This is a genomic window from Prevotella sp. ne3005 (genome assembly GCF_900110085.1).
Taxonomy (GTDB): domain Bacteria; phylum Bacteroidota; class Bacteroidia; order Bacteroidales; family Bacteroidaceae; genus Prevotella.
In genome coordinates, this window is sequence record NZ_FOCK01000010.1 from 1 (window position 1) to 57,671 (window position 57,671).

The following is a 57,671-nucleotide window of genomic DNA, read 5'->3' on the forward strand; positions in this document are numbered from 1 at the left end:
ACTCGCTTCTTGTACTACTTCTGTCTATGTAAATCTTTCAAAGAACTCTTTCTTTTCTGCCTTGCGAGCTTGTCTTCTCGTTTAGCGGGTGCAAAGGTACGAACTTTTTCCGAACCGCCAAAACTTTTCGGGGAAAATTTTCATTTGATTAAGGGGTATTTTTACACCTCTTGACATATATCAAATACAAAACAACCGTACACCTTATTATATATAATATAGGAAAAGAATTACATTACGGCTAAGCACAGGTTTTACTCCGACTAAACTACGGCTTTACTACGGCTAAACTACGGCTTTACTACGGCTAACTCCAGACAAAGCGTTAATTTCTGATAAAACGATGGTTGTTGACGGAAAAAGTTACTAACTTTGCACCCTGATTAATAAATAGGAAAGAAGAATATGAGAAAGATTAAGATTGGGATGATGGTTCTTGGCTGCCTTCTGGCTGTAAGTTGTGGAAACTTAGGAACCATGATGAGCGGTCAGGGCGTAACCAACGCCATCGCAAGTGTTATCGGCCTTGACAAGGTGAAGGCTCAGAGTCTGATTGGCGAATGGTACTATAGTGGTCCTGGTTGTGCATTCATGAGCAAGAACCTCCTTGCAAAGGCGGGTGGCGAGATGGCCGCAGTCCAGATTGAGCAGAAGCTGCTGCCTTATTATCAGCAGGTGAGCATTTCGTCGAATAACACCATGATCAGTTTCAAGGAAGACGGTTCGTTCTCTGCAAAAATTGCCGGAACCCCTCTTATAGGGCAATACACGTTCGACGAACCGACTCAGAAGATTACCCTTAAGACTCTGCTGTTCAGCACCAGTTGTTATGCCAAGAAGGAACTGGGTGGAATCTCCATCTTGTTTGAGGCCAACAAGCTGCTGAATGTTCTTCAGGTAGCCTCAGCGCTCAGTGGGAATAAAGACCTTCAGACAATCGGAGAATTGAGCAAAAACTACGATGGTGTACGCGTAGGCTTCGACATGAGGCACTAATTTTGCAAAAATATGCAGAAATATTTGGTCGGATGCAAAATATTATGTAATTTTGCACCCGATTCTGAATAAATATACTGCAATGAAGATAAAAAACAACCGATTAGAGGCTCTACGACTCATCATCTCGAGTCAGCAATTAGGAAGTCAGGACGAATTACTGAATGCCTTACAGAAAGAGGGTTTCAAGCTCACCCAGGCCACATTAAGTCGTGACCTGAAGCAGCTGAAGGTTGCTAAGGCGGCATCCATGAGTGGCAACTATGTGTATGTGCTGCCCAATGAGACGATGTACAAACGAGTCAGCACTCCGAATAGCATCCGCGAGATGATGAAGGTCCCCGGTTTTGTCAGCATCAACTTCTCTGGCAACATGGGTATCATCAAGACGCGCCCTGGCTATGCCAGTTCCATTGCCTGGAACATCGACAATAGCGACATCCCTGAGATTTTAGGGACAATTGCAGGTGATGACACCATATTCATCGTCATTAAAGAAGGTATCAAGCATCAGGAAGTCATCAATGCCCTGAGCGACTTTGTACCAAACATGAAATAATACTTATAATCTATAAAATAATGGAACAGGAGACTGAAATTGAAGTACTAGTAGCAGGACCTGAGCACGAGAAATACGTAGACACGATCCTTAACACTATAGCCGAAGCAGCAAAGGTGCGTGGCACAGGTATTGCCAAGCGAACACACGAGTATCTGACCAAGAAGATGATGGAGGCAAAAGCTGTCATCGCCCTCACTAAAGACGGGACTTTCGCAGGCTTCAGCTATATTGAGACATGGGAAAACCAGCAATATGTAACAACCTCCGGACTGATTGTCCACCCCGACTTCCGAGGCCATCACGTAGCCAAGCGCATCAAGGATATGACCTTCACACTGGCCCGTACCCGCTGGCCTCACGCCAAGATATTCTCACTGACAAGTGGTGCAGCTGTCATGGCGATGAACACAGCTTTAGGTTATCAGCCAGTTACCTTTGCCGATCTTACTGACGACGAGGCGTTCTGGAAAGGGTGCGAGGGCTGCTGTAATGTAGATGTTCTCCATCGTACAGGCAGGAAATACTGTATCTGTACAGCTATGCTCTACGATCCAACGGAACATCTGCCCGCCAAGATTCCTGATGAGGTGATTGAAAGGATACGCAAGATTGACGGAAAGGAATGAAAGAGAGGAAAAAAGTAAAAAAGTAAAAAGGTAGAAAGGTAAAAAAACAATAAAGATATGGCAAACAAGAAAGTTGTAGTAGCCTTTTCTGGTGGGCTTGACACCAGTTACACAGTTATGAAACTGACCCAGGACGGCTGGGATGTCTATGCTGCATGCGCCAATACCGGCGGCTTCAGCGAAGAGCAGTTGAAGAAGAACGAAGAGAACGCCTACAAGCTGGGTGCTGTACAATATGTCACTCTTGACGTGACACAGGAATACTATGCCAAGTCACTGAAGTACATGATCTTTGGCAATGTGCTGCGTAACAACTGCTACCCCATCAGTGTCAGCAGTGAGCGCATCTTCCAGGCCATCGCCATTGCCCGTTATGCCAAGGAGATTGGCGCTGATGCCATCGCTCATGGTTCAACAGGTGCTGGTAATGACCAGATCCGCTTCGACATGACCTTCCTCGTGATGGCACCAGGCGTGGAGATTATCACCCTGACTCGTGACAAGAAGCTGACACGTAAGGAAGAGGTGGACTATCTGAACGAACATGGTTTCTTCGCAGACTTCACCAAGCTGAAATATTCATACAACGTAGGTATCTGGGGTACCAGCATCTGTGGTGGCGAATTGCTCGACCCCACACAGGGGCTTCCTGAGGATGCCTACCTGAAGCACGTGACAGCCCAAGAGAAGGAGTCGCTACTGAAGATTCAATTCGAAAAGGGTGAGATTGTTGGTGTCAACGGTGAGAAGTTCGACGACCGTATCAAGGCCATCCAGAAGATTGAGGAGATTGGTGCTTCTTATGCCATCGGGCGCGATGCCAACGTTGGCGACACCATCATCGGCATCAAGGGGCGTGTAGGCTTCGAGGCTGCAGCTCCGAAACTGATCATCGAGGCACACCGTTTACTGGAAAAATCAACGCTCTCCAAGTGGCAGCAGTACTGGAAGGACCAGGTGGCCAACTGGTACGGCATGTTCCTCCACGAAAGTCAATATCTGGAGCCCGTCATGCCCGATATCGAGGCTATGCTGACCTCCAGCCAGCGTAACGTGACGGGTACAGCTATCCTGAAGCTTCGTCCCTATGGTTTCGAGACTGTAGGTATCGACTCTGAGAACGACCTGACGAAGTCGAAGCTTGGCGAATATGGTGAGACCCAGACTGGCTGGACTGCCGACGAGGCCAAGGGCTTCATCAAGGTTAGCTCTACCCCGCTCCGCGTTTACTACGGTATCCATAAAGACGAGAAGAGGTAATATGATTAAGATAGGAATACTTGGTGCGGCAGGTTATACGGGCGGAGAGTTGATCCGCCTGCTGCTGAACCACCCCGAGGCAGAGATCGTCTTTGCCAACTCAGAGAGTAACGCAGGCAACCTTGTCAGCGATGTCCACGAAGGACTGATTGGCGAGACTGATCTGAAGTTTACCGATGAGATGCCTTTCGACAAGGTGGATGTCATCTACTTCTGTTTCGGCCATGGCAAGAGCGAGCAGTTCCTCAAGGAGCACACCATCCCCGAGAATGTCAAGATCATCGATCTGGCACAGGACTTCCGCATCAAGGGCAATCACGATTATGTCTACGGCCTGCCCGAGATCAACAAGGAGGAAATCATGAAGGCTCAACATGTGGCCAACCCTGGCTGCTTTGCCACCTGTATCCAAGTAGCCTTGCTGCCCGCAGCCTACCTGAATCTGCTGAAGGAAGATGTAGCCGTCAATGCCATTACGGGTAGTACAGGCGCTGGTCAGAAGCCTGGTGCCACCACCCATTTCTCATGGCGCAACAACAACCTGAGCATCTACAAGCCCTTCCAGCACCAGCACATCGCAGAGATCCGCCAGAGCCTGAAGCAGGTACAGGGATATCTCGATGCCGACATTGACTTCATCCCCTATCGTGGCGACTTTGCCAGAGGCATCTTCTGCACAGCCGTTGTCAAGACACCTGCCCCTGTAGAGGATGTCATCGAGGCCTATAAGGAATTCTATGCCGATGCCGCCTTCACCCACTACAGCGACAAGCCTATCGACCTGAAGCAGGTGGTAAATACCAACAAGGCATTGGTGCATGTGGAGAAGTACGGCAACAAACTGCTGATTACCTCCTGCATCGACAATCTGCTGAAAGGTGCTGTTGGCCAGGCTGTGCAGAACATGAACCTGATGTTCGGCATTGATGAAACCGCAGGTCTCCGCCTGAAAGCATCTGCGTTTTAGCTTACAGATAGGAGGTTGTGTCTAAAGTGGGGGTTTACTCGGAGTAAACCCCCACTTTACTCCGAGTAAAGTCCCAGTTTACTCACAGTGGCGTCGCGATGGTACGATGGTACGATAGTACGATGGTACAATTACAATTTTTCATTATGTTGCGACACGAAGAGGAAAAAGTTACGTCAACGGAGTGATATGTCTTTCTCTATATATCATTATTATTATACTTATATTATATATTAATATTATATAATAAATTATATATATTATAATATATATAATTCTAAAAGAGACCTATTGACATAAAAATTTTCTCCTCCTGTCGCAATGAACTATCACAAATGCAACCTTGCACCCATCCTGAAATTAGAAAAACGTAAATGTACCATCGTACTATCGTACCATCGTACCATCAAGAAAAGTACCCATGTACCGTCTCAATTATAAAAAAGACAGAGGTAGATTGCAAGAATATGATTTTTGTATGCAGGATATCGGACTATTCTGACATTTTTATGCAAAAAGATGGGCGAAAGTGATGAGTTTTCGGATATTTGACGTAACTTTGCAACCGATTATTATATAATAAGGTATAGAAAGGAACGCATTATGAAGCTATTTGACGTATATCCGCTCTTCGACGTGAACATCGTCAAGGGTCAGGGTTGTAAGGTGTGGGACGAGAACGGACAGGAGTATCTCGACCTCTACGGCGGACACGCTGTGATCTCGATCGGTCACTCCCACCCCCACTATATAGAGAAGGTGACGGAGCAGTTGAACAAGATAGGATTCTACTCCAACTCGGTCATCAACAAGTTGCAGGTGCAGTTGGCTGAGCGACTGGGAAAGATCAGTGGCTACGACGACTACCAGCTGTTTCTTATCAACTCTGGTGCCGAGGCCAACGAGAATGCCCTGAAGCTGGCTTCGTTTAAGACGGGCAATACCAGAGTGCTTTCTTGCGAGAAGGCTTTCCATGGTCGTACGAGTCTGGCAGTGGAGGTGACGAACAACCCGAAGATCATCGCCCCCATCAACGACAACGGTCATGTGACTTATCTTCCCCTGAACGATTTGCCAGCCTGGGAGGCAGAGTTGCAGAAGGGTGGTGTGGCAGCCGTCATCTTAGAGTGCATCCAAGGTGTGGGTGGCATCAAGATGGCAACCCCAGAGTTTGCACAGGGTTTGGCCGCCGCTTGTAAGCAATACGGAGCCGTGCTGATCTGCGATGAGATTCAGTGTGGTTACGGCCGCAGCGGCAAGTTCTTCGCTCACCAGTGGCTGGGCATCAAGCCTGATATCATCACTGTGGCCAAGGGTATCGCTAACGGATTCCCGATGGGGGGCGTACTAATCAGTCCGGAGTTCAAGCCCGTCTATGGACAACTGGGCACCACCTTTGGAGGCAATCATCTGGCTTGTGCAGCTGCACTTGCCGTGCTTGATGTCTTCGAAGAGGAGAATCTGGTGGAGAACGCACATGAGGTGGGTGAATACCTGATTGCCCAACTGAAGGAGCTACAGAAAACACAACCCCACATCGTGGATGTGAGAGGTCGTGGACTGATGATCGGTATCGATCTCGATGTTCCCCATAAGGATGTGCGCCAACCGCTCATCTACCATGAGCATTGCTTTACAGGCTGTGCAGGACAGAACATTTTGCGTTTGTTGCCACCTCTTTGCCTCACGAAGGCAGAGGCTGACGACTTTATCGAGAGACTGATAAGAGTCCTGAAGAAGATTGAAGAGTAAAAGGGTTAAAAGGTAAAAAATGAAAATTTCAGTGATAGGAGCAGGAGCGATGGGAGGCTCCACAGTCGAAGGACTGATCAAAGGAAATACATTCAGAAACGAAGACATCACCGTTAGCGATCCTTCACAGGCTGTTGTGGAGAAATTCTCGAAATTGGGTGTCTCAGTGACAACGGACAACAAGCTGGCAGCAGACGTAGCAGATATCGTCTGCGTGGTGGTAAAGCCCTGGCTCGTAGAGCGTGTGCTAAAAGACATCAAGCCCGAACTCGACCCCAAGAAGCAAATCCTGATAGTGATAGCAGCAGGTGTTTCATCGGAGAGTATCAAAAACTGGTTAGGCGACTATTGCCCCCCACTCTTCCTTGCGATACCCAACATTGCCATTGCAGAGATGGCCTCGATGACCTTCATCGTTCCTGTAAACGCCTCAGAGAAGGACACCCAGACCGTGGTGAGCATCTTTGATGAGATGGGACATACCCTTATTACAGACGAGCAGCATCTGGCAGCCGGCACCACGCTGGCCTCTTGTGGCATCGCCTATGCCATGCGCTATATCCGTGCAGCCTCAGAGGGCGGTGTGGAATTAGGCTTTAAGGCTGATGATGCCAAGAAGATCGTGATGCAGACCATGAAGGGAGCAGTAGAGCTGCTCGAAGCCAGTGGTATGCACCCTGAGGCAGCCATCGACCTGGTAACCACACCAGGAGGTGTCACCATCAAAGGCCTCAACGAGATGGAGCACGCAGGCTTTACCTCTGCCGTGATTCGTGGATTGAAAGCAGGAGCCAAATGAGATACACGCTGCTGACACTCGCACTGATAAGCTGCATGGTGCTCTTGGCTCAAGAAACACCAAATAGCAGACAGGCCAAACGTGTGTTCAACACGGCATGGAACCATATCTATGGCAACGAAGGGGTGACGTTTCACTACAAGATCAACATTCTACACCTCTATAAAGAAGAAGGGACGTCGTGGAACAAAGGCGACAAGGCCAGAAGTGAGCATAAGAACACTATCACCTATAGCGACGGCAACCTGAAGCACATCGTGCGCACCAACAAGAAGATTGTCGAATTACATGACCCCAAAGTGAACAAGGCAGACGAAAAACTGCAGATGTTCAAGTTTGAGCCTGACAGCTACAACTACTCCATTGCGAAGGAAGGCGACGATCTGCTGGTAACACTGGTAGCCAAGCCCAAGACAAATGTGAAGATGAAGAAGATTCAAGCCCTGCTTACCCAAGGCAACTACTATCCCAAGCGCTTGCGTATCAAGGTCAGTATCTTCTGGGCCACCATTACTTTCTCCAACTTCCAGGCGGGTGATATCGACGATGCCGTTTTCGTATACCCCAAGGAGAAATACAAAGATTATAAGGTCGTTGACCTGAGGTGATTGAAAATTGAAAATTGAAGATTGAAAATTGAAAATTGAAGATTGAAAATTGAAGATTGAAAATTGAAATAATAGCTTATATGGACGAACAGTTAAAACAAATTGGCGAACGTCTGCGCGGACTGCGCGACGTGCTCGACATTCCCGTTAGCGAGATGGCTGAAACGATTGGCATCTCGTCGGAGAAGTATGAGAAAATTGAAGCGGGCGAACTTGACATCACCATCTCAAACCTGATGAAGATTGCCCACAAGTATGGTGTTTCTGCTGAGGAACTGATGTTTGCAGAGGCTCCTCACATGAAGTCGTATTTCGTGGTTCGCAAGGGCCAGGGCATGAGCGTAGAACGTACTAAGGCCTATAAGTACCAGAGTCTTGTGAGTGGTTTCGTAAACCACAAGGCCGATGTGTTCATCGTTACCGTAGAGCCCAAGCCCGAGGCGCACACCATTTATAAGAACACCCACAAAGGTCAGGAGTTCAATCTCGTGCTCGAAGGTAAGATGGAACTCTACATCGGAGGTAAGACCATCATTCTGGAGGAGGGCGACTCCATCTATTTCGATTCCACAAAGCCCCATGGCATGCTTGCCGTTGGCGACAAGCCCGTCAGATTTTTAGCATTCACAGTAGAATAAACTAAACTATGGTAGAAAGATTTTTAAAGCAGACAAAGTTTACGTCTGTAGAGGATTACAACAAAAACCTGGAGTTCATCATCCCTGAGAACTTCAACTTTGCCTACGACGTGATGGATGCGTGGGCTGAGGAGGCACCTGAGAAGCTAGCCATCCTCTGGACTAACGATCAGGGTGAAGAGATTCGCACCACTTACGGAGAGTTGAAGGAGCAGACCGATCAGGCAGCCTCATATCTGTTGACACTGGGCATTGGTAAGAATGACCCTGTGATGCTGATCTTGAAGCGTCGATACGAGTGGTGGGTCGTCATGCTCGCCCTCTGCAAGATTGGCGCCATCGTGATTCCTGCCACTCACATGCTTACCAAGCACGATATCGTTTATCGTAATACCCGCGCCTCGGTAAAGGCCATTATCTGTGTAGATGATGCTTATGTGGTAAGCCAGATTCAGGCTGCTATGGCTGAGAGTCCGACAGTAAAGCAGTATATTACCATTACCGATCATGGCAAGCCCATTCCTGAGGGATTCCACGATTGGCAGACAGAGTGGAAGCAGGCTCCCAAGTTCCAGCGTCCCGCTTTTGTCAACACCAATGATGATACCATGCTGATGTACTTCACCAGTGGTACCAGCGGAGAACCAAAGATGGTTGCCCACGACTATCTCTATGCTATGGGACACCTGTCAACGGGTGTATTCTGGCATAACCTCCATGAAGGCTCTCTGCATCTGACGGTAGCAGATACTGGTTGGGGTAAGGCTGTATGGGGTAAGTTCTATGGCCAGTGGTTTGCTGGAGCAACAGTCTTTGTGTTCGACCATGAGAAGTTTAATGCCGACACGCTGCTACGTCAGATAGAGAAATATAAGGTGACAAGTTTCTGCGCACCTCCAACCATCTACCGTTTCATGATTCGCGAAGATCTGTCCAAGTACGACCTCTCGAGTCTCGAATACTGTTGTACGGCTGGTGAGGCCCTGAACCCTGCAGTGTTCGACAAGTTCTATGAAAAGACAGGCATCAAGATGATGGAAGGCTTCGGACAGACGGAGACCACCATGACCCTTGGCACCTTCCCTTGGATGGAACCAAAGCCAGGAAGCATGGGTATTCCCAATGCCCAATACGACATCGATCTGATTCGTCCAGACGGTAGTTCTTGCGAGGATGGTGAGAAAGGTGAGATTGTGGTTCGTGTGGGTGACAAGAAGCCCATCGGTCTCTTTAAGGAGTATTATCGTGACCCAGAGCTGACCCGTGAAGCCTGGCACGACGGTCTCTATCACACTGGTGACATGGCCTGGCGCGATGAAGATGGCTACTACTGGTTTGAGGGTCGTATCGACGACGTCATTAAGTCATCAGGCTATCGTATCGGCCCGTTCGAGGTAGAGAGCGCCCTGATGACTCATCCCGCAGTGGTAGAGTGCGCCATAACAGGTGTACCTGATGATATCCGCGGTATGGTGGTAAAGGCTACCGTTGTCCTGGGCAAGGAGTGGAAAGACAAAGCTGGCGATGACCTTATCAAGGAGCTCCAGCAGCATGTCAAGAAAGAAACGGCACCCTATAAGTACCCCCGTATCATCGAGTTCGTCGATGAGTTGCCAAAGACTATCTCTGGTAAGATTCGCCGCGTAGAGATTCGCAAGAAAGACGCAGAGAAGTAATGGCCGCACACAACGAGCTGGGGAAGTGGGGCGAAGATATGGCTGCAGCATATCTTCTGGAGAAGGGTTATTCGATTCTCGAACGTGACTGGAAATCAGGACACCACGACCTTGACATTATTGCCCAAGAAGGCAATACCCTTGTAGTGGTGGAAGTGAAGACACGTCGGAACCGCCTCTTTGGCGACCCGGAAGAAGCTATCGACTACAAGAAACGTCGTAGCTTATTGTCTGCCATCAACCACTATGTCAAGACCCACCACACCTGCCGTTCTGTGCGCTTCGATGTCATCAGTGTTGTCGGGATGATTGGCACCACACCAGAAATAGATCATATCAAGGATGTAACATTAATATGAAAAGAAGGATTGTTATTAAAATAGGCTCTAACGTACTGACCCGTAAGGATGGTAAATTGGATGTTACCCGCATGTCGGCTCTGGTAGACCAGGTAGCCTGGCTACGCAAACATGACATGGAGGTCATCCTTGTTTCATCGGGTGCCGTAGCCTGTGGTCGACGTGAACTCACCGTAGACCACTCACTTGATTCTGTGGAGCAACGCCAGCTGTTCTCTGCCGTTGGTCAGGTGAAACTCGTTGGTTTATATTATGATCTGTTCCGCGAATTTGGTATCCATGTGGGACAGGTCCTTACTATGAAGGAGAATTTCCGCCCCGGTGAGCAGTACCGCAACCAACAGGCTTGTATGACAGTCATGCTTGAGAACGATGTATTACCTATCGTTAATGAGAACGACACAGTATCTGTTACTGAGTTGATGTTCACCGATAACGACGAACTATCTGGCCTCATTGCTCAGATGATGAAAGCCGATTCGCTTATCCTATTATCTAACATCGACGGCATCTATTCAGGCCACCCCGATGATCCTTCTTCCGAACTGATTCGCACGGTTGCCCCATGCACCGACCTCTCTAAGTATATCCAAACTGAGAAGAGTGCTTTTGGGCGCGGTGGCATGCATTCTAAATACCACACAGCCAGCAACGTCCAGTCTGCTGGCATCCACGTCATTATTGCCAACGGCACCCGAGATGACATTCTTATCGATCTCATCGAGAACCCCGAATCAACGCCTCACACAGAATTCTTAACATAGAAGATACATGCAACTAAAAGAGACATTTGAAAAAGTGAAGCGCGCCAGCAAGAGCCTGGCCCTGCTGAGCGACGAGCAGCGCAATGTGATTTTGAATGCCGTTGCCGATGCTATTATATCTAATAAGGTAAGAATCCTGAAAGCCAACGCCGAGGATCTGGCCAAGATGTCGAAGGAGAATCCTCTTTACGACCGTCTGCAACTAACGGATGCCCGTTTGGAGGGCATTGCCAGTGACATGCGCAACGTGGCAACATTGCCTACCCCACTGGGACATATCACCAAACAGAAGACACTTCCCAATGGTTTACGCCTCTGCCGTGTCAGTGTGCCTTTCGGCGTCATCGGGATGATCTACGAGGCTCGTCCCAACGTGACATTTGACGTCTTCTCCCTTTGCTTCAAGAGTGGTAACGCCTGTGTCCTGAAGGGAGGCAAGGATGCTGACGAGTCTAATCGTGAAGAGGTGGCACTCATCCATGAGATTCTAGAGAAGTATGGAGTATCGAAGGATGTGGTAGCCCTACTGCCTGCAACCCATGAGGCCACAGGTGAAATGCTGAATGCCGTGGGCTATGTAGACCTTTGCATCCCCCGTGGTGGAAGAAAGCTAATCGACTTTGTCCGTGATACCGCCCGCATCCCTGTCATTGAGACTGGTGCAGGAGTGGTAAACACCTATTTCGATAAGGAAGGTGACCTGGAGATGGGCAAAGCCATCGTTAACAATGCCAAGACGCGTCGTGTCTCTGTATGCAACGCCCTTGACTGTCTGCTGATTCATGAGGACCGCCTCAACGATCTGCCTGCACTTTGCGAGAAAATGGCAGAGAAACATGTCATCATCTATGCCGATACCCATGCCTATGCTGCACTCGATGGTAAATATTCTTACTTGGAGCATGCCACAGAGGACAGTTTTGGTACAGAGTTCATGGACTACAAGCTCGCTATCAAGACCGTTGCCTCGCTCGAAGAGGCACTCCAGCACATCGATGAGAATGGCTCTGGGCATAGCGAGGCTATTATAACCATGAACGAGCAGACCGCCCGAAAGTTCCAGGCTCATGTTGATGCAGCTTGCGTCTATTGGAATGCCCCCACCTCTTTTACTGATGGTGCCCAGTTCGGTCTTGGCGCCGAAATCGGCATCTCTACCCAGAAACTTGGTCCACGCGGTCCAATGGCATTGGAGGAAATCTGCACCTACAAATGGCTCATAGAGGGAGAAGGACAAACCCGCCCATAGAAACGTAAACGTGTGAAAAAGTTCAAGCCTATACAACTCACACTGTTCTTCCTGCTTTGCATGCCAATACAAATGCTGGCACAGGAGAACGCCACAACTGCCACTATCGAGCAGTTGGAAAAAGAGATGTATCGGCTTTACCCTACACGTAACACAGACGAGTTCATGGACGTTACCGAGCGTCTGAAAGAGACTGCGCTGAAAGCTGGTGAAGAGGCTCTCTTCTATCGCGCTTGGGCTAACCAGGCTTTTTTTGTCTTTTCAAAGGTTAGTCGTCAAAAGGGCATGGAGATAGCCAAGGCCATGAACGAGCACTCCAAGCGGCACGACAGCAAACTCGGTATCTATTACTCTTCAGTAACCAATGCCAACCAGTCCAGCTCGCTTAAGATGGAAGAAGAGGCGCTGAGACTTTATCTTAATGCCATCCAGTATAAGCAGAAGTATCTGCCCAATGTCAATGCTGCTGCAGCGTATATTGGAGCGGCAAAAATATACTGTAACAGGCGACAGAAAGAGAAGGTTCTTGAGATGGCTGACAAGGCTATGGCAGAACCTAATGTCTTAGGATCTCACATCGTTGATGCATGGAGCTATCGATGCTTAGCCGCAATGATACCAGAAGGAGAAAATCTAAAAGATGAGTATAACAAGGCCTACGAGGAATGGAAAAAAGCAAAAGAGAAATACAAATATAACACATCTCATAGTTATCTTATTGAGATATACCATGCCCAGGTAAACGGCGACTACAAGGAAATGCTGGAATGGGCAAAACAGGTAAAGAATCCTCAAGAGAGATACCAGTTTATGTCACACGCTTATGAATGGTTGGGCGACTGGAATAATGCACTTGATTATTTCAAGAAATACAAGCTATTGAGCGACTCTCTTAACTCTGCAGAGATACGCAAACAAACAGCAGAGCATACTCTGCAACTCGATGTCATCCGTGCCGAGAATCAGGCAAAAGAATTACTGCTGCACAATCAATCGCTGGAACTGGCTCATGCCCAGGACGAGCTGGAGCAGCGCCGATTGGAGGAAGAAGCACTCAACCTAACCCTGAAGAACCGCGACATAGAACTGAGTAATGCCTCCATAAAAATGAAGAACGACAGTCTGGACCGCCATGCTCAGCAGTTGAAATTAAGCGAGTATCAGTCGAAGTTGGAATTGGAGGAAAGCAAGGAGAGAATCGACTTCATCATACTCTGGACAGCCATCAGCGCGGGTCTGCTTATCATCACCTTCCTCAGCATTTACCTCTATCGTCGCAACCGTCACATGAAAGAACTGACGACGGCCTACGACAAGTTGGAAACAGCCTACGAGCAGTTAGAGCAGACCACTGCTGCCAAGGAGCGCATAGAGAGTGAACTGCGTATTGCCCGTGAGATTCAGATGTCGATGGTACCACATGAGTTCCCCAAGCGGCCTGACCTGGATATCTACGCCTCAATGACGCCTGCCAAAGAAGTAGGTGGCGACCTCTACGATTATCTGCTTGAAGACGACATCCTATATTTCTGCTTAGGCGATGTATCAGGAAAGGGAGTGCCAGCTTCGTTATTCATGGCTCAGACCATTCGTCTATTCCGTGCCCTGGCCAAGCAGCACCTAATGCCGGCTTCCATAGCCATACGCCTGAATGATGAACTGACAGAGAAAAACGACAATGGCATGTTTGTCACCATGTTCATTGGCCAATTGAATCTCATCACAGGACAGTTCCACTTCTGCAATGCCGGTCACAATCCCCCTATAATTGGTGGCGATGAGCAACATGGCTCGTTTCTGGAGATGGAGCCAAATGCTCCTATTGGTCTATGGCCAGGCCTGGAATATATCGGCGAGGAGATAGAATCCATCAAGGGGCGTCCTCTCTTCATTTATTCCGACGGATTGAATGAGGCAGAGAACATGAAACAAGAACAGTTTGGCGATGACCACATGCTCGAAATACTACGACATACGAAGTTCAAAGATGCCCGCCATGTAGTAGAACTGATGGAAGCAGAAGTAAAGAACCATCGTCATGGTGCGGAACCCAACGATGACATGACAATCATGTGCCTCAAAGCATCACATAGTAATTAATAATTGTTTTAAGATATGAAGAGTTTTATTAACGTTGAAGACCTCGGTCCGCTGGACAAAGCGATGGCCGAAGCATTTGAGATTAAGAACGATCGTTTCAAGTATCAGCATTTGGGCAAGAACAAGACGCTCATGATGATTTTCTTTAATAATTCGCTGCGCACCCGCCTCTCTACCCAGAAGGCCGCCATGAACCTTGGCATGAATGTCATCGTGCTCGATGTAAATGCCGGTGCCTGGAAACTGGAGACCGAACGTGGTGTCATCATGGATGGTGACAAGAGCGAGCACCTGCTCGAGGCAATCCCCGTAATGGGTTGCTACTGCGACCTGATTGGCGTTCGAAGCTTTGCAGGACTCACCGACCGCGAGTACGACTATGCCGAGACGGTGCTCCAACAGTTCATCAAATACAGCGGTCGACCTGTATTTGCAATGGAGACAGCCACTGTGCATCCCCTACAGGCCTTTGCCGACCTCATAACCATCGAGGAGCATAAGACCGTAGAGCGTCCAAAGGTGGTCTTGACGTGGGCACCTCATTGCCGCGCATTGCCACAGGCTGTGCCCAATTCGTTTGCCCAATGGATGAATGCAGCAGAGGATGTGGATCTTGTAATCACCCACCCCGAGGGCTACGAACTTGATCCGAAGTTCGTTGGTAATGCCCGCGTGGAATATGACCAGAAAAAAGCCTTCGAGGGTGCCGACTTCATCTATGCCAAAAACTGGAGCAACCCTGGTGTGACTAATCTGGCCGACTATGGTAAGATTACCTCTAAGGATATGTCATGGACGGTAGATACGGAACACATGTCATGGACTAACAACGGTAAGTTCATGCACTGTCTGCCCGTTCGTCGTAATCTCATCGTTACCGACGATGTCATCGAATCACCCAACAGCCTTGTAATACCCGAAGCAGCCAATCGAGAAATCAGCTGTTCGGTAGTCATTAAACGGATGCTTGAAGCCCTATAAACGCGAATCCCCGCCAATTGGCGGGGATTATTATTTTTTCTTCAAGAAGGCAGCCACACGGTCAGCCATGTTCTGTCGGATATAGGGATAGTAGAATCTCAACTCCATATGATGATAGTTGCCGGGAATACCCAGAAAGGGCATAATCGTCTCTTTCTTCCAACCACTCACAATAAGATGTTTGCTCTCAGGATCGCACCTGACAGAAAGTGTATCATTTCTCCGACGGCCATAGTTAACGAAAGCAGAACTTACCGAGTCTGTCCGCCAGTTAACGGGATTGATACAGGCTGCTGTGCCCTCACTAAAGAAAAGCATACATTCCGGCGAGCGCAAAGAGTTGAACGCAATGGTTACTCCTGTATCCGTAGCTCCCTCAGCCAATCTGATGTTGTCAACGCTATCAACATCTTCGGAAGCCAGCTTGAAACCTATGAAATAGGCAGCTACCATCCGCTGGTAAACAGTATCGGGCATATTCTTTATAACCTTCAGGATGGCATCGGCTCCCTGACTGTAACCAGCTAAGATAAAGGGGCGTCCCTGGTTGAAATGCTCCAAATAGTACTGCCAACTATTCATGACGTCACCAATCGATAAAGGAAGCCGACGAAATGCTTTCTCTGGTGTGAGCCATGAATTCATAGACACCTGCCGATAGAATGGGGAGTAGTAATTGAAACTGCCAGAATAGAAAGAGTCAACAGCCAGCATCTCCTTGAGCATCGTCTTGCGCTGGGGCTCCAAGTAAGTGTCAGCATAATGACACGTATCTTCACCCATCAGGTGGTCGACAGTCTCCGTGGAGATGACATAGAAAATGTCTGCCTCACCTCCCCGATAACGGATAAGCCATTGTGAAGAGTCTGCATAATCAGGCTTCTGCGGTATGGGACCAAAAATATCATCCGTGTTGCTGACCCATGAGGATATCAGCAATACTAAAAATGTTCCCACGAGTATTAAAAAAGCAGTTTTTAACCTAATCATGGCTACGTCTGATACACAATCTGACTGCAAAGATACAAAATTCTTCATAATTATGCAAGAAAATCGCGAAACTTTATGTAATTTTGCACGCAAAAAGAAACAGCAAGATATGATATCATTTGAATGTGACTACAATAACGGGGCATGTCAACAGGTGCTCGACAATCTCATCAAGTACAATAGTGCCAAACCCACTCCTTATGGCTTTGACGAGTTCAGTGAACGCGCCAAGGATCGTATCCGCGAGGCCTGCGGATTGCCAGATGCACAGATATTCTTCCTAACGGGTGGTACCCAGACAAATGCCACTACCATCGACTCGATGCTCTATCAGTATGAGGGTGTCATCTGTGTTGGGTCTGGCCACATCAATGTCCACGAGGCTGGTGCAGTAGAGTTCACTGAGCATAAGATTATCACCATCGGTGACACAAACGGCAAGATGGAAGCCAAGATGCTCGACAAGTATCTCGACGACTATATGCACGACGGTAACAAGGACCATGCCGTACACCCAGGTCTAGTGTATATCACCTTTCCTACGGAGTTTGGCACACTTTATTCCGCCAAGGAGCTCGATGACCTCTATCAGGTATGTCAGCGCTACGAAATACCCCTTTATATTGACGGAGCCCGTCTTGGCTACGGTCTGATGGCTGAAAGCAATGACATTACGCTGCCCTATCTGGCTCGCCATTGTGATGTCTTCTATATTGGCGGCACAAAGATCGGCGCTCTTTGTGGTGAGGCAGTCGTCTTCACCAACCGCAAGGCCCACAAGCATTTCTTCTCCATCCAGAAACAGCATGGAGCAGTGATTGCAAAAGGGGCACTGATCGGATTGCAGTTCGATGCACTGTTTACTGACAATCTCTACTTCAAGCTCTCAGAGCATGCCATTAAGATGGCCATGCGGATGAAGAGCCTCTTTATCCGCAAAGGATTTGAGTTCTATGTTGACTCTCCAACAAACCAGCAGTTTATCGTTATCGATAATGAACAAGTTGAGAAACTAAGTCAGAAAGTGGAGTTCTCACATTTCGGACAGACTGACAGGCGTCACACCATCTGCCGTTTCGTAACCAGTTGGGCCACGACGGAAGAAGAGATTGACGAACTGGAGCGGATTTTATTTCCATAATATGTCATAAGCCGTCATCTACGACATAAAGATAACATTGTTTCATTGGTGTAGTAACAATGGAAACAAATTGTTTCCCCTTAAGAAACAGAGTGTTTCACTAGAGGAAACAAATTGTTTCCTTATAAGATACTGTCATGGAACAAGTTGATAAACAGCAAGTTAAGTCAAGTTTCTCTTTGAAAGAGCCTTGATTTTTCTTAAATCATGTATAGTTGCATGTATTCATTTAGTCTCTATACATTCATTAAACCATTAATATACAATGTATTACACTGAAAATGTAGGGATGAACAGTGTTTTATATTGAATAGACTCCGCTAGGGTAGCGATAGTAATAGCTGCTATCACAAATTATTGTTGCGAAGGAGAAACATCGACATAGATATATACCATTTCGGGTATAATAATGATAAAAATCATTAATTTTATACCCTTTGTGGTATATTATAGCGGAATTATATCTATATTTGTACCCGTTAAGGTATAATTATGATGACTTTATCAGAATATATTAAGCAAAAACGAAAGATAAACGGGCTTTCTCAGGTTGAATTGGCTGCGAGGGCTGGTGTTGGACTCAGGTTCGTAAGAGATCTTGAACAAGGTAAGCAGACATTGAGAATGGATAAGGTAAATGACGTACTGGCTCTGTTTGGCGACTGTCTTGCCCCCGTTAAAAATGATAGCGTATGAAGCAGGCTGGTATCTACGTTAATGATTTGTATTGCGGAGTCCTTACAGAGGATGAAGAAGGATTCCATTTTGTCTATGACGAGGCGTATCTTGCTCATCCAGATGCTGCTCCTGTAAGTCCTACAATGCCTTTGACGGCCCAACAGTATGATAAAGAAATGATGTTCCCAGTATTTGATGGGCTCATTCCAGAGGGATGGCTCCTGGATATAGCATCGTCGTCGTGGAAGATTGACCCACGCGACAGAATGTCGCTCCTGATGGCTTGCTGCAAGGATTGTATCGGAAACATCAGCGTAAAACCGTTAGACCATGAGTAAATGTTTGTATTGTTATAAAGAGTTGCAAGAAGGCCAGGTGGATTTTCACCCAAGCTGCGCACGCAAATTTTTCGGTAGTGAAACAGCTCCCATACTTCCATATACGCGTGATAATATGTCGGAGCTTGCCCGACAAGTTATCCGAACCAGTGCATCCGTAACAGGCGTGCAGGCCAAGATGTCGCTCGATGTGAACCGTGGCGGGAAGAGTGAACCTGCAAAGTTTACCATTGTAGGTCTCTGGGGAAAGTATATCTTCAAGCCACAAAGCTCCATGTATCCCTGTTTGCCTGAGTTAGAAGACTTGACGATGAAGATGGCCGAAGTGGCTCATATCCGCACAGCTCGCCATACACTCATCCGGCTCTCTGATGGTGAGCTGGGCTATCTTACCCTCAGAATGGATCGAGGGCGACATGGAGAAAAGATATCCATGCTTGACATGTGCCAACTTACCAATCGTCTCACCGAACATAAGTACTATGGCACCTACTTGCAGTTAGCAGAAACGATCAAGAAGTACTCATCGGCTCCCATGCTTGATGTTCAGCGATTTTGGGAGGTAGTCTTGTTTTCATGGATGACAGGGAACTCTGATATGCACTGCAAGAACTTTTCTCTGATAGATAGCGGAAACGGAGAGTATGTCCTGTCTCCAGCCTACGATTTGCTGTCCGTATTATTGGCTGATCCTCATGATACAGAAGAGATGGCAATGACCTTCACGGTAGGTGGTAATAAGAGTGGTTTCGACCGTCATACCTTTATGGCTGCCTTTACTAAAAGTGGAATCTCTGATACAGTGGCAAACAAAATGATAGAACGAATGAAGTCTTTCCTGCCTAAGTGGGAAACCCTCATCGATGAATCATTCCTGCCCGATAAGATGAAGGCCGACTACCACCTACTGTTGAGTAAGCGAATTGAGGTGCTAAATCAATGACTGCTAACTTTTATAGGTCAACTCCAATATCATAGCTACCACCGATGCCGAAATCGACGAATTAGAGAGAATCCTTAGCGCACGGAGAAGTCCTTACCTCATTTTAGTTTCTGTTCTTTCGTCGCTCTCAATTTCCCGGTAAGTAGCAGCTTTATCGATGTTTACACTTCTGTCGGTGAAGTCTGGGGTATTATACGAGTACATCAGTCGGCGGTAATATTCCTTGGGATTGCGTTGCGGCAGCATGAAAGGCTTGGTTATTTTACCATTGCCATCGATCGAGGCCAAATAAATACGAGTATAGAGTCCATCGTCGCGTCGACTGGTGAAGAGAAACCAACGACTGTTTTTGCTCCAGTTATGAAAACTTTCTGCACGTGTACTGTTTACTTCGTCCATAGCGCGTGATTCTCCCGTTTTTAGATCGAGCAACCATAGGTCGGCCTCGGGGTGCCATATTGAGAAATAGCCATAGTCAATCTGTGTATACATGAGATATCGTCCGTTGTACGACGGGCGTGGCCAGGTCACACTCTTGCCGGTCTTGTTGGCACAAATGAGCGTATCGACATAAGTGCCGATCTTACCTGATGTTTCATCGAAACTAACTCGGCAAAGGCTGTATTTCTCCTTGTCATAGTCAGTAGGGTATATTTGTCTGAGAGCAGTGGTAAAATAGAGCCATTTTCCATCCGGTGAGAAAGAAGGTGTATTCTCAGCCCAATACTTTTTCATTATAAGTGTGTCGCAAAGAATGTTTTGTGTCTCCGTATCATAGACAAAGACATCAGACTGTGAATCATATACCTCAATGCGCTTTGCAGGATTTGCAGTATGGAACATTTGCGAGGTCTTATTTGTGGAGAAAGCACAGTAACGCCCATTCGGATGCCAGTAAGGATAAACCATCGTGATGCCTAATGTGTCATTTGTTGCCTTGAGCTTTTCGATATCATGGCTGCGGTTCATCACAGTAGCCCCATGCTTGCCTCGTATATGAAACACATACATATCAGGATTCGTACGATTCGCAGTATGGCAGTTAATACATTGGCCATTCAACTGCCCATTGTCCAACAGGGCCGTTTCTTCAAATGTACTTAGCTCGCGCTGATAGATGCCCATATGGCCATAGAACTCATAGCCAGGGGCTATCCGGCGGTAGGTGATGCCCCATTCGCCGAGACTATCATTGCTCACATAGATAGGGAAATCCTGATATTTTTTCCATTTGCCATTGCGTTCGGCACAGACCGTTACCGTCAGCACACCACCCTTATTCTGCTCTAGCAACTCATGCCAAACGTCGATTTCAAAGTCGGCATAGATGCCATTAGTATGTAGCGAACCACCCAAAGAGCCCTTCACCTCAACGTCAATGGTCGTGACGCTGTCATCGGCCATGGTGAAGTCTAGTGGGGCGATGCCTGTGGGGATGGTCACACCGATGTAGTCTGGATAGATAGCAGGCTGTTCGTCGACGTGGGTCACATCCTTCGGCAGTGATGTACAGGCTACAAACAGACAGATTCCTAACAAACAACTACATAAAGAACTGGTCTTCGCCTTTCTCATATTGCTCTTGTAAACTCTTAAAAGTAGGGTTCTGCAGAATAGTCTCAGGATGCTCTACCATCGGTTTCATCGTCTTCAGCCACTGACGATTCACACCATTCTCTTCCAATATGGCAATGTATTTCCTTGCCACGTCGTATTGCCGGGTGATGATGGCCGTCTCAGTGAGTCGCTGCAGGGCTCGTCGTTTCATTTTGTCGTTATTGGCCATCACCATGGCCTCAAAGGCAGCACGTTGAGCCAGTGCAGCAAATCCCAGCTGCATATATACGTCGCTCATCATCATGGCTCCCATCACACTCGTCAGTGCCTCTTTTGTGTTCGTTAGACATTCTAAAACGGCATTCTGATCAATCTGCTTCAGACGGAATTGTGCCAACCTGAATACTTTACGACAAGCCAACGACTTCACGGGGGTCTTCTCGGCTTCAGCGATGATGCCCTCCCAGTCTCCGTCAAGTTGCATGATATCGTAGCGGCATTCCTCCTCCGTACCGAAATTAGCCTCACGCTGCTCATGGCTACATGCCAAACACGTGAGTGCCACTAAAATCATATAGAAGAACTTGCCATTCATAACAAAAACGATTAAAATAGATATCCCCCACCGCTATGGCGGCGGGGGATAACACTGCTTCATGATTATTTGATTAATAACCAGGATTCTGTTTAAGAAGCGTGTTCTTCAACAGCTCTCCTGCTGGGATAGGCATATCCATCTTGTTGATGTCAAAATCGAATGAACGCTTTGACCAAGGATAGTTAGCGTAGTCAGAACCGCCATCATCCTTGGGATAATTATAGTCGATGTGATCCTCCATATAACCAGACCTGATCATGTCTGGGCAGAGACACCACTCAGAGTTGAACTCCTTACGACGCTCCTCGTTGACAGCCACCTTCCAAGCCTCTGACTTATGAGTGTAACCTACGCGGTTAGGAGTAGCCTGCAGTTTCGTGTAGTATTCCTTAGCAGAAGGAACGGTAACGGCCTGAGTCAGTACACCGATAGGATATTCTGTCATGGTCGTATTCTTACCATTGCCAGTATAGACCGTGTTGAAGTGAGCAAAATACTTGCTGTAGTCCTGACCAATGGTCAAGTTACCCCATGCACGATTGCGGAGGATATCAAGCTGAGCCCAACCCGTAGTCTCGTCACCAGTGCGGAAGCAGCACTCTGCATAGTCAAGCAGAACGTTAGCGTAGCGCTTGCCATAGATAATGGTTGGAGACCACATCTGAGTACCCCAAGAGTTACCATCAGCAAATGCATTTCGCCAAATCTTGGTTGTCCAGATAGCAGGTGCAAACTCACCATTTGTGAAATGGAACTGCATAGTCTTGGTTCCAGAAACAACACCCTCAGCATTGATGAAAGGCTTCACAACCTGACCATTATCATTTTTGATACCGAGAGAGTCCTTCAGATAGGGATGGAATCCATAAACAACCTTAGACTTCTCGATACCATACTTAGCCAGCTGATCCTCAGGAATTGCACCTGTAACGCAAGAAGCATCACGACGGGTGTCGCCTGGCTCGTAGCAAGAGTACCATTCCCAAGAGAGGTACTGGGAGCCCCATCCGCCGTTCTCAGGACAAGCTGTGAACCACTTGAACATGTTTGGATTGCAGAAAGTGACAACACGGTCACCACCCCAGCTGCTCCACTCATTACCTTCGTCTGAGCACATTGCCCAAATACACTCTTCATTCCAAAAACCTGCAGGATCCCAGTTTGTGGCAAAGTTGGTGGCGAGCTTGTATGTGCCACTGTCGATAATGCTCTTCAGCTCTGCCTTTGCCTTATTGTAACAATCGCTTGCCTGGTCAGGACAACGGAAAGCTTTCCACATATAAGCATCTGCGAGGTAAGCCTTGGCCATACCCTTGGTGCAGCGGCCATACTGGTTCTCGTATGGAGTCCAATTCAGGAGTTCTGCTGCCTTTGAGAAGTCTTCGATAATGAAGTCCCACATCTCTTCGTAGGTATCAGCGGCAGCCTTGTTAGGCGTGTTGCTGAAGTCCTCTCCTGTGGCAAGCATAGGCACACGACCGAACGTTGTAGCCAGCCATGTATAGAAATAGCCACGCAGAGCGCGAGCTTCCCCCTCGCATAGATTCTTTGCCTCAGGGCTGACATTCTCAGCGGTCTCCAGACCTGACAGATAGAGGTTTGCACGGCAGATAGCTGCGTATGCGTGAGCCCAACCTTCACCGAGTTCGCCAACGTTGGCATCCCAGGTCTGATCGAGGAACTTTACGTCCCAACCTGTACACTGGGTATCCATTGTCGGGTGGCTACCGGTAAACAAATTCGGTTTGTAACCCCAGCTGTTGTCCTGCTTGCTGACATTATTGTAGGCATAGATTCCATTTAAGCCAAGGCGGGCGTTATCATCACCCTCATATTGTGACGAGATGTCAAGTATGTCATATTTTGGTACGTCAAGGTAATCTTCGTTGTTGCAAGAAGACAGAGCAACTAGTCCCAGACCTGCCATTGCAAAATATTTAAATATCTTTTTCATAATGATTTTTTTTTAAATTAGAACGTGAGATTTACACCAAACTGGAATGTGCGAGGAGTAGCATAACGGCCAGTATCAAGACCGGTGTAGATGACATTACCCATACCAACCTCAGGATCGCCATATTTGTTATAAGGAGAAATGCAGAGGAGGTTCTGAACTGCCAGATAGATACGGGCGTTCTGAATCATCAGTTTGTTGACGATTTCGCGAGGAACTGTGTAACCAACTTGGATATTGCTGATCTTCAGGAAGTCACCATTCTCGATCCAAGCATCACTGATACGGCTGTTCTTGTTGTTGTCAAGGCGGGTCATACGAGGAAGCGAACCATTGGGATTGTCTGTACTCCACATAGCCTTGTAGCTGTCCTTCAGAAGTGCTGGCGTCCAAGAGTCATCAGAGGGGTTCATGATGCTGAAACGCATCTTAGAGTATGAAAGGATGTCCATACCAAGAACGCCATGAGAATAAATGCTAAAGTCCCAATTCTTGTAGGCGGCACTGAGGTTTAGACCGAAGTTCATTGCAGGCAGACCATTGCCGAGAATCACGCGGTCATTGTCATCCAATGTGCCGTTTCCATCAACGTCCTCGAATAGGAAGTCACCCATCTCTGCATTCTGACCTTGAGCAAGAGCTTTGTCCAACATAGCCTGATCCTTAATGACACCCGAAACTCTATAACCATAGTATGAACCTACGGCCTCGCCCTCGCGGCAGATAGAGTGGTCGTTCCATACGAAACCGGTACCGCTGATAGCACCAATCTGGGAACCATCTTCATTATCAGCAGAGTAAGTGCTATTGCCACCACTACAAGTAGAGGTGTAGTCAACACCCATTTTTTTAATTTTGTTCTTCAGTGTAGAACCGTTGAATGCAACATTGATAGACCAGTCCTTGTTAAGACGCTTGTTATAGTTGATAGAAAACTCAAAACCAGTATTGTCAATCTGGCCGAAGTTGGTGTAGATAGACGTGTTTCCGGCTGACGGACGAATCTGACGCTCAATCAGAAGATCCTTGGTCTTACGGGTGAAGTAATCCAAAGTGATGGTCAAGTCATTGTTGAGGAAACCGAGATCAACACCGAAGTTCAGCTGCTCGTTGGTCTCCCACTTCAGATTGGTATCTACCAGAGGTGCGTAGAATCCTACTTGTTTGTTGGATCCATCAGTAGAACCTGTAGTACCACCGCCCTGTCCGAAAGTATAGAACTTTACCTTAGTGTCGGCAGAAGAAAGTGCGTATGTAGAGCGTCCTGCGATACCACCGGCATTACCAGTCTGACCCCAACCAACGCGAATCTTGGCGTTGCTGATAGGCTTGAAATCCTTCAGGAACGATTCTTCCTTGATACGCCATGCTACGGCTGCCGATGGGAATGTTCCCCAACGATTACCTTCAGAGAAGTTTGAAGAACCGTCACGGCGGATGGTTGCTGTCACAATATAACGGTCTAAAAGGCTGTAAACCAAACGGCCATAGTAAGAAATCGTACGCGTCTTGGCATTAAAACCGCCAGAACCCTGCTTAGAGTCATCATCAGTAGCAAGAGAGGTCAGGCGGTTGTCCTTTGAAAGGAATGTGTGTGCGCTGGCACTTACCCATGCACCCTCGTAGTCGCTGACAGAGTTACCGGCCATCAAGGTCAGGTTGTTGAAGTCAGTATTCCAGTTATAGGTGATATAGGTTTCAATTCCCTTAGAAAGACCCTTGCTTTGGCCAAGACCAAAGTTGTAGTATTCCTTGTCACGTCCTTCGTAGTTTACCTTGGTCATCTTACCGCCAATCATGTTGTAGCGTTCATACAAACCGGAGAACTCGTCATTGTCAGAGTTTGTCTGAGTCCAAGATGCAATCGAGTGAACGTTCAAGGTGTGCTGTTTTAGCTTGAGGAGTGTGATGTCAATATATGGGTTGATGGAAATACGTGAACTGCGAGTTGTACGGCCAATTTCCATCTGAGATGCGTAGGGGTTCTGTGCACCGGCTGTCATACCTTCCCAGCCATCAGGTGTTGGAGCCTTACTTCCGCCGTATGTACCATCGGGGTTCACAACATTCACCTTTACGTGCTCACCGGTTACATCGTCAATATAATCGAGCGACGGTGCCATTTGGGCAATATCACGCTGTGAAGACAGGTTTGCATTGTTACCAAGACCAATGTTATTACCCTTGGCTGTTGAATACATATAGTTCATGTCGCCACCGAACTCGATGTAGTCGTTCACCTTAGACTTTACGCTTGCGCGCGAGGTTAGACGATCATAATTGGTATTGACAATTATTCCCTTGTTGTTGAGATAACCGATAGAGAAGTTATACTGAGTCTTGTCAGTACCACCACTTGCAGAAATGCCGTACTGTTGCTTGAGACCAGTCTGATACATCTGGTCCTGCCAGTCTATCAGATTACGCTTGCCGTCGTATGCCTCCGACCAAATCTGGTTGTTCAACGTAGCGCCATCGTTGGCCTTTGACTCACGGATACTGCGTGCGTAGTCGTCCCCTTTGAGAGTGTTGAGTTTATAAGGAAGTGTTTGGAGACCTAGGTCAGCGGTAATATTGATGTTCATCTTACCCTTCTGACCGTGTTTGGTGGTCACCATGATAACACCGTTAGCACCTGCTGAACCGTAAATAGCAGTTGCAGAGGCGTCCTTCAGAATCTCAATGCTCTCAATGTCGGCAGGATTCACAAAGTCAGCGTTAGTTCCAACCTGAACACCGTCAACCACGTAAAGAGGCTGGGCGTCACCATTGATAGTACCGATACCACGGATTCGGATGGCAGACTTTGAACCAGGAGCACCGTCCTGATTGGTTACCATCACACCGGCAGCAGCACCTTGAAGGGCATCTGCAATGTTTACGGGCACCTTACGCTCCATCTGTTCCTTGTTGATGGTAGCAACAGAACCAGAGATGTCGCTCTTCTTCATCGTACCATAACCGATGACTACCACGTCGTTCAGTATCTGTGCGTCTTCCTTCAGGACTATGGTGATGTTGTTTTTGCCGGCAACCTTTACCTTCTGGGAAACGTAACCAACGTAGGAGACTTCGAGGGTGGCGTTTGAAGCTGCCTCGACGGAGAACTTACCGTCAAAATCGGTAATGGAACCCTTTTGGGTACCCTGTACTTTCACAGTCGCACCGATAATCGGCTCGCCTGCTTCATCATTCACTGTTCCCTTTACAACGTTCTGAGCCAGCGCTCCCATGGGGAACAAACAGAGCAGGAACAGAGTTACTAATGGCTTTTGCAGCGATTTAAGAATTCGATTCATACTTTAAATGAGGTTTAAATGTTCATACTTAAGTATTTACTATAGATTAAATTGGTTTATAATAATCATCCCTGGTTTTGTGGAGTACAAGCACCCCAAGAGCCTGACCTATATTATAATAAGGTACGCGAGCTCCCTAGTTAGTCAAGAAGAGTTGTTCACATTCATACGTTTTGGTTTTAATATAAGTTATAAGTTATTAAATGAATAGTTTCTTCAAATTACACCGAATCGTTTGCAAAATTAAACAATATTTTCGAAAAATAATAATTTTAAGGTCCGAAAATGCAGAAAATATTAAGAATGTTACAAAAAACAAAGGATTTGTTACATTTTACTAATAAAACTGCCTGCAAGGACAAGGGAAAAGCAGAATCAGAAGGTGATAATAAGGGGATATTAATGATAATGTCCCCTAAATAGTATAAATTATCCACCCAGGAAAGGGTATTTTGGTGGTTTCCTTGCTGCGGATTAACAGTTCCCATGCTGGGAATAAGTTGTTCCCGCCGTGGGAATAATTTGTTCCCATGCTGGGAACTATCAGAAAGTCGTAAGGGGACACTTCCTCATTAGTGCTGCAAAGGTATAACCTTTTCTTGTTTGCCAGAATAGGTATTGATGATTATATGGGCGGAATCAGCATCAAGCTGGGAAGTCGGGATACTGACGTATGCTTTAGTGGAATAATATTCAGGAACATGGTTCTGGTCGTGATGGAGCAACAGATGACGAGTACGCATGCCATTGGGATAAGTCAAAAGCGTATCCGTTAGGAATGCCAGTTGATGGACAGCAGACGTGTCTTCAGTCACTCCTGTCTTCAGATGAAGATAGAGATTCAGGTATTTCCCAGACTTGCTCAACCAAATGCTCTCGAACTTAACAGGATCGGTACGGAATTCCTTATCAAAATCTGACAAAGGCTTAATAGTCACACAAGGGACCTGTCCCATCGACAAGACCTCAGCAGCATACTGGCCCTGATGTTGTTCCACCTTATTATAATATAGCATACAACGGTAAATGGTATCAGCAGTCGTTATCCATTTGGCGCTGTATGGTTTCACCAACGGCAAGAGATCACCATCATCGGTTGTCATAGAAACAACTTGTTTGTTGGCATCAGTCCTTGCCTCTACAAAGTCACCCCGCATCAAGGAATACTTACCCTCACCTTTCTCATAAGTATCCTGAGTGCAGGAAGAAGTGAGAAACGTGAGGCAGCAAATGATGAGGAATGGCAGAATACTGAAGAGTCTTTTCATTGGGCTGCAAATTGGTTTTTGACAGGATTGGCATACATCGTCAACATACGCTCACGAAGGAAAGCCTCATCCTTGTCGGGTAGTTGAATCTTAGCCATCTGCCCAGCAAGATAGTCCTCGAAGCGCCGCTTATCAGCATCGTTGTAATGGTCAGCATGCGCAGTGTTACCATTCAGTTCGTCCAAGGCGATATAGTTGCATGGATAAAGGTGGTAACCACGATGGATTTCCTTGTCCATCCGCTCCGCAAGAGCTTTATAGAAGTCAGACTTAGGGAGGTCTGCCAGTTCGCCAATCCAAGTATTAATGGGGGCTGCGGGACTGTAAACGACTCGTCCCTTATAACCGAAGATGCCAATCTTCATATTGTCAAGGTCATCTTGACGGGACTTCTTAAAGGCAGGATTATCACGCTTTTGCTGGAACTCCTGGGCCTTGAGATAATCGCAGGGATCAAACTCATAGCTGATAGTCAATGGAACGATATTCAGTTCTTTCAGGTCACCACCCATGGCAAGCATCTTCAGAACTGCATCCTGAGTACGGTCATTAGAATCCTTCGCCCTACCTTCACGCTGGGATATCCAAATGTTTTCTTTCTTCTGTGTAACGGCAAAATGGATATAGCGGCTCATCAACTGAGATGCGGAGAGTGTCTCGCGGAGGGAAAGGCCACGGCGCACAGTGAATGCCTTGTTCATACGTACCAGCCGCTTAATCCAAGGATAGATGAGCAGGTTGTCCCCAATACCAATCTCCACCGTCGTTGGATAGCCTGCGTCCACAAGCAAAACATCAAGGAAAGCGGAATCGAGCACAATGTCTCGGTGATTGCTGACAAAAGTGTAACGACACTCTGGGGAGGCAGCACCTTTGAGTATACCATCGTTGAAGACACAACCATCAGTGTGTTTACGCATGATATACTTCACGATGGGTTTCATGAAGCGTTTCTGGAAATCGAGCGGTGTCTTGACACCAATAAAAGCCAAGCGCAACAGGCCATTGCGTACCGACTTGGGTAGCCAGGGTACGAAGCCCTTTAATATGACATTAAGCTGACGATCATTCAGCAAATCGTCGAACGCCTGCCGCATCTCTTCCGGCTCATATGGCCGAATCTCGCTAAACTCCTCAGGAACCTTCATCTTCTAACACAATTACACAAACTGATTCTCAACAATATCTGCCAGCACATCTTTCATCTCTAATCCTGCAGCACGCACCTGCTGTGGGATAAAGCTGGTGGCAGTCATACCTGGCGTGGTGTTCACCTCCAACATGGAGATCTTACCTTCCTTTGAAATAATATAGTCAATGCGGATAATGCCATTGCAGTGCAGGATGTCGTAGATATGAGAGGTGATCTGGCGAACACGCTCGGTTACATCCTCAGGCAAACGGGCAGGAGTAATCTCCTGAACCTGACCGTTGTACTTGGCATCGTAATCAAAGAACTCGTTGGTGGTAACAACCTCGGTAGCAGGCAGTACAACCGACTTATCCTTGGTCTTATAGACACCGATAGAGATCTCCGTTCCCTCGAGAAAGCTCTCAACCATAATTTCTGGGCTCTCCATCATCGCCTTACGGATGGCAGGAGCCAACTGGTCCTTGTTCTTAACCTTAGAAACACCGAACGAAGAACCGTCGGCAGCAGGCTTCACAAAGCAGGGCATACCGATACGTTCCTCAATTTCATCGTCGGACACCAGTTCCTCATAGCCTTTGCGGATCAAAAGTGAATCAGCCACACTGACTCCATAACCACGCAGATACTGGTTAAGCACGAACTTATCGAAGGTCATTGCCTCAACCAATACACTACTCGTGCTATAGGGCAGACCTATCAAGTCGAAATATCCCTGCAGGAGACCATTCTCACCTGGTGTGCCATGAATGGTGATATAGGCATAGTCGAAAAGTTGGGCTTTTCCATCTTCCACAAACGAGAAATCATTACGGTCAATGGGCGCTGTCGTGCCGTCAGGCAATTCTACATGCCAGTCCTGACCCTTAATGTCGACAATATACACATTGTAACGTTCCTTATCAAAGAAGGAATATAGTCCCTGTGCCGAGCGCAGTGATACATCGTGTTCCGATGAGTCGCCACCACAAACGATGGCAATGGTTCTCTTTAAATTTTTCATATATTATCTATTTAACTTTTTACTCTTACATAGCTTCTCCACTTGTCGATAAGCGTCGTCATATCTTCGGGCCACTCCGATGTAAAGTCCATTTGCTGTCCTGTTGTCGGATGAACGAAACCCAGCGTCTTAGCATGAAGCACCTGACGGGGACACAGTTTGAAGCAGTTTTGGATATAAGCCTTATAACTGGCCGTACGTTCACCCCGCAGGATATCTGTTCCACCATAGCGTTCATCAGCAAACAGCGGGTGTCCGATATGCTTCATGTGAGCCCTGATCTGGTGGGTACGACCAGTCTCCAGGACACATTCCACCAACGTCGTATAGCCATAGCGCTCCATCACTTTATAATGAGTGACTGCAGGCTTCCCAATCTCTGAGTCTGGTGGGAACACCTCCATCCGCAACCGATCTTTCGGATCTCGCCCGATGTTGCCTTCTATCCTACCCTTTTCTTCTACAAAGTTCCCCCACACCAAGGCATTATAGCTGCGGTGAGTAGTTTTGTTGAAGAACTGCTTGCCTAGTGATGTCTTGGCATCGGGTGTTTTAGCCACGACAAGCAGACCACTGGTATCCTTATCGATACGATGGACCAGTCCTACTTCCGGATCATTCGGGTCGTATGACTCCAGATCCTTTAGATGCCAGGCAATGGCATTGACCAGCGTTCCACTGAAGTTACCACAGCCAGGATGCACCACCATGCCTGCCGGTTTATTGATGACCATCAGGTCGTCATCTTCATAGACCACATCCAGAGGGATGTCCTCTGGTTCGATCGTTGTATCATAGTGTGGACGGTCAAGCATCAAAGTAATGACATCCCCCGCGCGTACCTTATAATTACTTTTTACTGGAGAACCATTTACCTGAATAAAACCAGCTTCTGCTGCTTTCTGAACCCTGTTACGACTGGAATGAGGTTGATGCTCGGAGATATACTTATCTATTCGGACAGGCACCTGTCCCTTGTCCACCTCCATCCGGAAGTGTTCATATAACTGGCCGTCACCTCCCGCTTCTACGGGAATGTCTTCAGTCAGCAAATCAATATCCTCCAGCTCTTCGTCTCTGATCATTCTACCAATTCCTCAAAATCGTCCACTTCGCCACTTTGCATCATTTTATATTCAGGCTCTATATAGTCAATATTCTCCCCCGCATCATATTGTCCACTGCCAATCATCAGCGTCAGCGGACTATCAATCGATACATGATCTCCCGTAGCGACCCGACGTCCCTGACAAAGGATACCATAGACCCAGTCCTTCTCACCATCTACCAACTTTGGAGGGAGCAACTTAAAACCTAAAGCCATCAACTTGGCCTCGGCCTCACGATAGCTACTATTGTCCACTACATCGGGGATAGCAAAGCTCGGCGATGAAGGAGAGTTCACGGATACATATACAGTATGCCCAGCCTTCACCATTGTTCCAGGACCTGGATTCTGAGAGAGAATACAGTCGGCAGGAAGGCGTTTGTTATAGCCAGAATCACTGATGATAATATTCAGTCCTTCTGCCGTTATCTTATTATATGCTTCCGAATAGAGTATTCCCTCCACCTTGGGTACTTTTATCCCTTCCCCATGATGTGTATACCAGTCCAGTCCATACTTAACGCTGAACATCAGGGCAATCACCACCAACAACATAGCCAGCAGGTTACCTATCAGGAACTTACTGCAAAACTTGCCAAAGAAATCCTTTGCTTTCATCTTTATTATTCTAAGTTTGGATGCAAAGGTACAAAAAAAACAGAAAGAAGCAAAGATTCTTCCCTACTTCTTTCTATTTTAACCTAATTTTCTTCTTTGAACCAGACTTTACTTTCCGTGATTCTCGTCAGAAACTGTTAACTTCTTGCGACCCTTTGCACGACGTGCAGCCAGTACGCGACGACCATTCTTGGTGGCCATTCTCTCACGGAAGCCGTGCTTGTTCACGCGACGGCGATTGTGGGGTTGAAATGTTCTTTTCATTGTTTTATACTTATTTTATTTTGATGTTATTTACCGATTTGGGGTGCAAAAGTACTCATTTCTTTTGAATTACGCAAGTTTTATGCGAAATTTAGTTCAACTTTTTGCGTTTTTTTCCAAAAAAGCAGTACCTTTGCACCCGAAAACGATACAAAAGTAACATTTTAAGGTATATGATTAATTCACAAGACATTAAAAAAGGCACCGCAATCCGCATGGATGGTGGAATCTGGGTGTGCATCGATTTCCAGCACCGCAAGCCAGGTAAGGGTAACACAATTATGATCATCAAGGTAAAGAACGTTTCTGACGGACGTGTGCTGGAGCGCCGTTTCAATATCGGAGAGAAACTGGAAGATGTTGTCATCGAGCGCCGTCCTTACCAGTATCTCTATGAGGACCAGTCTGGTCGCATCTTCATGAACCAGGAGACTTTTGAGCAGATTCCCATCGACAACGAACTCGTGATCGGTCATGAGTACATGAAGGAAAGCGATATCGTAGAAGTTGTTTCTGATACTACTGACGGAACCATCCTGTATGCCGAGATGCCTGTTAAGACCGTGCTCCGCGTGACACACTCTGAACCAGGTATCAAGGGTGATACTGCAACAAACACTTTGAAGCCTGCTACTCTGGAGACCGGCGTTGAGGTGCGCGTCCCCCTGTTCATCAACGAGGGCGATCTCATTCAAGTCGACACCCGTGACGGCAGCTATCTGCAGCGCGTAAAGGAATAATGAAATACTCCATTATCGTTCCTGTCTATAATCGTCCAGACGAAGTGGACGAATTACTCGAAAGCTTATCTAATCAAACACAGAAGGATTTCGAGGTCATCATTGTGGAAGACGGATCGGTAAAAACCTGCAAGGATGTTTGCGACAAATACGCAGACATCCTTGTTTTGCATTACTATGCCAAAAAGAACAGCGGACCTGGTCAGAGTCGCAATTATGGGGCCGAGCGTGCCATTGGTGAGTATCTTTTGATTCTCGATTCTGACGTTGTACTACCAACAGACTATATAGAGTCCATCAGCCAGTCCTTGGAAGCCAATCCCACGGAAGCCTTTGGAGGACCCGACGCTGCACATCCCTCATTCACCCCAGTACAAAAAGCTATCAGTTATTCGATGACCTCTTTTTTTACTACTGGTGGCATTCGAGGTGGAAAGGCAAAACTCGACAAATTCTATCCTCGTTCCTTCAACATGGGTATACGTCGCGATGTCTACCTTAAGCTTAGCGGATTCTCAAAGATGCGTTTTGGCGAAGATATCGACTTTTCTTATCGTATTGTGGAGGCTGGCTACCACCCGCAATTGTTTCCAAAGGCTTGGGTATGGCACAAGCGTCGCACGGACTTCCGCAAATTTTTCCGGCAAGTATATAACAGTGGCATCGCTCGCATCAACTTAGAGAAACGCCATCCCGGCACAATGAAGCTTGTCCATCTATTACCTGCAGTCTTCACCATCGGCGTGATTGGACTCATTCTCATTTCTGCCGTCGGAAGGGCTCTAATGCATTACATTGACCGCGACCAGTTCTATTGGATGTGTTTCGCCCCATGGATACCTATTATATTATATAGCCTGCTGATTTGTGTCGATTCGACTATTAAGAATTACAGTATGAAGGTTGGCTTACTCAGCGTCCCTGCAGCCTTCGTCCAATTGATGGGCTACGGGTTTGGGTTCATTGAGTCATGGTGGAAGCGATGCGTCCTCAAACAAGACGAATTTCAAGCATTTGAGAAAACATTCTACAAATAAATAACCCGTTAAAACTAAAAATAAACACTATGGAAAAACTCAACATCAATCAATGGGCAGAAGAAGATCGCCCACGTGAGAAAATGGCAAATCTTGGAGCTGAGGCATTAAGCGATGCCGAACTATTAGCCATCCTTATCGGCAAAGGATCTCCAAAGGAAGATGCCGTAACACTAATGAAACGAGTTCTGGCAGATTGCAACAACAACCTGAACACACTAGGAAAGATGTCTATCCACGAACTTTGCCACTATAACGGTATCGGCGAGGCCAAGGCCATCAGTATCCTGGCTGCTTGCGAACTAGGCAAGCGCCGTCAATCAGGAAGTCCTGAGGAACGGCCAGACCTTGGTACTGCCACTCGCATCTACAACCACATGCACCCCAAGATGCAGGACCTTGGTGTTGAGGAGTTTTGGGTTTTGCTGATGAACCAACACCACCGACTCATCAAGAAGGTACGCATCTCGCATGGTGGCATCACAGAGACAGCCGCGGATATTCGCGTCATCATGCGGGAGGCCGTCCTTGTTAACTGCACCATCTTAGCCGTCTGCCATAACCATCCGTCGGGTAACATTTCTCCCAGCAAGCAAGACTATGAACTGACCAAAGCCATCCAGCGGGCCTGTGACTTCATGCGAATTAACTTTCTAGATCATGTCATCATCACCGACGGACAATACTATTCCTTCCACGAGCAAGGACAGTGCTGATAGGATAAGGTTCGAAACTCTTGAAGAAATCATAATTAATCGCCATTTCCCTTTGTGGTTTCATCTCTTTTTCCTATCTTTGCACTCAGATTATGACACAGGAAGAGAAAACAAAGATAGAAGAGCGGATTGTGGACGTACTGAAGACCGTCTATGATCCAGAGATTCCCGTCAACATCTATGACTTGGGAATGATTTACAAGATTGACGTACAGGACGATTCCTCCGTAGAATTGGATATGACCTTTACCGCTCCGAACTGCCCTGCTGCAGATTTTATCCTGGAAGATGTGCGCACGAAAGTGGAAAGTGTCGAGGGGGTAAAAGGCGCTAACGTCAACCTCGTCTTCGAGCCCGCATGGGATCAGAGTATGATGAGCGAAGAAGCCAGAGTAGAATTGGGATTTGATTAAAGTTCTTTGAGCAATAGCGATGAAACCCATATATTTCCTTTCCGATGCCCATCTCGGGTCGCTTGCCATCCCGCACAGAAGGATGCAAGAACGACGGTTGGTCCGCTTTCTTGACTCCATCAAGGAGAAAGCTGCCGCCATCTACCTGTTAGGTGACATGTTCGACTTCTGGTACGAATACAAATACGTGGTGCCTAAAGGTTTTACCCGTTTCTTAGGGAAACTCTCTGAATTAACGGACATGGGTGTAGAAGTACATTACTTCACAGGCAACCATGACATTTGGGCCTACGACTATCTGGAAAAAGAATGTGGGGTCATCCTTCACAAGCAACCAGAAACGACCGAGATTTATGGTAAGATGTTCTTCCTAGCCCATGGCGACGGATTGGGTGACCCGGACAAGAAATTCAAGTTGATTCGTGCCATTTTCCATTCCAAGTTATGCCAATGGGCCTTTTCCAATCTTCACCCGCGTTGGGCAATGTGGTTTGGTTTGAACTGGGCCAAACATTCCCGTATGAAGCGTCCCAACGGTGAGGAACCCGCCTATATGGGTGAGGAACGCGAACATTTGGTATTGTTTACGAAAAAGTATATCCAATACCATTCTAATGTGGATTATTTCATCTATGGACACCGTCATATCGAGGTTGATCTGCAACTGACAAAGAAGGCACGTATGATAATCCTTGGTGATTGGATTAGCCAATTCAGCTACGTTGTCTATGACGGAGACCATCTGCTAATGTCACAATATATCGAAGGCGAGAGCCAGCTATAATGAATCTATCACAAAAACAGTATATGAACAGACATAAGATTGTAACTTTCGGAGAACTCCTTCTCAGATTCTCCAAACCTGGCCACCTTCGTCTGACACAAGGTGACATGTTCACCAGCAAATATGGTGGTAGCGAAGCCAATGTGGCCGTCTCTTTGGCCACACAAGGAGATGAAGTAACTTATATCACCCGCCTACCAGACACCCCCGTTGGACGTGCCGGAGCAATGAACCTGGCAGAGTTAGGAGTAGACACTAGTGAGATCCTTTACGGAGGACAACGTATAGGCACCTACTATTTTGAGCCACCTGCAGGGATGAGGGCGGCAAAAGTTTTTTACGATCGTGCAAACTCCGCATACTCGGATTTGAAGCCAGGCATGATTAACTGGCGTGAGATCCTAAAAGATTGCGCTTTCTTTCATGTATCAGGTATTACAGCTGCCATATCTCAACAAGCAGCCGAGGCGACTTTCGAGGCACTTGACATCGCCGATGAGATGGGAGTTACCATTTGCTTCGACATAAACTATCGCAAGAACCTATGGCGCTATGATGGTGCCAATCCACGTGAGACACTTAGCCATATGCTGGCCCATTGTGACATGATGTTCGGTGATGCTATTGAATTTGAATGGTTGAGTCAGCATCCTCAGCCCCCATTTACAGCCATTGACTCCAACTTCAAGATGCAGATGAAAGAATACAGAGAATGGTTTGACGAGCTACACGAGCAGTTTCCACGCCTGAAGAATTGGATGATGGGCATGCGCAACATTGTCAGTTCGAAACACCACACCCTAACAGGACTTCTTTGGACAGAGGGGCATCTGTTGAAGGCCCCTATCGTCGACATTCCCGATGTGGTGGATCCTGTCGGTGTAGGCGATGCATTTATGGGCGGCTGGCTTCACGCGCTTAAACTCTACCCTGACGATAAGCAAATGCAGCTGAACTACTCTTTGGCAGCAGCTGCATTAAAAAATACCATTCCAGGCGACTTCAATCTGTCAACCGAAGAGGAGATTTTGGATGCGGTAACTTTCTAAGTTTACCGCATCACATTTTTGCATATTGGGCCTTTAGCCATTCCATACGATTCTTCAACCATTCCTTGACCGACTGCACCTCATTCTGATAGGCACCCCATATCTCAACATTGGGCGCAACATAATTATAGAAAGCATGCCACCTATTTTCATTTGCAGCTGCTGAATATTTCAGATACTGTTGCGTGGCATCAATTTCACGCATGATGTCGGGCATTCGCTCGTAGAAATAGTCAAAACGTTCCTTCACTCTCTTTACGAAAACAGGATCATCGAATAGTCTGTCAAACCAATCCGAATTCTTAACCCAAAAGCCTTCCGGACCACGCGCCCAATAATCTGTATTACCAAAGGCAAGATCAAAGTCCCACAATGGACCCATCTTCAGCTTTCCGCCTCGCTTCAAACTCATGAAGCAACTGGTAAACATCTGTGCGTCAGTATTATGAGCAATCTCGTTTATCAGATACCAATCTACGAAAGAATCCATATCCATATAGGCTTTCCATCCCTTATCTGGATCAGTAAAATTGTAACCATACAAGGCGACATCAACTTTATTGAGATAATCCTCAATATAATTAAAGTTTGCATCGCCGTACTGAGTCTCTGGTTCTTTAATATTGACAGGATTATCCAGACTATAGACATAGAAATATCGTGAATCACTCTCTTCCGGTGCACGAGTGTCAACTTCAAGGAGGAACCCATCATCCCCGACAGCCACTCTATGGTTGGAAATCTTTATCTTCTCGCACACTTCATAGGTGCCGTCATACCTGCCATTCAAGAACAATTCAACAAAATGAGAACTTGAGGTATATTCCAGATTACTAATCTTACCCATATAGAAAGCCACATGGTTGCGAATAGCAGATTTATCAGCGAAGTTTGCCAATAGGACCCATGACCTATCCTTGTGTTCACCTAAAAGCGATACCTTCTCGTTAAACTTCAGACGATATGGTTTCTTGGGCCAAGTAGACACTCCCCAAGTAGAATTTCCACGTCCCTTTATCTGTAAGTCAGCCTCCAGCACATCGCCAGCCCCACGGGTTTTAACATCCTCAGTCAACTTCATATGGGCATTGACATACGTTACCTTCGAATTGATGAAATTCCCTGTTTCCGTATCAATTCTCATGACAGGCAATCCTGTATATGAGTATACATAGACGGTATACTCCTTTGTTCCTTTAGAAGTCATAACCGTCAGAGGAATAGGCTGAGAGAAATCAACGGCTGTAGAACCACTTGTCACTTCCTGAGACCCAATCATCACCAAGGTTCCATCAAAGGTAAATCTCGGAATTAAAGTCTTTGAATCATCCAATTCTGGAAGCCAGCAGTTCACTATCCCTGTGGAAGAATAGACATCACAAACCACATCTTTACTCAGACCCGTATTGTCAGAACGCTTAAACTCCATCGTCAACAAGACGGGATCAGAAACCATACCACTTTTGACACGTTCAAGCTCCTCGAGCCTCTGCTTCAGCCTTTCTTGCTCTGCTTTTCTCTTTTTGAGTTCCTCCTGCTCCTTTGCTATTTGAGTCTGAAGTGCCTGATTATTCTGCTCTAGCGCATCTCTCTGCTGCTTATATTCCGAGGTATCCTCCGAACAAGCTGACAACACAAATAATGCGAATAATATGTATACAAATTTCTTCATTTTTTATGCACCTCGTTAAATTACAGTTTGCTTATTTCATCATTCAGCCATTCCATGCGTTTCTCTATCCATGACTTCATGGTTGTCACTTCCTTCTGATATTTTTTGCGAACGTCATCTGCAGATGATCCACTAAACACCTCCCACTTGTTGTTATTCTCCGGAATGGCATTCCTCAGATAACTAACGTCTGCATCAATCTCCTTGAGGATGTCATTCTTATGGTTATAGAAATAAGTAAAGCGCTCTTTGACCTTTGCTACGAATGCTGGATCCTGAAAAAGACGATTATACCATTTAACATTTTTGATGACGAAATCACTAGTGCTCGAGTCGCCATAACCAAACGATCTCTCCATTTTCCACAACGGTCCCATTCTGAGTTTGCCATCTCGTTTCATATTCATGTAGCATTCAGCACCGAAATCACCATCCAGGTTCTTTGCAATCTCATTAATCAGATACCAATCAACAAATGAGTCCATATCAAGATATCTCTGCCAGCCTTCTGTTGCATCCGTAAAATTGGATCCGAACAAAGCAGATTCTGCTGACCTCACATAATTAGATATAAACTGATAGTCCTCATCACCAGAGAATACCGTAGGACTGACAATCGTCACAGGCTGTTCGAGATTATCTGTCTTAAAATACGTCCTACCATTTGAAGCGTCAATCTTCACAATAAAGCCATTACTCTCAACTCCGGTACGATTGTTGGTGTAGTCAATGGATTCGCCTAACAAATATGTTCCAAAATAGCGCTCATTAAGCATAAGATCAGCAAAATGGAAATGGGGCGTAAAATGCAAGTTACTGATCTTGCCCAGATGAAATCCTGTCTGGGTATGAAGCATGGTGGCATCTTTGGCATTCGATAGCAACTCCCAAGTGGTATTCATAGGATCGTCAAGCACAGAATAGGCTGCATTAATTGTAAAGCGATAGTTATTTTTTCCCATCTGCGACGAACCGTCCAACTTTGAGCTAACCCATGACAAAGGACCTATCGCCTTTAATCTAGCATTCGCTTCGATTACATCACCAGCGCCACGCGTCCTGGCGTTCTCCACAATCTTCAACTTCGCCTCATAAACCAAATCACTAACAGAGATGTCTTCCCTATTGTTTGTCGTCAACCAAACCATAGGAAGACCTGTATAGGAATAGACATAGACGGTATAGTCTTTTGACAATAGGTCTGATGTCACTGTCAATTTCTGGGGTTTGCCAAAATCAATAGAGGTTACACCACTCTCTACAGCCTTTCCACCAATTGTCAAGCTCTTCCCCTGATAACTAAATTGCGGTATCAGAACCTTATTAGGCATAATGTTGGGCACCCAACACACAACGCTATCACCGGCAATCTCACACTTGACATCCTCAACAAGTTGATAAGGATTATCTGCATGTAAAAACTCAAAATATGCCAACGTCACCTTATTAATGTCCTGAAGCGCCTGATCAATCTGACCCTGAGTATTATCAATGTCATTTTGAGTCTTATCATTAGCATTCTGCAAGCTATCTTTAGTATGCGTTAATTTCCGACTCGCATCTTCCAGGCCTGCAATTTCCTTCTTAAGATCATCAATCTCAGAGCTACAAGCCAGCAGACTACATAATACTATTACAGAAAACAAAAACTTTTTCATTCTTTTCTATAAAATGTCTTGATATAAATACATAATTCGTTGCAAAAATAATACTTTTTTTGCAAATTGATGCACCTTTTACCGTTTTTTTGCATCTTTTCAGTCGTTTTTCCTATCAGCCAAACAACAAAATAAAAGGCGGCCTTTTATTAGGCCGCCTTAAAACGATATACTATTCCTATTACAGCAGATTCATCGTGTCAGTAGCAATCATCAACTCCTCGTCGGTAGGAATGACAACCACCTTAACCTTGGAGTCATCAGCAGAAATGACAGCCTCTTCGCCACGAACATTGTTCTTAACCTCATCAAACTTGATGCCGAGGAACTCCATATCCTTGCAAACAGCAGAACGCATGCCAATCTGGTTTTCACCAACACCAGCAGTGAAGACAACAACATCAAGGCCTCCCATAGCGGCAGCGTAAGCACCAATATACTTCTTGATACGATAGAAGTACATGTCCTGAGCCAGCTGAGCGCGCTCATTGCCCTCCTTGGCAGCATTCTCCACATCACGCATATCGCTGGAACCACCCGTAATACCGGCAACACCACTCTTCTTGTTAAGCAAGTTGGACATACCGTCAGCATCGAGACCAAGTTTCTTCTCAATGAAAGTAACAGCACCGCCATCGATATCACCAGCTCGAGTACCCATCACAAGCCCCTCCAAAGGAGTGAGGCCCATTGAGGTATCGATACACTTGCCATCAACAACTGCTGCGATAGAACCACCATTACCAACGTGGCAGGTTACCATCTTCGTACCCTCTGCAGGAATCCCGAGGAACTCACAAGCACGAGCGCTAACATAACGGTGAGATGTTCCGTGGAAGCCATAGCGGCGAATGCCGTATTTCTCGTAAAGTTCATAAGGAATAGCATACATGAAAGCCTTTGGAGGCATAGTCTGATGGAAGGCTGTATCGAATACACCTACCTGAGGAAGACCAGGCATCAACTCCTTCACTGCATTAACACCCTTGAGATTTGCAGGGTTGTGCAGAGGAGCCAGATCTGAACACTCCTCAAAAACCTTCAGCACCTCATCGGTAAGCACCACAGACTTATTGAACTTTTCACCACCATGTACCATACGATGGCCCACTGCATCAATCTCATCAAGGCTCTTGATGACACCTATTTCTGGATCAGTGAGCAGAGAGAAGATGAACTTCACGCCCTCCGTATGCTCGGGGATATCGTGCATAATCTGCTTTTTTTCGCCATTGGCCAACTTCACCTTTACAAAGGCTCCATCAAGCCCCACACGCTCAGCACCACCACTGGTCATCACGCTCTTGTCATCCATATTATACAGAGCGTACTTGATTGACGAAGAGCCACAATTTAATACTAATATTTTCATTGTTTTCCCTTTTTGCAATTTAACCTTTTATTTTTTTGCATCCATAGCCTGACAAGCTGTAATGGCAATCATATAATAGATATCATCCACAGAACAGCCACGAGAGAGGTCGTTTACTGGGCGAGCGATACCCTGCAGCACGGGACCAATAGCGATTGCATCACCCAGACGCTGTACCATCTTATAGCCGATGTTACCAACTTCGAGATTGGGGAATACAAGCACGTTTGCTTTACCAGCAATATCAGAACCAGGAGCCTTCTTGGCACCTACGCTGGGAACCAGAGCCGCATCAGCCTGCAGCTCACCGTCAATCTTCAGCGTTGGGTCAAGTTCCTTAGCCAGACGGGTAGCCTCAATCACCTTGTCACAAACCTCGTGCTTGGCAGAACCCTTCGCCGAGAAGCTCAGCATAGCCACACGGGGATCCTTGAAACCTGCCACAGCCTTAGCCATCTGGGCAGTGCAGACAGCTATCTGCGAGAGTTGATTAGCATCAGGCATCGGGGTAACGGCCACATCAGCCACTACGAGGACGCCATCTTCACCATACTGCTTCTGCTTCGAGATAAGCAACAGACCACCGCTGACACAGGTAATACCAGGCTGGCACTTGATAATCTGAAGAGCAGGACGCAAGGTATCTCCTGTAGTAGACAATGCACCAGAGATCTGGCCATCAGCGCCCTCAGTCTTAATGATCATACATCCAAGATACAGAGGGTTCTTGATAAGCTTACGAGCCTCTTCGATAGTCATACCCTTACTTTTGCGAATCTCTGCCAGCTTCTCAGCCAGTTCCTCGCTCTTTTCGTAGTTCTCCGGATCAATAAGGGTTGCCTTACCAATGTTTGTCAGACCCTTCTCCTTAGCCAAAGCCTCAACCTTGGCAGGATTACCAATCAGAATGATGTCAGCAATGTCATCAGCCAAGGCTTTGTCTGCTGCACAAAGAGTACGTTCTTCCTCTGCTTCTGGGAGCACAATGCGCTGCTTATTGCTCTTAGCACGCGCTACAATTTGACTTAATAAATCCATAGTTTGCTTTTATATTAAATGTTCTTAGATTGCCCTTTTGTAAAATTGAGATTGCAAAAGTACTAAAAAAAAACGAATACCATGCAGATTTCATTATATTTTTCAGAAATTTAAATGTAAACCTTTACGGTCACGCCAATTCCTTCGATAAGAAGCTCTCCAGTTCCTCGGCTGTCATCCGTAAACGGAACTTCCCTCCCATAGCAATAGAGATACCTCCTGTTTCCTCTGAAACTATAACTGAGATGGAATCACTCTCCTGAGAAACGCCTAAAGCTGCCCTATGGCGAAGACCAAGTTCTTTCGGAATATTCAGGTCATGACTGACGGGCAAGATACATCCTGCAGCCCTGATACGCCGTTTTGATATCACCATCGCACCATCGTGCAGCGGAGCATTCTTAAAAAAAATGTTTTCTATCAGCTGCTGGTTGACATTGGAGTCTATCAGAGAACCCGTCTGAACAATATCATCAAGACGGATATGGCGCTCTATGACAATCAAGGCTCCCACCTTGCCACGACTCATATTCTGTGTAGCCATAACCACAGGAATAATACAACCCATCATTTCCATTGTAGCCTCCCGTTCGTCCTTATCCTTTATGAAGAATTTCTTCAAGGCACGGACGCGCTGATGGGCACCTAGATTATAAAGGAACTTACGGATTTCATCCTGGAAAATCACAATCAGCACAATGAGACCTACCGAAGCCAGTCTATCCATAATTGAGCCTAACAAACGCATCTCTATTACCTGCGACACAAAAATCCAGACGACAAGAATCACCATGATGCCGATAAACACATTCAGCGAACGCGACTCACGCATAAGCCGATATATGTAATACAACATCGTAGCGACCAGGAAGATGTCAATGATATCCTTTATTCCAAAATCGAAAAACATGAGGTCTTTATTTTTGATTGATTTGACTCACTATCCTACAACATTCCACAGCCTCCTTCACATCATGGACACGAAGAATGGAAGCCCCTTTCATCAGGGAGATGGTGTTCAAGGCTGACGTACCGTTGAGTGCCTCAGCAGCCGTACAGCCGAACAATTTATATATCATAGATTTACGAGATACGCCTACGAGCAAGGGCAGTTCCATAATTGACAAATTCTCTAGTTCACCCATGATCTCATAATTCTGCTCCAATGTCTTCCCAAAGCCAAAGCCAGGATCAAGTATAATGTCCTTTACCCCAAAATCTCTCAACTGCTGCACCTGTGATGCAAAAGACAGCAGCATCTTCTTCAGCGTGGGTTGTTGGGACATTAATATATAAGGTACGCGAAGACGGGATACCATTCGATACATATCCTCACCACCTTCACTGATATCATTAATAATGTCAACGCCAAACTCTTCCACTGCCATCCGGGCCACATCTGGCCGGAACGTGTCAACAGAGATCAAGGCAGAGGGGCACTCACGACGGACAATGGCAAGTCCGAAACGCAAGCGTTCCATCTCCTCAGGCTCAGACACTTCCATAGCACCAGGACGAGTGGAATAGCCGCCAACGTCTATCATATTGCCGCCTTCCTCAATAATCTGATGGGTACGGGCAACAATCTCCTGTTCCGTCTGCATCCTACTTCCTGCATAGAAAGAGTCTGGCGTTACATTCAAGATACCCATCACCTGAGGTTGCGAAATATCCGTTAATCGTCCATGTAAATTCAGCGTATAATCCATATTCGCCCACAAAGATACAACATTTTTACGATTTACGATTTACGATTTACGTTTTTTTTGTATCTTTGCAGCAAAAATAGTGAAGATTATGGAAATAAAGGAACTCTATAGGCTGTATCAGCAACATCCCTGCATCACGACAGACAGTCGTGACTGTCCAGAAGGAAGCATTTTTCTTGCCTTAAAAGGTGAGTCGTTCGATGGTAACAAGTTTGCCAAGTCTGCCATTGAAAAAGGATGTGCCTTTGCCATTGTGGATGACCAATCTGCTATTCCTGCTGGGGATGACAGGTATATCATTGTCGAGAACTGCTTACAGACCTTCAAGGACTTGGCCCGTGAACATCGTCGTCAGTTCAATATTCCTGTTATTGGCATCACTGGTACCAATGGCAAAACTACTACCAAAGAGCTTATTGCTGCTGTATTATCACAAAAGTTCAATGTGCTCTACACTCAAGGCAACTTCAATAACGACGTAGGTGTTCCCAAAACATTGTTCCGACTGACAAGCGAGCATGAGATAGCTGTCATCGAGATGGGGGCCAGTCATCCTGGCGACATCAAGACACTGGCAGAAACGGCAGAGCCCACCTGTGGTCTGATTACCAATGTAGGCAGGGCCCATCTGCAGGGCTTTGGTTCTTTTGAAGGCGTTATCAAGACCAAATGCGAACTCTACGATTTCCTTCGTACACAGGAAGAAGGTCTCATTTTCATCAATGCAGACAACGAATACCTCATGGATCAGATTGGGGACGATGAAGAAATATGGATTACTCCCTACTCCACTGACCCTGACAACTGGTACAGCTGTATCTCTGGAGAGGTCATCGAATGCAACCCCTTCCTGAAGTTCCGTTGGCGAGAGCCACTGATGACCCTTGAAGAGGAAGGTCGCAGCACCAAGTGGCATAAGGTTCAGACACAGCTTATTGGAGCCTACAACATCGACAACCTTCTTGCTGCCATCGCCGTTGGTATCAACTTTGGCGTGGATCGAAAGAAAATCTGTGCAGCTTTAGAAGAATATGTCCCCACAAACAACCGCTCGCAGATGATTGTCACCCAAAAGAACCACCTCATTGTCGATGCCTACAATGCCAACCCCACCTCCATGCATGCCGCCCTCGACAATTTCAGCCTCATTCAGGCTGACCACAAGATGGCAATCCTTGGACAAATGGGAGAATTAGGCGAGGAGAGCGACAAGGAGCATCGTTTATTAGTCGAACGCTTGGAGTCATCCGGCTATGACGAGATATGGCTCGTGGGCGATAACTTCAGCGACATTCCTTGTCCCTTCCGCAAGTTCCACGACGTCGAGGAAGTGAAGACCGCCATTGCCAACAACTGTCCTGAGGGCTACTATATCCTCATCAAGGGCAGCAACAGCAACAAACTCTTCCAATTGCCAGAACTGCTTTAACTATTAGGAATTGAGAAGCAAGAGATTTCCATTGGAGTTTTGTCTGCTAATAAGTCTCCTTTGCATAGGATGCAGTCAACAGAAGCAGAGAGAGTTACCCGAGGGTAACGCTGTCTATTTCTGGCGTACTGACCTCAGACTCGATTCCACCGAAAAGGCGTTCTTACAACAATACCATATTAATAAGGTGTATTGCCGCTATTTCGATGTCGTGATGAACGATGATGGTACTGAGCCCAAGCCCAACGCCACCATCTCGTTCTCAGAAACGCTGCCAGCAGACATTGAGATCATACCTACCGTCTATATCACAGAGGACTGTATGCACCAGAAACATGTTGGGCTGGCTGAGAAGATCGTGAAGCGCATCCAGCAGATGAATGAGACAAATGACATTTCCGAAGTTCGCGAGATACAGATTGATTACGACTATACCTCAAAAAGCCGTAGCACCTATTACGACTTTCTGAAGGAGGTCAGACAAGCCTGGGGGAAGACAGTCTCTACCACCATCCGCCTACATCAGCTATCGATGGCGACACCGCCTGCAGACTATGGCGTACTGATGATCTACAATACTGGTGACCCACGCAAGTGGGAGGACCGCAACCCCATCCTCGACTACAGGGATGTCTACCCTTACTTGGAGCACCTCGATAACTACCAACTGTCTCTTGCTGCCGCCTATCCTGTCTACCTGTGGGTCAGGAATATCCAAGGCGTCAGAGTGGAGCATACCGTCGAAGCGGCAGAGATACTCAAAGTGAAGAAGGCGATGGAGAAAGAGCGCCCTGACCTAAGCCGTGCCATCATCACCTATCATCTTGACAAAGACAATATTAACAGATATAAACCCCAAACCTATGAAGAGATTTATCATCATTAGCCTTCTGTCGGCTATCACCTTGCCTATCTTGGCCTGTGCATGGATTGACAACCACAACTATTATCTGTTCAGCATGTATGCCAAGGACGATTTCAGAGATCGTGTAGAAAGAATCTGCAACGACAACTGGAAAGCCTATCTCGGCTCTACGAATGAGTACTTCTGGTTTGATGCAGAAGAAGTGATCAAGGCTGCCCAGCAAAAAGGCGACGCCCTGATGGTCAGCTACGTGCAGAACCTGCAGAAGTACCTTGACTGCGTCGACATTGAACAACGGAAACAATACGAGTGGAACTACCCCACCAAGGAAGATCTTGCTGCCCAGAAGCGCAACCTCGAGGCAGTCAATGCCTATGCCTTCAGCAAGCTCAAGACAAAGCTCCGCTCACAGCATGCGCTGCTCTACATGCGCTGTAATATGATGCAGGGCCGTCACCATGCAAATATCACCTTCTGGGAGCAAACAGCCAGTCAGTACATCGAGACTGTCTATAAGGACATGATGAAGAATATCTATGCAGGAGCCCTCTATAAGACAGGGCGCGAGGCTGAGGCTGGCGAACTGTTTGCTGAGATGGGCGACTACACGAGTCTGATGACCCAGTTCTACAAGAAACGTTCCTATCTCGCCATCAGCCAGCATTACAAGCAGAACCCCAATTCGAAAGCATTGCCCTTCCTGCTTCAGGACTTTGTAAACAATGCCCAAGAGGCTGAAGACCTGAAGAACGGTACCTTCGGAGGCAAGCTCTTCATTCGAGACATCAACCAGCAGGAATCCTGGCAGATGCAGCAGTTCTGCGAGTTAGTGGTGCGCGAAGGCAAGACTGAGACGCCCATCATGTGGAAGAGCGCCAAGGCCTGGTTAGAGTATCTGTCTGGCAAGAAAAAAGATGCCCTCAAGGACATCAATGCAGCCATGAAGATGGAAGGAACAGAGCGCATGAAGGACAATGCCCGCATACTGAAGTTCTACATCTCCGCAGCCCAGGCCAAACACGATGACGATTTTGACAACTACGTCGCAGAAGAACTGAAATGGCTCAAGGCAAAACAAGAAGAAGGATTCGATTTATCCTATCACGCCATGGACCGTCTCTCACACCAGATCATCATCCCCCTCTATCAAGATAAGCCCGAGCAGCAGCTCGCCCTGATGCTCATCACTGGTAATGAAGAATATGCCAACCGTATCGACACCATGCGAGTAGATCGTCTGGAGAAGTTTCTTTTCTACACCAACACCCCTGCCAAGAGCTCCTTCGACAAATATCTAAAGGCCAATATCCATGTCAACGACTCAGACCTCATAGAACTCATCGGAACGAAGTATATGCGACTGGCTCAGTGGGACAAGGCCATCCAATGGCTGAAAGATATTCCCATCGACTACTACAACCAGAACCGCACCAAGCCATACCTTTACTATTCTGTAGTCCGCCAGTGGAATGTAGAGCCCTGGACAAAGCGCCAATGGGTGAAAGATAGCGAAATCTACGATCATGATGTCAAATGGTGGAAACACCGCAAACTCGACTTCTGTAAGGAGATGCAGATGATGGAAGGTTCTCTGAATGTCCTTAAAGGCAAGGCCCTCGAGCAGCGCTACTACAATCTCGCCACATACTATGCACAAGCCAATATCAAGGGCGACTGCTGGTGGCTGCTTTGCAACGCCAAGAGCGTCTACGACACCATTCGCGTCAATGAGGTCGACTTTGGAGCCAAAGCCGTAGAGTATCTCCAGAAAGCTGCCACAACCAGTGACACAGAACTGAAAATGAAGGCTCTCTTCGCCATGGGCTATCGTGAACTCTACACCGCTTCGCCCAATGCAGATGCCAAACTCTGGTTTGAGACGAGGTGGAGTTCAAATCCTGATGACGACGGCTATGTGACTATATACCATCGCCAGGCCCCCCAATTCCGCGCCTACCAAAGTCTCTTCAGCCTTGTCGAGAACAAGAGGGAGACGCCCCAGTATATCAGCAGATGCGACGATTTCCTGCAATTCCGCAAATACTATCGCACCCATAAGTAGGTCTTCGATACGCCAATGCTGCATGGGTCTGACAAAAACTCTCACTTTACTCGGAGTAAACCAGGACTTTACCCGGAGTAAAGTGAGGGTTTACTCCGGGTAAACCCGTAACTGCAGCAACTCGTTATAGGTCAGCAGGAAAGGAACGAAACAACCTATTTTCAAGGTTTTCGAAAAAAATATCCCTTTTTCTGCACGTATTTCAAATTTTTGCAGTACCTTTGCACCCGCAAAATCGGGATGTAGCGCAGTTGGTAGCGCACTACGTTCGGGACGTAGGGGTCGGGCGTTCGAGTCGCCTCATCCCGACTTTTGAGACTTTACAGCATGATAAAAGTGGTTGCCTGAGCAACCACTTTCTATTTTTAATCCACAAACATTCAAGCCACACCGTCAGGATTACGCTTCAGACTCTCGATCATCTCGTCAATCTTACGGAGTTCGCGAGGGATGTGGATGCTTTGCGGACAGTGGGGTTCGCACTGACCACACTGGATGCAATGATCTGGCTGTCGTTCACGAGGCACCACCCGCTCCAGCGAAATCAGATACTGTCGACGATGCTTGCGGTATTCCGAATCGCCCACACCCATTGGCAGAGAGCCCTCGTTCTTACACTTATTATAATGGACGAAGATGGCTGGGATATCAATACCATAGGGACAAGGCATGCAGTATTTACAATCGTTGCAAGGGATATTTTCCAAGCCCACAATCTTCTGGGCTATCTCATCGTCAAGATACCGCATCTCTTGTTCTGAAAGGGGCTTCAAAGGACAATAAGAAAGCAGGTTATCCCTCAAATGCTCCATATAGGTCATACCACTCAAAACAGTGAGTACGCCCTCAGGAGTACCTGCATATCGGAAGGCCCAAGAAGCCACACTTCGTTCCGGATCGTGACTCTTCAACTCTGTCATCAGATATTGAGGCAGATTGGCTAATCGTCCTCCCAGCAATGGCTCCATAATCACAGCAGGAATGCCCCGTTTCTGAAGCTCTGCATAGAGATAGCTGGCATCAACATTGTTTTTACTAATCTCGTTGGCGTAATCCCAATCGAGGTAATTCAATTCTATCTGGACAAAGTCCCAATGATACTTATCGTGCAAGGCTATCACCTCATCGAACACCGATTTTTTACCATGGAACGAAAAGCCGAGGTTGCGGATACGACCTGCCTCACGCTCTTTCAGCAGATAGTCCATCATGCCATTATCCACATAGCGGCCATTAAACTCCTCCATTGAACCACCAACTGCATGCAACAGATAGTAGTCGAGATAATCCACCTGAAGCTCTTTCAAAGAGTTATGGTACATCTCCTTGGCCTTATCAAAAGCCCAGTAGTCGCGGTTGAAATTCGAGAGTTTCGTGGCGATAAAGTATTCGCTACGCTTATGGCGGCTAAGGGCGATGCCTGTGCAGCGCTCCGACTGTCCCTGACAATATACTGGAGACGTATCAATATAGTTCAGGCCATGCTCCATGGCATAGTCTATCTGCTTGTTGATCATATCCTGATCAAACTCGCTGTCACTATCAGGCTTCATAGGCAAGCGCATCATACCATAACCCAGAATCGACACTTTCTCTTTTGTCTTGGGATTTTCGCGGTAAGTCATCTGACCTACGGGTGGCTCTACCTGATTCTTATATTCGTTGGCAGCCTGTTGTTCCGCCTTATTTCCTTTCTTGCAACCAGCCAACGTAGCGGCTGTAGCAACAGTTCCCGCTCCAAACAACTTCAGGAACGAACGTCGTGATATTTTTTTCTTTGCCATAAATTGTCTAATTGAAAATTACCAAATCATCAAATCTTACGGTGTACCTCATGGCCCTCGACAAATATTGCCGAGAACGGACGTGACGGACAAACATACTCACAGGCACCACAGCCTATGCAGGCAGCCTCGTTGATGGCAGGAACCATGGGTGATTCCTCGTTATTCTCATCAAGCGGCACCATCTCGATAGCCCCAGAGGGACAATGGCGTGCGCAGTTGCCACACTCCACCTCATCTGTCAACACTACGCAGTTCTTCTTGATCCATACAGCATGGCCTATCTGTATCGAGGATTTCTCAACATCATCGAGGGGTTTGATAGCCCCAGCAGGACAAACCTCCGAACAACGCGTACATTCTGGACGACAATAGCCACGCTCATATGACATCGTGGGAAGCATCAGATGCATCAGGTCGTTAGAGGGACGAAGCACATGATTGGGACATTCTGATACACAGAGTTGGCAACCCGTACAACGCTTAGCCATATTATCATAGGAAAGTGAGCCTGGAGGCGTTAGAGGTGTCTGACGCTCTGGAGCCACCTTCTCCTCCAATTCTGCTATTCCGCCATCCATCAGCTTTTCCTTCTTCTGGGCCATCGCTGCTGTAGACACAAGGGCCGAAGCCAAGAGGAAACTGCGTTTGGAGGCATCGACAGCCTTATCCTTCTTCGATGAAGTCGAGAAAGAGTATGACAAGGCTCCAAACTTACATTTGTCGATACAATTACCACAAGTCACACAACGGCTATAGTCCACAGTATGCGTCTTATAGTCAATACAGGCCGCTTTACAGTTTTTCGAACACATGGAGCAGTTCTTGCACTTCTCCACGTTGAAGCGAATCTTCAGGAAGGAGAAGCGTGCAAAGAACGAGAGCAACGTTCCCACAGGACAGATGGTATTGCAATAGGTTCTTCCATTACGCACAGCCAATATCACCAGAGCAATGAAGGTAACAACAGCAATAATCAGCACCACCCCAAAAGTAGCGATTTGCTCCACATGGTAGAAGAGATAGCTGTCAGAGTGTTCTGCTATCGAGGCCAACACATTATTCCCAGCCTTCCATATAGGTTGGAACATAGTTGTGGCGATACGTCCATAGGCACTATATGGAGCCAGCAACTGGAACACTGAGCCCACACCAGCCACCAGAGCTACCACCATCACGCCCAGCATCGTATAGCGCAACCAAGACAAGGCCTTCGAATAGCTATACTTATTCTTCCTGCGATTGAATCGTGCAATGACATCCTGCAGTATGCCCAGCGGACAGATGACAGAACAGTAGACTCGTCCAAAGATTAGCGTACCTACCACCAGAATGGCAATAGCCACCACATTAACAGCCAGAATAGCCTCAAGCAGCTGTATCTTTGGCATCCATGAGAACCATTGGTAGGCCGTTCCTGTAAAATCTACAAATAGCCATGTGATGCACACAAACATCACAACAGCTAAAATAGTACGGATTCTTTTAAGCGTCATAAAGTATTCATTTAGTTATTTGTTTCTTGTCATTCTGACTATCCAGATGCTCACCTCGTAGAGCAGCCATATAGGCAGAGCCACCACGAAGAGCGTAAAAGCATCTGTTGTTGGCGTGATAATGGCCGAGACCACAAATATCGCCACCACGGCATGCTTGCGCCACGTCTGCATCATCGGGGCATTAATCAGTCCCATCTTTCCCAAAAGCCAACACACAACAGGCAGTTCAAAGACGATGCCCATCACGAGACTCATCATCAGCAACGTGTCCATGTACGACTGCAGCGTCAGCATGTTTGCCACATCTTCACTTACCTGATACGTTCCCAAGAACTTCACAGTCAGAGGGAAGATTAGAAAGTAATTGAGCAATGTACCCAGCATAAACATCAGGTACCCGCTCGACACCAATGCTGTGGCATATTTTCGTTCATTGTCATAGAGCGCAGGTGAGACAAAGCGGAATAGCAGATATATCACATAGGGGGAAGCCATCAGAAAGCCTGCATAGAAAGACGTCTTCATGTGAATCATGAACTGCTCCGTCAGTCCTGTATTCATCAGGTGGATGGAAAAAGGCTCCACTCCCATCAGACGGTAAGTGATAAAATCACTCGAGCGAGGTGCCAACACAATGGCAAAGAGCTCATCTTTCAGGCAAAATGCCGCAACGGCTGCCACCGCCGTGATGACAAGGATTCGGATAATCACCGAGCGCAGCTCATCCAGATGATCCCAAAACGTCATCGTCGGTGACTCACTCATCCTTCTTCTCGGCCTTGTCTTCGTCCTTGGTGATGTCCGTCACCTCATTCATTCCTTCCTTAAAGCTTTTTACGCCTTTGCCAAGGCCACGCATCAGTTCCGGAATCTTCTTGCCGCCAAAGAACAGCAATACTATCAGGGCGAGAATGAGTATCTCTTGCATACCTAATCCAAACATTTTCACTAAGTTTTAAGTTTATTCTGCAAATATACGAAGATTATACGATAAGTCAAGCATTTTCTATGATTTATTAACAAATCAGTACGCAACATAAGGCAACAACCGCTCAATGGTCTCTGGAGGGAAATCCTTTGAGAGACGGAGATCCTGAAGGCTCTTGATAGGTCCATGTAGCCGACGATAATCTGTGATCGCCTTGGCCTGGAAGAAGTTGATGTAGGGGTGACGTTTCAGTTCGTCGAGCGAGAGTTTATTGACATTAAGCTTATGAGGATGAGAACCCTCTACCACAAAATAGTGCTTGGACTCCTGAGGGAAGTTCTCTATCTCATCCAGTTGGTCAATGTTGACATAGCCACCCAGACGTTGTCCATACTGCACAATCCTTCTGGCAAAATAAGAGCCTATGCCAGGTACCGTCTTCAGGGCTGTCGTATCAGCCGTGTTCAGCACCACATGCTCCGTCTCACGAATCTTCACAGGATAGTAATGTTGGACAGAATCCCTGACCTCACTTTGTGACTTTGGCTCTTGCCTCACCAAGGTTGAGGCTGGCAGATAATCACTCGAGATGCGAATATAAGGTTCCAACTCCCGATACTGCTTAACGGTCAGACCATAAAGTTTGGCAAAGTCCTCTGGCTTACGATAGATGCCACCCGCAGCCCTGTATTTATAAATGTTGCGCACCTGCCATGGTTGCAAGCCAAGCCTCAGCAGTTGGGTGCTGTCGGCGGTATTGGGGTCAAAAGCAAAGCGCTCCACATGCTTAGGAGCGACATAATAATAGGACTTGCCCTTATCAGCAGATTTCTGGGTAAGACTGTCGCCCGTAGCTGCCTCGCTCTTCTGTTCTCCACCCGTCAAGAAAATAATCCCCATAGCCACAACGATGACGCCTAGCAAGGTCAAAATCACCTTACGGTCAGACTTCTGGAGATAGAAGAAATCACGGATCATAGTATACCGAACTGATGAAGGAAGATCAGGACGATACACAACGGCACGATGTATCTGACGGAGAAGAGCCAAGTCCTGAAGAAGGTCTCGCGAAGGGTTCCACCATTGGTAAACTCATCCTTCACCAACTGGCGGTTAGCAACCCACCCCATCAGGATACTCGTCAAGAAAGCGCCAGTAGGCAGCATCAGCTGGGCCGTCAAGAAGTCGCAGAAATCGAGCAGCGACATGCCAAACAGCTGCAGATTGCTATAAGCACCCACAGACAAGGAGCAGAAAACGGCAATCACGGAACAAATCACCGTCAGTATCCAGGCTGCACGATGACGCGTCAGTTTCAGTTCCTCATGAAAGAAGACTGTACCAATCTCATGCATGGAAATGGTGGAGGTGAGGGCAGCAAAGACCAGCAGGGCATAGAACAAGATGGAGATGACATAACCCACCACAGGCATAGCACTGAAAGCCTCACGAAACACATTGGGCAGGGTGATGAATATCAGTGAAGGGCCGCTATCTGGCTGTACACCCACGGAAAAGGCTGCAGGGAAAATCATCAGACCAGCCAAGATAGCGATGAAAGAATCCAATAATGCTATTTGAGTGGCAGACTTCAACAAGTTGGTGTCACGCTTGAAATAAGAAGCATAGGTACAGAGGCAGGCCGTGCCAAGACTCAGGGAGAAGAATGCCTGCCCTAAGGCCTCAAGGAACACTTTACTACTCACTTTCGAGAAGTCAGGCTTCAGCAGGAACTCGACACCCTTGACGGCTCCAGGCAACATACATGAGGCCACCACCAGTATCAGCAAAAGCACCAACAACAATGGCATCAAGAGTTTCGAAGCCCTCTCAATACCTTTCTCTACACCTTGAGACACCACAACATGGGTAATCAGCACAAAACCCACACCCCAGAGGCAGGGTTTGACAGGGTCGGATGAAAACGTTTTGAAATACGTCACCACATAAGTGGGATCGCCATCCAATTGTCCTGCTATCGAGGCAAAAAGATATTGCAGGCACCAGCCAGCCACGACAGCATAGAATCCGAGGATGATAGTTGAAGTGAGGATGCCTAGGTAGCCTATAACCCTCCAACCTCTTCCGCCAATCTGACCATAGGCACGTGCAGCATTCGTCTGGGCATGACGGCCAACAAGAAACTCATTAACCATGCCAGGAATACCTAAAAGGAACACGCAAGCAAAATAGATGAGGATAAAGGCAGCACCACCGTTCTGGCCTGTCATAAACGGGAAACGCCATATATTTCCTAATCCTACAGCCGATCCTGCCGTTGCTAGGACTATCGCCAGCTTGCTGCCAAACGTACCCCTGTTGCTCATGTTATATCAGTCCGAATTGATGCAGGAAGATGAAAAGGATGCAGATAGGACATACATACTTCACTAGAAGAAGATAAAAATGGAAAAGTGTCCCGTTGCGCAATGTTCCCATATTCGTAAACTCATCTTTCACAATCTTATGCGGCACAAACCAGCCAAGGAAGATACAAGTCAGGAAGCCCACCAATGGCAGGAACAGCTGTCCCGTCACGAAGTCGAAAGTGTCGAAGATGGTCATGCCAAACAACTTGACGTTGCTCCAGGCGCCCATCGAAAGGGAGCAAACGACACCTATTACCATACAAGCCACCGTTACCCCTATGGCTGCACGCTTACGAGTAGTACCTATCTCCTCCTGCAAGAATGCCGTACTCACCTCATGCAATGAGATCAGCGAGGTCAAGGCTGCCATCGATAGCAGGATATAGAACAATACGGAAACAATATAACCCAGCGTCGGATCGCCAAAGGCATTCTGGAACACATTCGGCAACGTGATGAATATCAGCGAGGGGCCACTGTCTGGATTCACGCCCACGGAGAAGGCTGCAGGGAAGATGAGCAATCCTGCCAACAACGCCACGAAGAAGTCGATAACACCAATCTGCATGGCCGAATTAGGCAGGTTTGTACTCTTGGAGAAATAGCTAGCATAAGTGCAGATACAACCCATGGCGATACTCATCGAATAGAACGACTGTCCCAAAGCACTCAGGAACACATCACCATTTACTTTCGATATATCGGGCTTGAAAAGGAATTCCAGACCCTTTTCAGCTTCAGGCAGCATGCACGATGCCCCTACAATCACCAGCAATAATATGAACAAGGTGGGCATCATCAGTTTCGAGGCCCGCTCGATACCGTCGCGCACACCATTCTCAATAATCAAATATGTGGCCAGCAGGATGATAAGAGTCCAGAAAGCTGGCTTCACAGGATCCTGCGAGAAAGTGACGAAATAAGTCTTGATATACTCCGGATCACCATGCAGATGGCCTAAAAACGAAGCCCATACATACTCTAGACACCAACCAGAAACTACAGCATAATAGCAGGAGATGAGGAATCCTGTCAACACCCCCATATAGCCTATGAGCGACCAAACGGTTCCTCCCGACATGATACGGAAAGCCCTGGCGGTATTGGATTGCCCATGACGCCCGATGATAAACTCGCTGATCATACAAGGTATGCCAAGCAACAATACACAAAAGATGTAAATCACAATGAATACGGCACCACCATTCTGACCCGTCATATATGGAAAACGCCAGATATTGCCCAAGCCCACAGCTGAGCCTGCAGTTGCCAGAATCACACCAAGTTTGCTTCCAAAACTTGCTCTCTCCAGTTTTGACATATATACTTTTCTCATGTTTCGCTTGCAAAATTATAATTTTTTTCTTAATTTTGCACCAAAATTGCTAGTAAATATGAGTTTTTTGTTTCATTTGTTCAAGAAATACCCTTTTTCGGATGTCTGTATCCTACTTATTTGGATACTCTCCCTCGTTCCATTTTTCCCAGAGACCCCACTCGACAACGTTGAATTCATCGACAAGTGGGTACACATCGTGATGTATGGTGGGACGTTTCTCGTACTTTGGATTGAATATACCGTCAAGCACCTCAGTCCTGACTACGAGAAATTGTTTTTCTGGGGATGGCTGATGCCTATTATCATGGGTGGCGTCATCGAATTGTTGCAGGAGTACTGCACAGGGGGCCATCGTAGTGGCGACTGGCTCGACTTCGCAGCCGATGCCACAGGCGTCACGCTGGCAGCCGTTATCGGACTGCTGATTCTCCGTCTTTCGGCCAAGTGCTGAAAGGGTGCTTCAGAAGCTGCGAGTTGTAGTACTTGCGATCACCCGTCACCTCGTCTTCCTTATTTATAAAGTCAGGCAACAGATAATCCTCATCTTCTGACTGCAGCTCCACCTCTGCGACCACCAGTCCCTCATTCTCTCCATGAAACTCATCCACCTCAAAGGTGTGGCGCCCACTCTTCACAAGATAACGGGTCTTGTCGATCATGAGGGGCTTTCCTGTCCCCTCCGACTTCTCACAGAGTTTCATCAGTTCCTGAGCCTCATCGGGATCAATCTCCTTCTCAAACTCATAGCGCGACAAGCCGTTGTCGCTCGAAGGGCCCTTAATAGTCAAATATCCGCGGTCATCACGGATACGTACCCTGACAGTACGTCCGCGATCACTGCAGATATAACCTTGCTGGATGTGACTTTGACCAGAATTCTGGGTCTGATAGCTGTGATTACGAACCAGGAACTTTTTCTCTATTTCCAGTCCGCTCATTAGGCCACCACAAAGATAGAGTAG

55 protein-coding genes and 1 tRNA gene (1 of these 56 running past the window's edge) are annotated in these 57,671 nt (G+C 46.9%); 30 read left to right on the plus strand and 26 right to left on the minus strand.

Features of this window, described 5'->3' with window-relative positions:
• Nucleotides 1–405 precede the first annotated feature (405 nt).
• From BMY16_RS13310 to BMY16_RS13380, 15 genes are all read left to right on the plus strand, one after another.
• On the plus strand, nt 406–996 hold the full coding sequence (locus tag BMY16_RS13310) for a DUF4923 family protein (RefSeq protein ID WP_091843353.1): 591 nt from the start codon (nt 406–408) through the stop codon (nt 994–996).
• An 82-nt stretch (nt 997–1,078) separates the two neighbouring features.
• Complete coding sequence (gene argR, locus BMY16_RS13315) at nt 1,079–1,555, plus strand: arginine repressor (protein WP_091843356.1); 477 nt, start codon at nt 1,079–1,081, stop codon at nt 1,553–1,555.
• A gap of 20 nt (nt 1,556–1,575) precedes the next feature.
• Nucleotides 1,576–2,184 (plus strand): GNAT family N-acetyltransferase, encoded by a 609-nt coding sequence (locus BMY16_RS13320; protein WP_091843358.1) that lies wholly within the window; start codon nt 1,576–1,578, stop codon nt 2,182–2,184.
• Between the two features lie 57 nt (nt 2,185–2,241).
• Nucleotides 2,242–3,444, plus strand: coding sequence for an argininosuccinate synthase (locus tag BMY16_RS13325; RefSeq protein WP_091843361.1), 1,203 nt, complete (start codon nt 2,242–2,244; stop codon nt 3,442–3,444).
• A 1-nt stretch (nt 3,445) separates the two neighbouring features.
• Nucleotides 3,446–4,411, plus strand: a complete 966-nt coding sequence (gene argC, locus BMY16_RS13330; RefSeq protein ID WP_091843364.1) for an N-acetyl-gamma-glutamyl-phosphate reductase — start codon at nt 3,446–3,448, stop codon at nt 4,409–4,411.
• Nucleotides 4,412–5,014: 603 nt separating this feature from the next.
• Nucleotides 5,015–6,163, plus strand: a complete 1,149-nt coding sequence (locus tag BMY16_RS13335) for an aspartate aminotransferase family protein (RefSeq protein ID WP_091843367.1) — start codon at nt 5,015–5,017, stop codon at nt 6,161–6,163.
• Between the two features lie 19 nt (nt 6,164–6,182).
• Entirely contained in the window at nt 6,183–6,962 is a 780-nt protein-coding gene (locus BMY16_RS13340) for a pyrroline-5-carboxylate reductase family protein (protein ID WP_091843370.1), read from the plus strand.
• Nucleotides 6,959–7,570, plus strand: coding sequence for a hypothetical protein (locus BMY16_RS13345; RefSeq protein ID WP_091843373.1), 612 nt, complete (start codon nt 6,959–6,961; stop codon nt 7,568–7,570). The genes BMY16_RS13340 and BMY16_RS13345 overlap by 4 nt, the downstream gene beginning before the upstream one ends.
• Before the next feature lie 80 nt (nt 7,571–7,650).
• Nucleotides 7,651–8,208 carry a helix-turn-helix domain-containing protein gene (locus tag BMY16_RS13350; RefSeq protein WP_091843376.1) on the plus strand — a complete coding sequence of 186 codons (558 nt, stop codon included), beginning with the start codon at nt 7,651–7,653 and terminating at the stop codon, nt 8,206–8,208.
• An 8-nt stretch (nt 8,209–8,216) separates the two neighbouring features.
• Nucleotides 8,217–9,884 carry an AMP-binding protein gene (locus BMY16_RS13355; RefSeq protein WP_091843379.1) on the plus strand — a complete coding sequence of 556 codons (1,668 nt, stop codon included), beginning with the start codon at nt 8,217–8,219 and terminating at the stop codon, nt 9,882–9,884.
• Complete coding sequence (locus tag BMY16_RS13360) at nt 9,884–10,243, plus strand: YraN family protein (protein ID WP_091843381.1); 360 nt, start codon at nt 9,884–9,886, stop codon at nt 10,241–10,243. Before BMY16_RS13355 ends, BMY16_RS13360 begins: the two co-directional genes overlap by 1 nt.
• Nucleotides 10,240–11,007, plus strand: a complete 768-nt coding sequence (gene proB, locus BMY16_RS13365) for a glutamate 5-kinase (protein WP_091843383.1) — start codon at nt 10,240–10,242, stop codon at nt 11,005–11,007. The genes BMY16_RS13360 and proB overlap by 4 nt, the downstream gene beginning before the upstream one ends.
• A 7-nt stretch (nt 11,008–11,014) precedes the next feature.
• The gene (locus BMY16_RS13370; RefSeq protein WP_091843386.1) at nt 11,015–12,256 is read left to right on the plus strand and encodes a glutamate-5-semialdehyde dehydrogenase; all 1,242 of its coding nucleotides are present in this window, start codon (nt 11,015–11,017) and stop codon (nt 12,254–12,256) included.
• 12 nt (nt 12,257–12,268) lie between these two features.
• Nucleotides 12,269–14,356: a PP2C family protein-serine/threonine phosphatase gene (locus BMY16_RS13375; protein ID WP_244513064.1), complete on the plus strand. Its 2,088-nt coding sequence runs from the start codon at nt 12,269–12,271 to the stop codon at nt 14,354–14,356.
• Nucleotides 14,357–14,371: 15 nt separating this feature from the next.
• Nucleotides 14,372–15,337, plus strand: coding sequence for a Rossmann-fold NAD(P)-binding domain-containing protein (locus BMY16_RS13380; RefSeq protein WP_091843389.1), 966 nt, complete (start codon nt 14,372–14,374; stop codon nt 15,335–15,337).
• A 30-nt stretch (nt 15,338–15,367) separates the two neighbouring features.
• Here BMY16_RS13380 and BMY16_RS13385 read toward each other — a convergent pair whose 3' ends face one another.
• A complete protein-coding gene (locus BMY16_RS13385) occupies nt 15,368–16,294 on the minus strand; it encodes a DUF3089 domain-containing protein (protein ID WP_170836111.1) in 927 nt (308 codons plus the stop codon).
• 142 nt (nt 16,295–16,436) lie between these two features.
• Between BMY16_RS13385 and BMY16_RS13390 the strand changes: the two genes are divergently transcribed.
• From BMY16_RS13390 to BMY16_RS13405, 4 genes are all read left to right on the plus strand, one after another.
• Nucleotides 16,437–17,468, plus strand: a complete 1,032-nt coding sequence (locus tag BMY16_RS13390) for a threonine aldolase family protein (protein ID WP_091843394.1) — start codon at nt 16,437–16,439, stop codon at nt 17,466–17,468.
• 495 nt (nt 17,469–17,963) lie between these two features.
• Complete coding sequence (locus tag BMY16_RS13395; RefSeq protein WP_411267782.1) at nt 17,964–18,164, plus strand: type II toxin-antitoxin system Y4mF family antitoxin; 201 nt, start codon at nt 17,964–17,966, stop codon at nt 18,162–18,164.
• Nucleotides 18,161–18,484 (plus strand): HipA N-terminal domain-containing protein, encoded by a 324-nt coding sequence (locus tag BMY16_RS13400; protein ID WP_091843400.1) that lies wholly within the window; start codon nt 18,161–18,163, stop codon nt 18,482–18,484. Before BMY16_RS13395 ends, BMY16_RS13400 begins: the two co-directional genes overlap by 4 nt.
• Nucleotides 18,477–19,427 carry a HipA domain-containing protein gene (locus BMY16_RS13405; protein ID WP_091843403.1) on the plus strand — a complete coding sequence of 317 codons (951 nt, stop codon included), beginning with the start codon at nt 18,477–18,479 and terminating at the stop codon, nt 19,425–19,427. The genes BMY16_RS13400 and BMY16_RS13405 overlap by 8 nt, the downstream gene beginning before the upstream one ends.
• 93 nt (nt 19,428–19,520) lie before the next feature.
• Here the strand turns inward: BMY16_RS13405 and BMY16_RS13410 are convergent, their stop codons facing one another.
• From BMY16_RS13410 to rpmH, 10 genes are all read right to left on the minus strand, one after another.
• Nucleotides 19,521–21,002 (minus strand): TolB family protein, encoded by a 1,482-nt coding sequence (locus tag BMY16_RS13410; protein WP_091843406.1) that lies wholly within the window; start codon nt 21,000–21,002, stop codon nt 19,521–19,523.
• Complete coding sequence (locus tag BMY16_RS13415) at nt 20,971–21,579, minus strand: DUF6057 family protein (RefSeq protein WP_091843409.1); 609 nt, start codon at nt 21,577–21,579, stop codon at nt 20,971–20,973. The genes BMY16_RS13410 and BMY16_RS13415 overlap by 32 nt, the downstream gene beginning before the upstream one ends.
• Nucleotides 21,580–21,652: 73 nt before the next feature.
• Entirely contained in the window at nt 21,653–23,536 is a 1,884-nt protein-coding gene (locus tag BMY16_RS13420) for a RagB/SusD family nutrient uptake outer membrane protein (RefSeq protein ID WP_091843411.1), read from the minus strand.
• 17 nt (nt 23,537–23,553) lie between these two features.
• Complete coding sequence (locus tag BMY16_RS13425; RefSeq protein WP_170836112.1) at nt 23,554–26,835, minus strand: SusC/RagA family TonB-linked outer membrane protein; 3,282 nt, start codon at nt 26,833–26,835, stop codon at nt 23,554–23,556.
• Nucleotides 26,836–27,407: 572 nt separating this feature from the next.
• Nucleotides 27,408–28,103, minus strand: a complete 696-nt coding sequence (locus BMY16_RS13435) for a NigD1/NigD2 family lipoprotein (protein WP_091843416.1) — start codon at nt 28,101–28,103, stop codon at nt 27,408–27,410.
• Nucleotides 28,100–29,251, minus strand: coding sequence for an acyltransferase (locus BMY16_RS13440; protein WP_091843419.1), 1,152 nt, complete (start codon nt 29,249–29,251; stop codon nt 28,100–28,102). The genes BMY16_RS13435 and BMY16_RS13440 overlap by 4 nt, the downstream gene beginning before the upstream one ends.
• A 12-nt stretch (nt 29,252–29,263) precedes the next feature.
• Entirely contained in the window at nt 29,264–30,256 is a 993-nt protein-coding gene (locus BMY16_RS13445) for a D-alanine--D-alanine ligase (RefSeq protein ID WP_091843422.1), read from the minus strand.
• Between the two features lie 11 nt (nt 30,257–30,267).
• On the minus strand, nt 30,268–31,341 hold the full coding sequence (locus tag BMY16_RS13450; protein WP_091843424.1) for an RluA family pseudouridine synthase: 1,074 nt from the start codon (nt 31,339–31,341) through the stop codon (nt 30,268–30,270).
• Nucleotides 31,338–31,982, minus strand: a complete 645-nt coding sequence (locus tag BMY16_RS13455; RefSeq protein WP_091843427.1) for a PASTA domain-containing protein — start codon at nt 31,980–31,982, stop codon at nt 31,338–31,340. Before BMY16_RS13455 ends, BMY16_RS13450 begins: the two co-directional genes overlap by 4 nt.
• 108 nt (nt 31,983–32,090) lie before the next feature.
• On the minus strand, nt 32,091–32,246 hold the full coding sequence (rpmH, locus tag BMY16_RS13460) for a 50S ribosomal protein L34 (protein WP_013063965.1): 156 nt from the start codon (nt 32,244–32,246) through the stop codon (nt 32,091–32,093).
• A 173-nt stretch (nt 32,247–32,419) separates the two neighbouring features.
• Between rpmH and efp the strand changes: the two genes are divergently transcribed.
• The 6 genes from efp (at nt 32,420) to BMY16_RS13490 (ending at nt 36,985) form a co-directional block, all read left to right on the plus strand.
• Nucleotides 32,420–32,986, plus strand: coding sequence for an elongation factor P (gene efp / locus BMY16_RS13465; RefSeq protein ID WP_091843430.1), 567 nt, complete (start codon nt 32,420–32,422; stop codon nt 32,984–32,986).
• Nucleotides 32,986–34,023, plus strand: a complete 1,038-nt coding sequence (locus BMY16_RS13470) for a glycosyltransferase (RefSeq protein ID WP_091843432.1) — start codon at nt 32,986–32,988, stop codon at nt 34,021–34,023. Before efp ends, BMY16_RS13470 begins: the two co-directional genes overlap by 1 nt.
• 29 nt (nt 34,024–34,052) lie before the next feature.
• Complete coding sequence (gene radC / locus BMY16_RS13475) at nt 34,053–34,739, plus strand: RadC family protein (protein ID WP_091843435.1); 687 nt, start codon at nt 34,053–34,055, stop codon at nt 34,737–34,739.
• A gap of 92 nt (nt 34,740–34,831) precedes the next feature.
• Nucleotides 34,832–35,152 carry a metal-sulfur cluster assembly factor gene (locus BMY16_RS13480; protein WP_091843438.1) on the plus strand — a complete coding sequence of 107 codons (321 nt, stop codon included), beginning with the start codon at nt 34,832–34,834 and terminating at the stop codon, nt 35,150–35,152.
• A gap of 19 nt (nt 35,153–35,171) precedes the next feature.
• Nucleotides 35,172–35,936 (plus strand): UDP-2,3-diacylglucosamine diphosphatase, encoded by a 765-nt coding sequence (locus BMY16_RS13485; protein WP_091843441.1) that lies wholly within the window; start codon nt 35,172–35,174, stop codon nt 35,934–35,936.
• 23 nt (nt 35,937–35,959) lie between these two features.
• On the plus strand, nt 35,960–36,985 hold the full coding sequence (locus BMY16_RS13490) for a sugar kinase (protein WP_091843548.1): 1,026 nt from the start codon (nt 35,960–35,962) through the stop codon (nt 36,983–36,985).
• A 10-nt stretch (nt 36,986–36,995) separates the two neighbouring features.
• Here BMY16_RS13490 and BMY16_RS13495 read toward each other — a convergent pair whose 3' ends face one another.
• From BMY16_RS13495 to folP, 6 genes are all read right to left on the minus strand, one after another.
• Nucleotides 36,996–38,657, minus strand: a complete 1,662-nt coding sequence (locus tag BMY16_RS13495) for a CotH kinase family protein (RefSeq protein WP_091843443.1) — start codon at nt 38,655–38,657, stop codon at nt 36,996–36,998.
• A 20-nt stretch (nt 38,658–38,677) separates the two neighbouring features.
• The gene (locus BMY16_RS13500; protein ID WP_170836113.1) at nt 38,678–40,183 is read right to left on the minus strand and encodes a CotH kinase family protein; all 1,506 of its coding nucleotides are present in this window, start codon (nt 40,181–40,183) and stop codon (nt 38,678–38,680) included.
• Between the two features lie 313 nt (nt 40,184–40,496).
• Nucleotides 40,497–41,687, minus strand: a complete 1,191-nt coding sequence (locus BMY16_RS13505; RefSeq protein ID WP_091843448.1) for an acetate kinase — start codon at nt 41,685–41,687, stop codon at nt 40,497–40,499.
• Nucleotides 41,688–41,714: 27 nt separating this feature from the next.
• Entirely contained in the window at nt 41,715–42,725 is a 1,011-nt protein-coding gene (pta, locus tag BMY16_RS13510; protein WP_091843450.1) for a phosphate acetyltransferase, read from the minus strand.
• A gap of 130 nt (nt 42,726–42,855) precedes the next feature.
• On the minus strand, nt 42,856–43,635 hold the full coding sequence (cdaA, locus tag BMY16_RS13515; protein ID WP_091843453.1) for a diadenylate cyclase CdaA: 780 nt from the start codon (nt 43,633–43,635) through the stop codon (nt 42,856–42,858).
• 7 nt (nt 43,636–43,642) lie between these two features.
• Nucleotides 43,643–44,434, minus strand: coding sequence for a dihydropteroate synthase (gene folP / locus BMY16_RS13520; protein ID WP_091843456.1), 792 nt, complete (start codon nt 44,432–44,434; stop codon nt 43,643–43,645).
• An 88-nt stretch (nt 44,435–44,522) separates the two neighbouring features.
• On the opposite strand from folP, the gene BMY16_RS13525 reads away from it, so the two are divergent.
• From BMY16_RS13525 to BMY16_RS13540, 4 genes are all read left to right on the plus strand, one after another.
• Nucleotides 44,523–45,863 (plus strand): UDP-N-acetylmuramoyl-tripeptide--D-alanyl-D-alanine ligase, encoded by a 1,341-nt coding sequence (locus BMY16_RS13525; RefSeq protein ID WP_091843458.1) that lies wholly within the window; start codon nt 44,523–44,525, stop codon nt 45,861–45,863.
• 10 nt (nt 45,864–45,873) lie between these two features.
• The gene (locus BMY16_RS13530; RefSeq protein WP_139207234.1) at nt 45,874–46,749 is read left to right on the plus strand and encodes a hypothetical protein; all 876 of its coding nucleotides are present in this window, start codon (nt 45,874–45,876) and stop codon (nt 46,747–46,749) included.
• Complete coding sequence (locus tag BMY16_RS13535; RefSeq protein WP_091843462.1) at nt 46,727–48,790, plus strand: hypothetical protein; 2,064 nt, start codon at nt 46,727–46,729, stop codon at nt 48,788–48,790. Before BMY16_RS13530 ends, BMY16_RS13535 begins: the two co-directional genes overlap by 23 nt.
• Before the next feature lie 236 nt (nt 48,791–49,026).
• A tRNA-Pro gene (locus BMY16_RS13540) sits at nt 49,027–49,099 on the plus strand.
• 71 nt (nt 49,100–49,170) lie between these two features.
• Here BMY16_RS13540 and BMY16_RS13545 read toward each other — a convergent pair.
• The 7 genes from BMY16_RS13545 to BMY16_RS13575 form a co-directional block, all read right to left on the minus strand.
• On the minus strand, nt 49,171–50,574 hold the full coding sequence (locus BMY16_RS13545; RefSeq protein ID WP_091843464.1) for an aldo/keto reductase: 1,404 nt from the start codon (nt 50,572–50,574) through the stop codon (nt 49,171–49,173).
• Between the two features lie 29 nt (nt 50,575–50,603).
• Nucleotides 50,604–52,070 (minus strand): 4Fe-4S binding protein, encoded by a 1,467-nt coding sequence (locus tag BMY16_RS13550; protein WP_091843466.1) that lies wholly within the window; start codon nt 52,068–52,070, stop codon nt 50,604–50,606.
• A 15-nt stretch (nt 52,071–52,085) separates the two neighbouring features.
• Nucleotides 52,086–52,838, minus strand: coding sequence for a twin-arginine translocase subunit TatC (gene tatC, locus BMY16_RS13555; RefSeq protein WP_244513065.1), 753 nt, complete (start codon nt 52,836–52,838; stop codon nt 52,086–52,088).
• Nucleotides 52,831–53,016, minus strand: a complete 186-nt coding sequence (locus BMY16_RS13560; RefSeq protein WP_091843471.1) for a Sec-independent protein translocase subunit TatA/TatB — start codon at nt 53,014–53,016, stop codon at nt 52,831–52,833. The genes tatC and BMY16_RS13560 overlap by 8 nt, the downstream gene beginning before the upstream one ends.
• An 81-nt stretch (nt 53,017–53,097) precedes the next feature.
• Complete coding sequence (locus tag BMY16_RS13565) at nt 53,098–53,979, minus strand: ComEA family DNA-binding protein (protein ID WP_091843474.1); 882 nt, start codon at nt 53,977–53,979, stop codon at nt 53,098–53,100.
• Nucleotides 53,976–55,328, minus strand: a complete 1,353-nt coding sequence (locus BMY16_RS13570) for a sodium-dependent transporter (protein ID WP_091843476.1) — start codon at nt 55,326–55,328, stop codon at nt 53,976–53,978. Before BMY16_RS13570 ends, BMY16_RS13565 begins: the two co-directional genes overlap by 4 nt.
• A gap of 1 nt (nt 55,329) precedes the next feature.
• Nucleotides 55,330–56,691 carry a sodium-dependent transporter gene (locus BMY16_RS13575; protein ID WP_091843479.1) on the minus strand — a complete coding sequence of 454 codons (1,362 nt, stop codon included), beginning with the start codon at nt 56,689–56,691 and terminating at the stop codon, nt 55,330–55,332.
• Nucleotides 56,692–56,764: 73 nt separating this feature from the next.
• On the opposite strand from BMY16_RS13575, the gene BMY16_RS13580 reads away from it, so the two are divergent.
• Nucleotides 56,765–57,160 (plus strand): VanZ family protein, encoded by a 396-nt coding sequence (locus BMY16_RS13580; RefSeq protein ID WP_170836114.1) that lies wholly within the window; start codon nt 56,765–56,767, stop codon nt 57,158–57,160.
• Here BMY16_RS13580 and BMY16_RS13585 read toward each other — a convergent pair.
• Together BMY16_RS13585 and BMY16_RS15580 are read right to left on the minus strand one after the other, a co-directional pair.
• On the minus strand, nt 57,120–57,647 hold the full coding sequence (locus BMY16_RS13585; protein ID WP_091843482.1) for a CYTH domain-containing protein: 528 nt from the start codon (nt 57,645–57,647) through the stop codon (nt 57,120–57,122). The two genes, BMY16_RS13580 and BMY16_RS13585, sit on opposite strands and share 41 nt — an antisense overlap.
• Nucleotides 57,647–57,671 carry the 3' end of a hypothetical protein gene (locus tag BMY16_RS15580; RefSeq protein WP_170836115.1) on the minus strand. Its footprint extends 134 nt past the window's final position, so the window shows 25 of its 159 coding nt (coding positions 135–159); its start codon lies off the right edge, out of view; its stop codon occupies nt 57,647–57,649. Before BMY16_RS15580 ends, BMY16_RS13585 begins: the two co-directional genes overlap by 1 nt.

Coding starts and splice junctions, on each gene's coding strand:
- BMY16_RS13480 (WP_091843438.1), top strand. CDS start 34,832: ATGACACAGGAAGAGAAAACAAAGATAGAAGAGCGGATTGTGGACGTA.
- BMY16_RS13435 (WP_091843416.1), bottom strand. CDS start 28,103: ATGAAAAGACTCTTCAGTATTCTGCCATTCCTCATCATTTGCTGCCTC.
- BMY16_RS13505 (WP_091843448.1), bottom strand. CDS start 41,687: ATGAAAATATTAGTATTAAATTGTGGCTCTTCGTCAATCAAGTACGCT.
- BMY16_RS13360 (WP_091843381.1), top strand. CDS start 9,884: ATGGCCGCACACAACGAGCTGGGGAAGTGGGGCGAAGATATGGCTGCA.
- proB (WP_091843383.1), top strand. CDS start 10,240: ATGAAAAGAAGGATTGTTATTAAAATAGGCTCTAACGTACTGACCCGT.
- tatC (WP_244513065.1), bottom strand. CDS start 52,838: ATGAGTGAGTCACCGACGATGACGTTTTGGGATCATCTGGATGAGCTG.
- BMY16_RS13395 (WP_411267782.1), top strand. CDS start 17,964: ATGACTTTATCAGAATATATTAAGCAAAAACGAAAGATAAACGGGCTT.
- BMY16_RS13545 (WP_091843464.1), bottom strand. CDS start 50,574: ATGGCAAAGAAAAAAATATCACGACGTTCGTTCCTGAAGTTGTTTGGA.
- BMY16_RS13320 (WP_091843358.1), top strand. CDS start 1,576: ATGGAACAGGAGACTGAAATTGAAGTACTAGTAGCAGGACCTGAGCAC.
- BMY16_RS13490 (WP_091843548.1), top strand. CDS start 35,960: ATGAACAGACATAAGATTGTAACTTTCGGAGAACTCCTTCTCAGATTC.
- BMY16_RS13415 (WP_091843409.1), bottom strand. CDS start 21,579: ATGAATGGCAAGTTCTTCTATATGATTTTAGTGGCACTCACGTGTTTG.
- BMY16_RS13390 (WP_091843394.1), top strand. CDS start 16,437: ATGATATCATTTGAATGTGACTACAATAACGGGGCATGTCAACAGGTG.
- BMY16_RS13495 (WP_091843443.1), bottom strand. CDS start 38,657: ATGAAGAAATTTGTATACATATTATTCGCATTATTTGTGTTGTCAGCT.
- argC (WP_091843364.1), top strand. CDS start 3,446: ATGATTAAGATAGGAATACTTGGTGCGGCAGGTTATACGGGCGGAGAG.
- BMY16_RS13525 (WP_091843458.1), top strand. CDS start 44,523: ATGGAAATAAAGGAACTCTATAGGCTGTATCAGCAACATCCCTGCATC.
- rpmH (WP_013063965.1), bottom strand. CDS start 32,246: ATGAAAAGAACATTTCAACCCCACAATCGCCGTCGCGTGAACAAGCAC.
- BMY16_RS13570 (WP_091843476.1), bottom strand. CDS start 55,328: ATGAGCAACAGGGGTACGTTTGGCAGCAAGCTGGCGATAGTCCTAGCA.
- BMY16_RS13420 (WP_091843411.1), bottom strand. CDS start 23,536: ATGAAAAAGATATTTAAATATTTTGCAATGGCAGGTCTGGGACTAGTT.
- cdaA (WP_091843453.1), bottom strand. CDS start 43,635: ATGTTTTTCGATTTTGGAATAAAGGATATCATTGACATCTTCCTGGTC.
- BMY16_RS13425 (WP_170836112.1), bottom strand. CDS start 26,835: ATGAATCGAATTCTTAAATCGCTGCAAAAGCCATTAGTAACTCTGTTC.
- BMY16_RS13535 (WP_091843462.1), top strand. CDS start 46,727: ATGAAGAGATTTATCATCATTAGCCTTCTGTCGGCTATCACCTTGCCT.
- folP (WP_091843456.1), bottom strand. CDS start 44,434: ATGGATTATACGCTGAATTTACATGGACGATTAACGGATATTTCGCAA.
- radC (WP_091843435.1), top strand. CDS start 34,053: ATGGAAAAACTCAACATCAATCAATGGGCAGAAGAAGATCGCCCACGT.
- BMY16_RS13560 (WP_091843471.1), bottom strand. CDS start 53,016: ATGTTTGGATTAGGTATGCAAGAGATACTCATTCTCGCCCTGATAGTA.
- BMY16_RS13485 (WP_091843441.1), top strand. CDS start 35,172: ATGAAACCCATATATTTCCTTTCCGATGCCCATCTCGGGTCGCTTGCC.
- BMY16_RS13340 (WP_091843370.1), top strand. CDS start 6,183: ATGAAAATTTCAGTGATAGGAGCAGGAGCGATGGGAGGCTCCACAGTC.
- BMY16_RS13470 (WP_091843432.1), top strand. CDS start 32,986: ATGAAATACTCCATTATCGTTCCTGTCTATAATCGTCCAGACGAAGTG.
- BMY16_RS13580 (WP_170836114.1), top strand. CDS start 56,765: ATGAGTTTTTTGTTTCATTTGTTCAAGAAATACCCTTTTTCGGATGTC.
- BMY16_RS13350 (WP_091843376.1), top strand. CDS start 7,651: ATGGACGAACAGTTAAAACAAATTGGCGAACGTCTGCGCGGACTGCGC.
- BMY16_RS13355 (WP_091843379.1), top strand. CDS start 8,217: ATGGTAGAAAGATTTTTAAAGCAGACAAAGTTTACGTCTGTAGAGGAT.
- BMY16_RS13575 (WP_091843479.1), bottom strand. CDS start 56,691: ATGTCAAAACTGGAGAGAGCAAGTTTTGGAAGCAAACTTGGTGTGATT.
- BMY16_RS13335 (WP_091843367.1), top strand. CDS start 5,015: ATGAAGCTATTTGACGTATATCCGCTCTTCGACGTGAACATCGTCAAG.
- BMY16_RS13400 (WP_091843400.1), top strand. CDS start 18,161: ATGAAGCAGGCTGGTATCTACGTTAATGATTTGTATTGCGGAGTCCTT.
- BMY16_RS13405 (WP_091843403.1), top strand. CDS start 18,477: ATGAGTAAATGTTTGTATTGTTATAAAGAGTTGCAAGAAGGCCAGGTG.
- BMY16_RS13410 (WP_091843406.1), bottom strand. CDS start 21,002: ATGAGAAAGGCGAAGACCAGTTCTTTATGTAGTTGTTTGTTAGGAATC.
- BMY16_RS13550 (WP_091843466.1), bottom strand. CDS start 52,070: ATGACGCTTAAAAGAATCCGTACTATTTTAGCTGTTGTGATGTTTGTG.
- pta (WP_091843450.1), bottom strand. CDS start 42,725: ATGGATTTATTAAGTCAAATTGTAGCGCGTGCTAAGAGCAATAAGCAG.
- argR (WP_091843356.1), top strand. CDS start 1,079: ATGAAGATAAAAAACAACCGATTAGAGGCTCTACGACTCATCATCTCG.
- BMY16_RS13370 (WP_091843386.1), top strand. CDS start 11,015: ATGCAACTAAAAGAGACATTTGAAAAAGTGAAGCGCGCCAGCAAGAGC.
- BMY16_RS13455 (WP_091843427.1), bottom strand. CDS start 31,982: ATGAAAGCAAAGGATTTCTTTGGCAAGTTTTGCAGTAAGTTCCTGATA.
- efp (WP_091843430.1), top strand. CDS start 32,420: ATGATTAATTCACAAGACATTAAAAAAGGCACCGCAATCCGCATGGAT.
- BMY16_RS13440 (WP_091843419.1), bottom strand. CDS start 29,251: ATGAAGGTTCCTGAGGAGTTTAGCGAGATTCGGCCATATGAGCCGGAA.
- BMY16_RS13450 (WP_091843424.1), bottom strand. CDS start 31,341: ATGATCAGAGACGAAGAGCTGGAGGATATTGATTTGCTGACTGAAGAC.
- BMY16_RS13585 (WP_091843482.1), bottom strand. CDS start 57,647: ATGAGCGGACTGGAAATAGAGAAAAAGTTCCTGGTTCGTAATCACAGC.
- BMY16_RS13345 (WP_091843373.1), top strand. CDS start 6,959: ATGAGATACACGCTGCTGACACTCGCACTGATAAGCTGCATGGTGCTC.
- BMY16_RS13565 (WP_091843474.1), bottom strand. CDS start 53,979: ATGATCCGTGATTTCTTCTATCTCCAGAAGTCTGACCGTAAGGTGATT.
- BMY16_RS13445 (WP_091843422.1), bottom strand. CDS start 30,256: ATGAAAAATTTAAAGAGAACCATTGCCATCGTTTGTGGTGGCGACTCA.
- BMY16_RS13380 (WP_091843389.1), top strand. CDS start 14,372: ATGAAGAGTTTTATTAACGTTGAAGACCTCGGTCCGCTGGACAAAGCG.
- BMY16_RS13325 (WP_091843361.1), top strand. CDS start 2,242: ATGGCAAACAAGAAAGTTGTAGTAGCCTTTTCTGGTGGGCTTGACACC.
- BMY16_RS13310 (WP_091843353.1), top strand. CDS start 406: ATGAGAAAGATTAAGATTGGGATGATGGTTCTTGGCTGCCTTCTGGCT.